Below are 55687 nucleotides of genomic sequence, written 5' to 3' on the forward strand. Positions count from 1 at the left end.
CGTAGACGGCCGCGTCCAGGCCCGCGCCGCCATGCAGCACGTCCGAGCCCCCGCCGCCGTTCAGGATGTCGTCGCCCGCCAGCCCGAACAGCGTGTCGTCGCCGTTCAGCCCGATCAATTGATCCGCTGCAACACTTCCGACCAAGCGCTCACTGGCGTCTGTGCCGGTGATCAAGCCCGACTGCACCGACAACCTCACCTCGAAGACGTCGTAATAGTTGGCGATGTCGCCCACATAACGAGCATAGGTCACGACCAGGTCTCCAGACGGCAGAACCGTCAGTCCCGGCGCCTCCCCCGGCGTGCCGATCCCCGTCCGGACCGAAATCGGCTCCGCGTTCCGCGTGCCGTCCGCCCAGAAAGTCGCGACCGTGATCGAGGCCTGGGCGCTGCCAGCGAACCTTTCCCAGGCGATGGCGAAGCCGCCGTCGGGAGTCGCAACTACGGAATGGAGCAACGACGCTCCGCCCGAAACAGCCTGAACCATGATGCGCTCACCGGAAGGTTGAGCGTCATCTGCGAGGACCTGCGCCCAGAGCCCGTCGGCCTCGCGCCAGACAAGCGCAAATCCGCCGTCGGCCAGCCTCACGATCTCAGGCGCGGTCGAGTCGTTGTCTCTCGAAATCCGGGTCGTTTCGCCCAGTCGAGCGCCCGCCACATCGAATGACTGAATCGCGATGGTGGCGCCGCTATCGTTCGAGGCCCGCCATACGGCCACGAAGCCGATATCGGTTGCGACAATGCTGGACAGGGTTGCATCACGATCCTGATCGAGAACGAATGTCGGTCCTTCAGGTTGTCCAGCCGCATTGTAACGCTGCGCCGAAACGCCCGAAAACGGGTAGTCCGCCGCGTGCGTCCACGAAACGACAAAGCCCCCTCCAGGCAGGCTAGATACCTGCTGGGCGTAGCCGTGGCCGCTGACCTGAACGTCGGCGCCCATAGGAAGGCCGGCGGCGTCAAACGTCCGCACAAAAACGCCGAGCGCGGAGGGGTCGCCGGCGCCCCCTCCCGGGACAATGCTGTCCCAGACGACGGCGTATCCGCCAGACGGCAAAGCGGTGATGGTCGGGTTCTGCTGGGAATAGATGCTTGTCGTATTGACCAGCACCTCTTCGCCGACACGCGCCCCCGCCGCGTCGAACCGTTGCAGATAGACGCTGTACCCGGAATCCGTCGGCCCTGCGCCGGACCAAGCCGTGACATATCCGCCGCCGACCAGAGCCACGGTCTCAGGCGCCGATTGACGGCTGAGAACATAGGTGTTGATGCGCGTCTCGGGCGAAATCAGATAGGGCATGGGTATCTCAAGGCGCCGGCGAACTCAGACGAACTTAGTCGGCCACGATGCAGAAGATCACAAGCCTATTTGGCCCGACCGGTCATCTCTTTGACGGCGCAGAGGTTGAGGACCGTGGATGGCCGCGACATTCGCCCTGTGCCGCGGCCTGAGCCGCGTTTTCGGCGAGGCGGTGCAGATCCCGCCCCGAACAACGCGACCAATCGATACTGTCCAGCGGCGGGCGATCCCGCTTCGACGTCATGGCGGACACGATCACGACGACGCCGATCCGCCGCGCGTCATGCCCGCGACCAGACCGATCAGCAGGCCCACGGCCAGAGCCCGGTTGCCAGGATCGCCGGCTCGCGCCTCCTCGACCCGCAAGGCCAGTTCGCGATCCAGCCACGCCAACTGCCGCGCGAAATTTTCGTCCGCCTGCGAAGCACTGCTCATTTCGCTCTCCCCAAACACGCCATCTGAACGAGTCTCGGCCGACGCTAACGCGGGACTTGCGCCGCCGGCAAGTCAATTGTTCTTATTTTGTTCCAATCCGATCGCGCGCAAACCGCCCTTTGTGCCGTGGCGGCGAAGCCTATATGGCGGTCTCGAGAAGGAGAGTCGTCATGTCCTACGTCGCCCGAGACGACCGCCCCGCCGACAAGGCTGAGCGCTACAATGAGGTCGAAGCCGAGATCCTGGCGGTGCTCGACGGCGAGCCGAACCGGACGGCGCGCATGGCGACGGTCGCCTCGATGCTGGCCGACGCCTTCCCCGTCTTCTTCTGGACCGGCTTCTACGTCGTGGACGAGACGAAGCCCGAGGAACTGGTGGTCGGCCCTTATCAGGGGACGCTGGGCTGCCTGCGCATTCCCTTCGGGCGCGGCGTCTGCGGCGCGGCGGCGAAGACGCGCCAGACCCAGGTGGTCGAGGACGTCCACGCCTTCCCCGGCCACATCGCCTGCGACAGCCGCTCGGCCAGCGAGATCGTGGTTCCGGTGCTGGATGCGGCGGGCGATCTGATCGCCGTGCTGGACGTGGACGCGACGGAAATCGCCGCCTTCGACGCCGTGGACGCCGAGGCGCTGGAGCGTCTGATGGCCAAGGTGTTTTCCGCCTGATGCGGATCGGGGTCGACTTCGGCGGCACCAAGATCGAGGCCGCCGCCCTGACCGACGACGGCGCCTTCGCCGCGCGGATCCGCGAACCCAATCCGGGAAGCTATGACGGGGCGCTGGCCTTGGTCGCGGACCTGATCGCGCGGGTCGAGGCCGAGGCGGGTCCGGCGCGGTCGGTCGGCCTGGCCATTCCCGGCTCGCCCTCGCCGCGCACCGGCCTGATCCGCAACGCCAACTCGACCTACCTGAACGGTCGCCGGTTTGGCGAAGACCTGGAGGCCGCGCTTGGCCGCCCGGTGCGGCTGGCCAACGACGCCAACTGCCTGGCCCTGTCGGAAGCCGTGGACGGAGCCGGCGCGGGCGCCGCCAGCGTCTTTGGCGTCATCGTCGGCACGGGCTGCGGCGGCGGGCTGGTGATCGACGGCAGGCTGATCGAGGGCGCGCACGGGGTGGCGGCCGAGATCGGCCATATCTCCCTGCCCTGGCCGTCCGCCGACGAAGCCCCCGGCCCCGCCTGCTGGTGCGGACTGAACGGCTGTCTGGAGACCTGGGTGTCCGGCACCGGCTTCCAGCGCGATCACGAGACGACGACGAGCCGGACGTGGAAGGCGCAGGCCATTGTCGAGGCGGCCCGCAATAACGACGCGGGCGCGGCGGCGGCGCTGGATCGCTACATCGACCGACTGGGGCGGGCGCTGGCCATGGTGGTCAACCTGGTCGATCCCGAGGTCTTCGTGCTGGGTGGCGGCATGTCCAACGTCAGCGAACTTTACGACCGTCTGCCTGGGCTGGTGGAGCGCTACGTCTTTTCGGACCACTGGAACGGCCGCATCGCTGCGGCCCGTTGGGGCGATTCCTCAGGCGTGCGCGGCGCAGCGCGGCTCTGGGCTGATTGATCCGGGTGAGGCGCCCGCTATGGTCTCCTCGAACCTCTGGAAAGCGATATGAACCCTCAGCGTCCGGCGCGTGCGCGCAGCGTCCTCTACCTGCCGGCCTCCAACGCGCGCGCCGTCGAAAAGGCGCGCGGCCTGAGCTGCGACGTGGCCGTGCTGGACCTCGAGGATGCGGTCGCGCCGGAAATGAAGATCGAGGCCAGGGCAGCGGCGGTGGCCGCAGCGCGCGAAGGCGGCTTCGGCCCGCGTCTGGCCGTGCGGATCAACGGCCTGGACACGGCCTGGGGCGCCGACGACCTGGAGGCGCTGCGCGACGCGCCGGTCGATCTGATCGTCGCCCCCAAGGTCGAGAGCGCAACCATGGTCCACGCCCTGTCGCGCGACCTGCGCCCCGGCGCCGATCTGTGGGCCATGATCGAGACGCCGCGCGCCCTGACGGACCTGCGGGACATCGCCGAGGCGGACGGGGCGCTGAGCGGACTGATGCTGGGCGTCAATGATCTGGCCAAGGATCTGAAGACCGGCCCTGCACCCGACCGGGAGCCGCTTAAGCCCTGGCTGGCGGCCGTCGTGGCCCACGCCCGCGCCAACGGCCTGACCGTCATCGACAGCGTGTTCAACCGCATCAAGGACGAGGCCGGGTTCGCCGCCGAGTGCGCGCAAGGCAGGCTGTACGGCTTCGACGGCAAGAGCCTGATCCACCCCTCGCAGATCGAGGGGGCGAACGCAGCGTTCGGCGCCTCGGCCGATGACATCACATGGGCGCGCAAGGTCGTCGCCGCCTTCGCCGCGCCCGAAGCCGAAGGGCTGGGCGCGATCCGCGTCGAGGGAGAGATGGTGGAGCGGCTGCACCTGCAACAGGCGCAGGACTTGCTGGCTGACCTCTAATTTCCTTCTCCCCTTGCGGGAGGAGGTGGCAGGCGGAGCCTGACGGATGAGGGGTGTGAGCGCGCCCTGTCCGGAATGTGCTCAACGCGACGCTCCTAACCGTCCACCGCCGCGCCGCCCCCTCATCCGAGCGCCTTCGGCGCCCACCTTCTCCCACACGGGGAGAAGAAAGAGCAGGGTGGCGCCTTCCTACGGCAGACCGTAGACAACCCTCATGACCGCACCGCTTCCGCTTCCCTCGAAAACCCGCGCCTGGGTCTGTGCGCCGGGGGTGCTGAAGGTCCCCTTCCTCTCTGCCTTCCTGCCGGATTATGACCTGTCGGCCCTGCCGGGGTCGCAGACCGAAGCCGTCCTCGGCTGGGGCATGAAGCCGACGGCGGCGGCAGGGCGACGCTGGGCGGACAAGCACGCCAAACCCTATGTGGCGCTGGAGGACGGCTTCCTGCGTTCGGTCGGGATCGGCGAAAGCGGGGCGACCAGCCTCAGCCTGATCGTCGACGACATCGGCGTCTATTACGACGCCACCCGGCCCAGCCGGCTGGAGCAGCTGATCCAGACCGCGCCCGACTGGTGCGACGACGCCATGCAGGGCCGGGCGCGGGGCCTGATCGACCGCATCGTCGCCTCAGGCCTGTCCAAGACCAATATGGGCGGACCGCTGGACGCCAGCCTGCTCAAGCCCGGCCGCCGGGTGCTGATCGTGGACCAGACGTTTGGCGACGCCTCCATCGGCTATGGACTGGCGACCCAGCAGAGCTTCTCCGACATGCTGGCGACCGCGCGGCGCGACGAGCCGGAGGCGCAACTGATCGTCAAGCGCCACCCGGCCGTGGCGGCGGGCCGCAAGCAGGGCTGCATCCCGGCGGATCAACTGGACGGCGTCACCCTGATCGACACGGACGTGCGGCCCGCCGACCTGCTGGCGGCGGTGGACGCGGTCTATGTCGTGACCTCGGCTCTGGGGTTCGAGGCCCTGCTGCGCGGCCTGCCGGTGCGCTGCTTCGGCGCGCCCTTCTATTCGGGCTGGGGCCTGACGACGGATGCGGTCCAGACCGGGCGGCGCGGCGCCCCGCGCGATCTGGAGCAGATCGTGGCGGCGGCCTTGATCGCCTACACTCGCTACGTCGATCCGGTGACCGGCCAACGCTGTGGGGCGGAACAGGCGCTGGAGCGGCTGATCGCCCTGCGCGACCGGGCCGACCGGCTGGCGGGCACTTTCGCCGCGGTCGGCTTCGCCCCCGCCAAGCGCCCGCCGGTGCGCCGCCTGCTGAACTCGCCCAAGGGCCGGGTCCGCTATTTCTGGCGCGCCTCCGCCGCCGTCGCCCATGCCCGGGCCACCGGCGGCAAGCTGATCTGGTGGGCCGGCAAGGAGACGCCGCAGATCCGCGCCGCCGCCGACGCCTTTGAAGGGCCGATCGTGCGCATGGAGGACGGCTTCATCCGCTCGCGCGGCCTGGGCTCTGACTTCTTCGGCGCCCTGTCGGTCGCGCTGGACGATCAGGGGGTCTATTACGATCCGACCCGGCCCAGCCGTCTGGAAAGCCTGATCGAAGCGGGCGAGCCGTCGCCGGATCAGGCGACGCGCGCGGAGCGGCTTCGCGCCCGCGTGGTCGAGGCGGGCCTGTCGAAATACAATCTGAAGGGCGCGGGCGTCCCGGCGCACTGGCCCAAGGACAAGCCGATCCTGCTGGTCGTGGGTCAGGTCGAGAACGACCGCTCGATCATGATGGGTTGCGGCCCCGATATCCGCACCAACTCGGGACTGGTGAAGGCGGCGCGGGCGGATCACCCCGACGCCTTCCTGATCTATCGCAACCACCCCGACGTGACGGCCGGCAACCGCCCCGGCCTGCTGGACCATGCGGCGATGGAGGAGGTCGACGCCTCGGCCGACGATCTGGACATCGTGGACTGCCTGAACGCCTGCGACCGGCTGGCGACCCTGACCTCCCTGACCGGGTTCGAGGCCCTGATGCGGGGCAAGCCGGTCAGCGTCTATGGCCGCCCCTTCTACGCCGGATGGGGCCTGACCGACGACCGCCTCGCGTTCGAGCGCCGCACCCGCCGCGCCTCCTTGCAGAGCCTGATCCACGCCGCCCTGATCGGCTATCCCGTCTATGTCACCCCGGACGGCTGGCCGTGCGAGGCCGAGGACCTGGTCGAGGCCCTGATCGCCGCGCGCGACCACCCCCTGCCCGCCCCGCCGCGCGGCCGCATCAACAGATGGTGGAGAGGCATCAAGGCCAGTCTCGACCGGAGCCTTCCACCGGCCTATTGAGGGAGTTCGTCATCGCAACGGACTGAGTCCGGCCCGCGAGGCGCCCGAACTTCGCCGCGAGGCGCCGACATAAGGCTTGTCGAGCGCCAGGGACCCCACGTTCCCTCATGCAGCGAGGCGCCGCGCGCCAAGCGTCAGGGAACTAAGAAGTGCAAAAAGCCGTCATCTCCGCCACCGGCCTGTTCACCCCGGAACAGTCGATCTCGAACGCAGAACTGGTCACCGCATACAACGCCTGGGCCGAAGGCTGGAACGCCGAGAACGCCGAAGCCATCGCCGCCGGCGAACTGGAGTTGAAGACGCCGTCGTCCGAGGCCTTCATCGAGAAGGCTTCCGGCATCAAGTCGCGCTTCGTCATGGACAAGTCGGGCATCGTCGATTCTGAGCGGATGCTGCCGCATCTGGCCGCGCGCGGCGACGACGAACTGTCGATCCTGGCCGAGATGGCCGTGAAGGCCGCGCAGGACGCCATCAAGGCCTGGGGCAAGCCGGTCAGCGAGATCGGCGCCGTCATCTGCGCCGCGTCCAACATGCAGCGCCCCTACCCCGCCATGGCCATCGAGGTGCAGCAGGCCCTGGGCATCGAGGGCTTCGCCTTCGACATGAACGTGGCGTGCAGTTCGGCCACCTTCGGCATCAAGACGGCTGCGGACTTCGTGGCCTCGGGCTCAGTCAAGGCCGTGCTGATGGTCAACCCCGAGATCTGCTCGGCCCACCTGAACTTCAAGGATCGCGACAGCCACTTCATCTTCGGCGACGTGGCCACCGCCGTCATCGTCGAGGCCGAGGATCAGGCCGGGCCGGGCGGCTGGGACATCGTCGGCACGAAGCTGAAGACCAGCTTCTCGAACAATATCCGCAACAACTTCGGCTTCCTGAACCGCGCCGCCCTGCCGACGGGGGCGAACGAGCCGGTGTCGTCCGACGGCCTGACCGACAAGATGTTCGTTCAGCAGGGCCGCAAGGTCTTCAAGGAGGTGGTGCCCATGGTCTCGGAGATGATCCTGGATCACGCCGCCGAGCTGAACCTGGACCCGCACGGCCTGAAGCGGATGTGGCTGCACCAGGCCAACATCAACATGAACACCCTGATCGGCAAGAAGGTGCTGGGCCGCGAGCCCGCGCCCGAAGAGAACGTCATCATCCTGGACGACTACGCCAACACCTCGTCCGCCGGGTCGATCATCGCCTTCCACCTGAAGCACGACGGCTTCGCTCCGGGCGAGACGGGCCTGATCTGCAGCTTCGGCGCCGGCTACTCGGCGGGCACGGTTTTTGTGCAAAAGCGCCCCTGAGGCCAGATAACGGGAATCATTATTTCCGGCGGCGCTTGCACTGTTCGGAAAATTTTGCAAACCGTAACAGGTGTTGAGAGCGAGGGGGGATGGCGCCCGAATGACTCAGACCGTTTCACCGTGGGCAGAAAAGCTCAGCGATCCGTTGGCCCATGACGTGGCCACGGTGCTGAAACATATGGGCGGATCGGCCCATCAGGACATCGTGGTCAACTGCGTGGCGGCACTGAAACGCCAGCGCGGCGAGTCCGTGACCCAGGACCTCAAGGCCAAGATCGTGGAAGTGTTCGAACGCTACCGCGACTTCTTCATCAAGCCCTTCGGCGAGAACTCGCTGCGTTGGGCTTTGGCGCCCGGCCTGGCCTAAACCGCCCTTCGGACAAACGAAAAGGCCCGCTCTTTCCAGAGCGGGCCTTCGTCGTATCTGGCGCTAGACTAAACGGATTTAGAAGCGACGGACGTAGCTGACCGAATAGGCGTCAGCCTCGCCGCCGTTGTCGCGGAAGTCGCGACGGGTCCAGTCGGCGCGGACGCCGTTCTTGCCGTCCAGGTAGTAGTTGGCGCCGACGCCGTAGTTCCAGCTGTCGCCGCCGATGTCGGTGTTGGCGCCGGCGATCTCCTGCTTCAGCTCGGTGTGGCCGTAGCCGCCACGGGCGAACAGCTCCAGCTTGTCGTTCACAGGATACTTGCCGACCACGTAGCCGGCGGCGTCCCACTCGTGCTTGATCGAGCCATCGACGCCAGCGACGGTGAAGTCGTCATCCTTGACGCCGACCGAGGCCTCGGTCTCGACAGCCAGGTAGCGGTTCAGGTTGACGCCCAGGCGGCCAGTCACGGCGCCGGTCGTGGCGTTGTCGCCTTCAACATGCGTGTAGCCCAGCGAACCATAGCCACGGGCGTCGGGGCCCGACTGAGCGAAAGCCGGAGCGGCGAAAGCAGAAATGGCGGCAGCAGCGAGAAGAATGTTACGCATTGTTTCTATAACTCCTAGTAGAACTAGATGCGGTGACTTCTGCGGTCACCGGCCCCATCCAGCACGAAGTTAAATGACCATCCCGACGGACCGTTCCATAGGATCCTGAATACACACGCGTAACTGTGCAAGATCAGACACATACAGCGTTATGCTGATCGTGACCTTATCAAGGCACGAAAAAGGCGGCCCCGAAGGACCGCCTTTGCACGCTCAATCCTGAAACAGGTCTTAGCGGTCCTTTTCGCGCTCCTCGCCCGAGCGGGCCGCCAGGGCGGCCTGGGCCGCCGCCAGACGGGCGATCGGCACGCGGTAGGGCGAGCAGGAGACGTAGTCGAGGCCCACGCTCTCGCAGAAGGCGATGGAGGACGGATCGCCGCCGTGTTCGCCGCAAATGCCCATCTTCATGCCCGGCTTGACCGCCCGGCCCCGCTCCTCGGCGATGCGGATCAGGTCGCCCACGCCGTCCTGATCCAGACGCACAAAGGGATCGGTCTCGAAGATGCCCTTGTCCAGATAGGCCTGCAGGAAGCGACCCGAGTCGTCGCGGCTGATGCCGAAGGTCGTCTGGGTCAGGTCGTTGGTGCCGAAGCTGAAGAACTCGGCGTGCTCGGCCAGGTCCGCGGCGCGCAGGGCGGCGCGCGGCAACTCGACCATGGTGCCGACCAGGTAGTCGACACTATCGCCGGCCGCCTCGAACACGGCCTTGGCCGTCCGGTCGGTCAGTTCGCGCAGGTATTTCATCTCCAGGCCCAGGGCGACCAGGGGGTGCATGATCTCGGGGATCGGGGCCACGCCCGAGGCCTGCTTCACCTCCAGCGCCGCCTCCAGGATGGCGCGGACCTGCATCTCGTAGATCTCGGGATAGGCGACGCCCAGACGGCAGCCGCGGTGGCCGAGCATGGGGTTGGTCTCGTGCAGTTCACGCGCGCGACGCTTCAGCTTGGCGGCGTCCAGGCCTTGCGTCGCCGCCAGGGCGTCGATGTCGGCGTCGGTGTGCGGGATGAACTCGTGCAGCGGCGGGTCCAGCAGACGCACCGTCACCGGCAGACCGCTCATGATGGTGAACAGCTCGGCGAAATCGGCCTTCTGGAAGGGCGCGATCTTGGCCAGGGCGACGCGGCGGCCCTGCTCGTCGTCGGCCAGGATCATCTCGCGCACGGCGGCGATGCGGGCCTCGTCGAAGAACATGTGCTCGGTGCGCGACAGGCCGATGCCCTCGGCGCCGAAGCCGCGCGCGGTCTTGGCGTCCAGCGGGGTCTCGGCGTTGGCGCGAACCTTCAGGCGGCGCACGCCGTCGGCCCAGGCCATCAGGGTCTGGAAGTCGCCCGTCAGCTCCGGCTCGATCATCGGCACGGCGCCGTCCAGCACCTCGCCCTTGCCGCCGTCGATGGTGATGACCTCGCCGGCCTTGAAGGTGCGGCCCCGCGCGGTGAAGGTCCCGGCCTTCTCATTGATCGAGATTTCACCCGCGCCGGAGACGCAAGGCCGGCCCATGCCGCGCGCCACGACGGCGGCGTGGCTGGTCATGCCGCCGCGCGCCGTGACGATGCCGCGCGCCGCGTGCATGCCGTGGATGTCCTCAGGGCTGGTTTCCTCGCGCACCAGGATGACGGCGTCGCCCTGTTGGGCCAGACGCTCGGCCTCGTCGGCGTCGAAGACGATCTTGCCGGTGGCCGCGCCGGGCGAGGCCGGCAGGCCCGCCGCCACTACCGAACGGGCGGCGTCGGGGTCCAGGGTCGGGTGCAGCAGTTGGTCAAGCGCGGCGGGCTCGACCCGCGACACAGCCTCTTCCTGCGAGATCACGCCTTCGGAGGCCAGGTCCACCGCGATCTTCAGCGCCGACTTGGCGGTGCGCTTGCCGTTGCGGGTCTGCAGCATCCACAGACGACCCTGCTCGACCGTGAACTCGATGTCCTGCATGTCGCGATAGTGGCTTTCCAGCCGGTTCACGACATCGACGAACTGGCCGAAGACGACCGGCATGGCCTCTTCCATCGAGGGGGCGGTCTCGCCCATTTCCTCGCGGCCCGCCTTGGTCAGGGACTGCGGCGTGCGGATGCCCGCGACCACGTCTTCGCCCTGGGCGTTGATCAGGAACTCGCCGTACAGGCGGGCTTCGCCGGTCGAGGGGTTGCGGGTGAAGGCCACGCCCGTCGCCGAGGTCTCGCCCATATTGCCGAACACCATGGACTGGATGTTGACGGCGGTGCCCCAGCTCTCGGGGATGTCGTGCATGCGGCGATAGAATTTCGCGCGGTCGTTCATCCAGCTGGCGAAGACGGCCGAGACGGCGCCCCACAGCTGGTCGTGCGGGTCCTGCGGGAAGGCGCGGCCCAGTTCGCGCTCGACCAGGACCTTGTAGTCCGCGACGACCTTTTCCCAGTTCTCTGCGGTCAGCTCGGTGTCGACCGAGACGCCCAGACGATCCTTGTGGTCGTCCAGAACCTCTTCGAACTGGTCGTGGCCGATGCCCAGAACCACGTTGGAATACATGGTGATGAAACGACGATAGCTGTCGAAGGCGAAGCGGCGGTCGCCGGACAGGGCGGCCAGACCCTCGACCGTCTGGTCGTTCAGGCCCAGGTTCAGCACCGTGTCCATCATGCCCGGCATCGAGGCCCGCGCGCCCGAGCGCACCGAGACCAGCAGGGGGTTGGCGGCGTCGCCGAAGGTCTTGCCGACGATGCCCTCGACGGTCTTCAGACCGGCGGCGACCTGATCGGCCAGCTCGGCCGGATAGGTCTCGCCATTGGAGTAATAGTGGACGCAGGCTTCCGTCGTGATCGTAAAGCCGGGCGGCACCGGAAGGCCGAGAGACGACATTTCCGCGAGGTTCGCGCCCTTGCCGCCGAGAAGGTTCTTCATCGACGCATCGCCGTCGGCGGAGCCCCCGCCGAAGCCGTACACCCACTTGGTCATCTTGCAGTCCCTGAGCCGTGGTCGTCGCGGGATCTGGTGAGTCCCGCTTACGGGGGACTTCACTAGCGCGCTGCACCTGCGAAGGCGAGGCCGGGGGCGTAACAATCCGTGAGAGGATGTATCGAAAACGCCTCTCCCTCCCCTTCATGGGGAGGGTGGCTGACGCGAAGCGTCAGACGGGTGGGGGCGCTCAGGCAAGTCAGACGCGGCGTTCCGTGTCGCCGCGCCCTCCCCACCCGGTCGCTTGCGCGACCACCCTCCCCATGAAGGGGAGGGAGATTCCTGATCAGCCCGCGATCTGGCCGAAGTCCGCGACCCGGCCCATGACGTCGCGCACCTGAACCAGCAGCTTCAGGCGGTTGTCCCGCTCCTCGGCCACGTCGGAGTTGACCATGACGGCGGTGAAGAAGGCGTCCACCGGACCGCGCAGGGCGGCCAGGGCCGTCATGGCGGCGGCGAAGTCTTCGGTCTCCAGCGCGGCGTCCACGGCGGTCGCGGCGGCGGCGGCGGCGAAGGCCAGGGCGGTTTCTTCCGCCGGCTGGTTGGCCAGACCGGTGGCGACGGCGCCTTCGGGCAGCGGCCCCTTCTTCTCCTCGGCCTTGAGGATGTTCGACGCCCGCTTGTAGCCGGCCAGCAGGTTGGCCCCGTCGTCCGTGGCGAGGAAGGCGGCCAGCGCCTCCACCCGACGCACGATCCGCATCAGATCGTCGTCGCCCAGAGCGAAGACGGCGGCCACGAGGTCGTGGCGTTGGCCTTGATCGCGCAGCAGGACGGTCAGGCGGTCGGCGAAGAAGGCGACCACACTTTGAACGACGGGTTCTGCAACCATCGAGGCATCGTTGATGGGCTCGGAAGCCCCCTTCAAAGAGATCGAAAGACCCTCCTCGATGAGCTTGGGGTAGTGCTCAACCAGAGCAAGCATGGCTGTGAAGCCCAGCCCCATCCGCACCCCGTTCTCCAGCACCAGCCGGATCACGCCCAGCGCGGCGCGGCGCAGGGCGTAGGGGTCGCGCGAGCCGGTGGGCTTTTCGTCGATGGCGAAGAAGCCGACCAGGGTGTCCAGCTTCTCGGCGATGGCGACGGCGACCGTGACCGGGGCGGTCGGAACCGAGTCGCCCGGCCCTTGCGGCTTGTAGTGGTCGCGCACGGCGTCGGCCACGGCGTCGGGATAGCCGGCCAGACGGGCGTAGTAGCCGCCCATGATGCCCTGCAGTTCCGGGAACTCGCTGACCATGCCGCTGGCCAGGTCAGCCTTGGACAGGCGCGCGGCCTGTTCAGCCTGCGCCGCGTCGGCGCCGACCAGAGGGGCGATCTCGCGGGCAAGCGCCGCGATGCGGTCGACCCGCTCGGACAGGGTGCCGAGCTTGGCGTGGAAGGTCACGCCCTTCAGCTTGTCGTTCCAGGCGTCGAAGCCGACCTTCTGATCCTCGTCCCAGAAGAAGCGGGCGTCGTTCAGGCGGGCCGACAGGACGCGGCTGTTGCCGGCGGCCAGAGCCTGACCGCCGTCGGTCGCCTCGACGTTGGCGACGACGAGGAAGTTGGGCGCCAGGCCGTCCTTGGACGGATCGCGCACGGCGAAATACTTCTGGTGCACCTTCATCGACAGGCGGACCACTTCAGGCGGCAGGGACAGGAACTGCGGGTCCATGTCGCCCAGGATCGGCGTCGGCCATTCGGCCAGACCGGCGACCTCGTCCAGCAGGCCGTCATCATCGACCAGAACCAGACCGCGCGCGGCGCAGGCGGCCTTGGCGGCTTCAAGGATGCGCAGCTTGCGGTCGGCCACGTCCAGCAGGACGAAATCGCGTTCCAGCTTGGTGCGATAGTCGGCGAAGTCCTTGACCGCGAACGGCTTGCCCGAACCGAGGAAGCGGTGCCCCTCGGTCACGTCGCCGCTGGGGATGCCGTCGATCTCGAACGGCACCACCGCCCCGTCGAACAGGGCGATGATGCGCTTGATCGGGCGCACCCAACGCAGGCTTCCCGTGCCCCAGCGCATCGACTTGGGCCAGGGGAAGCTGCGGACGATCTGATCCACGGTCTCGGCGAAGACCTCGGTCGTCTGACGGCCCTTGCTGCTGATCTCGGCGAACCAGATCCCGTCGCGCTCGACCAGCTGGTCCTGCGTCAGGCCGGTCTTGCGCAGGAAGCCTTCCAGCGCCTGAGCGGGGGCCGAGGTCTTGGGCCCCTTGACCTCCTCATTGCGGTCGGGCGTAGCGGCGGGCAGGCCGTCGATCACCAGGGTCAGGCGGCGCGGCCCGGCGAAGACGTTCAGCGCCTCCCAGGTCAGGCCGGCGGCCTTCAGACGCTCGGAGACCATGCGCTCCAGATCGCGCGCGGCGCCCTGCTGCATACGGGCGGGGATTTCTTCGGAGAAGATTTCGAGGAGAAGCTGAGGCATCAGGCGGTCGCCCGTTCGTGTTCGACTTGAGCGAGGGCGCAGGCTTTGCAGAGGTCGCGGATGCGGCCGATGTAGCTCTGGCGTTCGGCGACGGCGATGGCGCCGCGGGCGTCCATCAGGTTGAACAGGTGCGAGGCCTTCAGCACCTGGTCATAGGCGGGCAGAACCAGCGGCTGGCCTTGCGGACCCTTCAGCGTCAGGAAGTGGGCGGCCTCGCGCTCCATGTCCTCGAAGCGGCGCTTCAGCGCGGCGACGTCATAGCCATGGAAGTTGGCTTCCGACTGCTGGCGTTCGTTCTCAAGGAAGACCTCGCCGTAGGTCAGGCCTTCCTTGTTGAACTTCAGGTCATAGACGTTGTCGACGCCCTGAACATACATGGCCAGACGCTCCAGCCCGTAGGTCAGCTCGCCCGAGACCACGTCGACCTCAATGCCGCCGACGCCCTGGAAATAGGTGAACTGCGTCACCTCCATGCCGTCGCACCAGACCTCCCAGCCCAGACCCCAGGCGCCGACGGTCGGGTTTTCCCAGTCGTCCTCGACGAAGCGGATGTCGTGCAGCTTGGGGTCGATGCCGATGGCGGCCAGAGAGCCGAGGTACAGCTCCTGCAGGTTGTCCGGGTTCGGCTTCAGGATGACCTGATACTGGTAGTAGTGCTGCAGCCGGTTCGGGTTCTCGCCATAGCGACCGTCGCCGGGACGGCGCGACGGCTGGACATAGGCGGCCTTCCACGGCTTCTTGCCCAGCGCCCGCAGCACGGTGGCCGGGTGCAGGGTGCCCGCGCCGACCTCGATGTCATAGGGCTGCAAGATGGCGCAGCCCTGCTCGCTCCAATAGTGGTGCAGGGTCAGGATCAGGTCCTGAAAGGATAGGGGCTCGGTCGTCACGGCGGCTCGTTTCGCAGCGCAAAATTTGAGCGCGGACCCTAGAGGGCGGCGGGGCCGAGTTCAACCGGACGCGGGATTTCCCAACAGGCAGGATCGCACCCACCAGCCGGGGCGTTGCAGCGCGAGCGCCGCGCCCTCGGCCGCCGCCGCATCGTCGAACAGGCCAAAGACCGTCGCGCCCGAACCCGACATCCGCGTCAGGCGACAGCCGGGCGCGGTCCGCATGGCCGCCAGGGCCGCGCCGATCCCCGGCGTCACGCCCAGGGCGGGGACTTCCAGATCATTGCGCTGAGCGGCCAACCAATCGATCACGGCGATAGGCGACCAGTCGCTCGGGGCATCCGGGTGATCCGCGCCGCCCGCGGGCGCATCGTCATAGGCGCGATAGACCGCCCCGGTGGGCGACGGCAGGCCGGGATTCAGCAGGACCGCGTGCAGCGGCGGCAGGCGCGGCTCGTCGCGCAGGTCGTCGCCCCGGCCGGTCGCCCAGGCCGGACGGGCCCGCAGGCACATGGGCCCGTCCGCCCCGACCACGCCCGCAACGGCTTCCAGCGCCGCCTCGTCCAGATCCAGCTCCAGCAGTTGCGCCGCCAGACGAATGGCCGTGCCGGCGTCGGCTGACCCTCCGCCAAGCCCAGCCGCGATGGGCAGTTGCTTGTCCAAGGCGACGGCGACCGGCGGCGCGCCGATGCCGGCGGCCTCGCCCAGAGCCCGGAGCCCCCGCAGGATCAGATTGTCGCCCTCCCCCTCCAGCGCCCCGCCGAACGGGCCGGCGACGGTCAGCGACAGGCGCTCGGCGCGGGTCACGCTCACCCCGTCGCCCACGTCGGCGAAGGCGACCAGACTGGCCAGGGGGTGATAGCCGTCGCCCGCCACAGCCCCGACGTGCAGGAAGAGATTGATCTTGGCTGGCGCCAGGCCGCTCAGGGTCACCGGATCAGTCCGCGACGCCCGCGCCGCTGTCGTCGGTCGGGTCCTGACCCAGCTTGTCGCGCAGCTTGGCCTCGACCTCGGCCTTGCGCTCAGCCTCGACCTCCAGGGTCAGGACGCGGTTCCACTGGAAACCCGCCTCGCGCTGGCGGCCCACGGCCCAGTAGGCGTCGCCCAGATGGTCGTTGATCTCGGCGTTGGCGGGCTCCTTGGCCACGGCCTGTTCCAGGGTCTCGACCGCCGCCTCATACAGACCCTGGCGATACTGCGCCCACCCCAAGGAGTCCTGGATATTGCCGTCATTCGGGTCGGCAGCGAAGGCGCGCGCGATCATCTCCGCCCCCTGCTCCACCCGCGCGCCGCCGTCGACCCAGAGATAGCCGAGGTAGTTCAGCACGGTCGGATTGTTCGGCTGCTTCTGCAGGGCGGCCCAAAGTTCCGCCTCGGCCTCGGGCTTGCGGTCCAGCGCCTCATAGGCGGCGCCGCGCAGGAAATTCACTTCAAAGCCCTGATCCGCCCTGTTGAGCAAGGGACCGTTCAAGACCGCCAGAGCCTCTTCAAATCGTTTCATCTGCACCAATTGCCCGCCCAGCAGATAGGCGATGGCCGCCTCGTGCGGGCGCACGGCGACCGCGCGGTGCAACTCGGCCAGGGCCGCTTCGGACTGGCCGTCCTTTTCGAAGCTGAGCGCGCTCTGCACCCGCGCGGCGGCGAAGATTTCAGGATCGCGCTCGCTGACCTGGGCCAGGGCCGCCCGGGCTGCGGGCTCGAGTTCGGCCTGTTGCAGGGTCTGGCCGATCATGAAACGCGTCTGGTCGTCAGGCTCCAAATTCAGGGCCAGACGCAGGTAAACGGCGCCGAATTCCAGCGCGCGCTGGGCGATGGCCTGATCCGCAGCCGTCCTCAGGGCCAGGGCCGCGCCCTGACGATAAGTCAGGACCGCCGGCGGCCGCCCCTTGGCCGCCACGCGGGCGCGAGCCCGGACCGTGGCGCGGTCGCTGGCGCCGCCGGCGATGGCGGCGTCGTACTGAGCCAGGGCCAGATCGCGCTTGCCGCGCCGCTCCAGGAACTCGCCGTAAGGCAGACGGAACAGGGAGGAGGCGACGGCGTGGCTGGTCAGGTCGCGCCATTCGGCGTCGGCTTCGTCATACCGGCGGTGAAGTTCCAGCAGCCGAGCGCGATTGCCGCGCGCCACCAGAAGGCTGACCGGGTCCCAGGTCGTCGGCGGCGCGGAAAGCGCCCCGTCCCAGTCGCCGGCCGCAGCGGCGATCCAGACCTGAACATAGAAGCCCGCGCGGTCATGCGGCGACCCGATGGGCGCGGCCTTGAACAGGGCGTCGGCGCGGCGCGCGTCGCCCCCCACGAAGGTCTGAACGCCGGAAACCAGACGTCCCGCCTGGACGATGACCGGGGAAACACCCTCGCCCTCCGGCGCGATCCGGCCCGCGACATCAAGGTCCCCGGCAAGGAGGGCGGCCGTGAAAGCCTGTTCGCGCACACGCGGCTGTTCAGGCGTCAGAGCCTCGACCCGCGCCAGATAGTCGGCGCCCGCCGCGCTCTCGCCGCTGGTCAGGGCGTTGCGCCCCGCCAGATAAAGGCCATAGGCGCTGTGCTGACCATCATCGGTCGGGATCGGCGCCCAGACCGCAGGGATCGGCGCGACCTCCGTTTCGGTGGGGGCCTCATCGGCCGCCTCAGGCTCTTGCGCCGGCTCGGCGTCCTGTGCGGTGGAGGGCTCGGTCGGAACCTGCTCATCCTGTACCGGCGGCGTCTGCGGGGCCTCCTGGGCCAGAGACGGCGCGGCCAGGCCCAACGCGATCAGCGAGGCGGCGGCGAACAGGGCGGAGCGGCGGAAGGCGAAGCGCATGGAGGGACCCTTCACGCTTTCCCTCCCGCCCGCAAGAGGCTGAAACCTGCAGCCCTTACATGTTGGGGTAGTTGGGGCCGCCGCCGCCTTCGGGCGTGGTCCAGACGATGTTCTGCGACGGGTCCTTGATGTCGCAGGTTTTGCAGTGGACGCAGTTCTGGGCGTTGATCTGGAAGCGGGGGTTCTGGCCCTGTTCGTCGGTCAGCACCTCATAGACGCCCGCCGGGCAATAGAGCCGCGCCGGTTCGCCGTACTTGGGCAGATTGACCTCGATCGGCACCGACGCGTTCAGCAGTTTCAGGTGGGCCGGCTGGTCCTCGGCATGGTTGGTGTTCGAGATGAAGACCGAGGACAGCTTGTCGAACGACAGCTTGCCGTCCGGCTTGGGATAGGTGATCGGCTTGAAGTCCTTGGCCAGACCGGTCGAGGCCGCGTCCGTCTTGGTGTGCTTCATCGTGCCGAAGAAGGAGAAGCCGCCGGTCAGGTGGTTGACCCACATGTCGAGCATGCTGACGGCCCCGCCCATGATGGTGCCCAGCTTGGACAGCATGGGCTTGGCGTTGCGGACGACCTTCAGCTCCTTATAGACCCACGACGCCTTATAGGCCTCTTCGTAGGCCTCCAGCACGTCGCCCTCGCGGCCCGCGATCACGGCCTCATAGGCGGCGTCGGCGGCCAGCATGCCGGTCTTCATGGCGTTGTGGCTGCCCTTGATGCGCGGCACGTTCACGAAGCCCGCCGAGCAGCCGATCAGGGCGCCGCCCGGGAAGGCCAGTTTCGGCACCGACTGGAAGCCGCCCTCGGTGATAGCGCGGGCGCCATAGGAGATGCGCGTGCCGCCCTCCAGATGCTCGGCGATGGCCGGGTGGTGCTTGAACTGCTGGAATTCGTCGAAGGGCGACAGATAGGGGTTCTGGTAGTTCAGGTGCACCACGAAACCGACCGACACGTAGCGGTCGCCGAAGTGATAGAGGAAGGACCCGCCGCCCGTCTTGTCGTCCAGCGGCCAGCCGGTCGTGTGCTGGACCAGGCCGGGCTGATGCTTCTCGGCCGGGATCTGCCACAGTTCCTTCAGGCCGATCCCGAACTTCTGCGGGTCCGAGTTCGCGGTCAGGTCATGGCGGGCCATGATGGTCTTGGCCAGCGAGCCGCGCACGCCCTCGGCGATGAAGACATATTTGCCGTGCAGTTCCAGACCGGGCTGGAACTCGCCGGTCGGCTTGCCCTCGCGGTCGATGCCGAAGACGCCGGCGACGACGCCCTTCACCCGGCCCGAAGGCTCATCCCAGACGACGTGGCTGGCGGCCATGCCGGGATAGACCTCGACGCCCAGGGCTTCGGCCTGTTCGCCCAGCCAGCGCGCCACATTGCCGAGCGAGGCGATGTAGCAGCCGTGGTTGTGCATGAAGGGCGGCATGGCGAACATGGGCAGCGAGGCCTGCCCCTGCGGGCCCAGCACCAGGAACTTGTCGGTCTTGACCGGGGTCTCCAGCGGCGCGCCGCGTTCCTTCCAGTCGGGGAAGAGCTCGTTCAGCGCCTTGGGGTCGATCACGGCGCCTGACAGGATGTGGCCGCCGATCTCGGCGGACTTCTCCAGCACGGCGACGGAAATCTCTTTCCCGTCCTTCTCGGCGCGCTGCTTCAGGCGGATGGCGGCGGACAGGCCGGCGGGGCCGCCGCCGACGATGACGACATCATATTCCATGACCTCGCGCTCGACGCCTTCAAGCGCCTCGGCCGGCGGCAGCTTGTCGATGACGGCTTCCTGCCAGGCGTTCGTCGCGCCGCCTTCGATCGCTTGCTCAGCCATCTTCCCCTGAATCCTCGTCATCGTCGTGGTTATCTGCCTTATCATGAGGTGACGCAGCGGCGGTCAAGGCTTATCCCTGTCGAGGAATGACGCCCCAGCCCCTTGAGACCGCCGCAACCGAAGCCCTGCTCGCCTTCTGGCGCGATGCGGGGGTGGACGCCTGCTACCTGAACGAGCCGGTCGACCGCACGGTCTTTGTCGCCCCGCCCGCGCCCCAGGTGATGCAGAAGGCCGCCGCCACGGTCACGGCCCTGCATGGTGGCCAGCACGGGGGAATGACGAGCGCCGATGCGGTCAGCGAAGCGCGCCGACTGGCCGCCGCCGCGACCTCAATGGATGAACTGGCCGAGGCCGTCGCCGCCTTTCAGGGCTGCCCCTTGCGGGCCATGGGGGCCAAGCAGGCGGTGTTCGCGCGCGGCAATCCCAAGGGCTCCATCCTGCTGATCGGCGAATCCCCCGGCGAGACCGAAGACCAACGCGGCGAACCCTTCGTCGGCCAGCCCGGTCAGCTTCTGGACCGGATGCTGGCGGCGGCGGGTCTGAACGATCAGGTCTTTATGACCAACACCGTCTTCTGGAAGCCGCCCGGCGACCGCCTGCCTACGCCGCAGGAGCAGGCGGTCTGCGCCCCCTTCCTGGAACGCGCCTTCGCTCTGATGCAGCCCAAGGCCGTGCTTCTGGTCGGAGCGGCGGCGGCGAAATCGGTGCTGAACACCGACGATGGTCTGATGAAAATTCGTGGCCAGTGGCGCGAATGGCGACCGGCCGAGAGCGCGGCGTCGGCCCCTGTCATGACCACTCTGCATCCCGCCTTCCTGCTGCGTCAGCCGCAGGCGAAGCGGGTCGCCTGGGCTGACATCCTGTCGCTGGCGGCGCGTCTGGATACGGCCCAGGTTGAGCCGAACGCCTGATTCAGGCATGCTTGGCGGCTGACGACCAGTCCACAGAGCGCTGATGATCCCGACGTCGAGAAGGGAGCCGCGCCGACGAAGGGGGCCGCCGCGTATGTACCTTTTCCGCCGCGCGTCCCTCGCGCCCCTGCTTGCTGCTGCACTCTGCGCCACGGTTGCGCCCGCCGCCCTGGCGGCAACCGGGACGGCTGAAAGCGGAGCCGACGACGGCGGAACGGTCTATGTCGCCAATGACTCCGATACAACCCCCACAGCCCTGAGCAGTTCCGATCGGCTGAGCTACACCACCGCCTTTGACGCCCTGCGACGCGGCGATCTGGAGCTGGCCCGCGCCTCGGCGCGTCAGGCCCAGGACCGCATCCTGCTGGGCCAGGTCGAGTTCGAACGCCTGTTCCACCCCACCCACGTCGCCACCTATGACGAACTGGCGGCCTGGCTGGAGACCTATTCCGACCTGCCCATGGCCCAACGGGTCTATACCCTGGCCATGCGCCGCATCCCGGACGGCGCCCCCGAACCGAAGCGTCCCGGCAATCTGCTGGAGCGCACCTGGGCCAGCGTCACCGGCGCCGGCGACGGCGGCGTCACCGATCCGGCCAAGGCGGCGCGTGTGGCCCTGAACAACGACGACCTGGCGGGCGCCTATCGCACCGGCGTCGAGATGGGCGACTGGTGGAGCGCCGGTCTGGCCGCTTGGCGGATGAACGAGTTTTCCGACGCCTTCCGCGCCTTCGAGCGCGTGGCCCAGGACCCGACCGAGGATCCCTGGGTCCGCGCCGGCGCCGCCTTCTGGACCGCTCGCGCCGCCGGGCGCTCGGGCCGTCAGGATCGCGTGGTGGAGAACCTGCGTCTGGCTGCCCGCTGGCCCGCCACCTTCTATGGTCAGGTCGCCTTGCGCCAGTTGGGCGAAGAGCCGGTCATCGAGAACCTGGGGCCGCGTGCCTATGAGGCGACGTTACAGCGCGCCAGCTTCACGCCCGAACCGACCGGCGTCGATGCGCGCGAACTGAACGCCTTCATCCGCTCGGACGAGACCGCCCGGCGCACTGTGGCTCTTTATGAAGTCGGTCGGCGCAATGACGCTGAGGAAGCCGCCCGCACCGGCATGCGCTCGGCGAGCGACGATGGCGCACGGCGCCTGTGGGCAGGCCTCTACCGCACCGTGGCCCCGAACCGGGCCGCCCAGGCTGATGCAGCCCGCATCGACGCCACCCGCTATCCGATGCCCGACCTCCAGCCCGAGGGCGGTTTCACAATCGAGAAGGCGCTGGTCTATGCGATCGCGCGCAAGGAAACGGATTTCAACGCCAACGCCCGCTCGGGCGCCGGCGCCTATGGCATGATGCAGGTCATGCCGGCCACCGCCGCCTATATGACCGGGGATCAGGGCTATGTCCGCAGCCCCGAGCGGCTCTACGTCCCTGCGACCAATCTGAAGCTGGGTCAGGACTATGTGAACCGCCTGTTCCAGATCGAGTCCTTCCAGGGCGACCTGCTGAAGGCCGTGGCCTCCTACAACGCCGGACCGGGGCCGATGCTGGCGGCGGTGCGCAAGCTGGGGCCGGACGCCGATCCCCTGCTGCTGATCGAGACCATCGACGTGCCACAGGCCCGCGAATACGTGGAAAAGGTCGTGGCGGCCTACTGGATCTATCAACGGATGCTGGGCGCGCCGCTGAACACGCTGGACGCCGTGGCGTCAGGCGCCAAGGCCGTGCCGATCCGTCTGGATTATGTGGCTCCGCCGCCGGTCGCGCCCATGCAGGTGGCCGAGGCCGCCCCGGTCGCCGGCACGCGCTAAAGCCGCTTTAGACCACGCTGGACAGCAGCATAGCCCAGACGAAGGCAAAGGCCAGACCGGCCAGGAAATAGCCTCGGGCGACCTTGCCCCAGTTGGTGTTGCGACTGATCGTCCGCATCGCCTGTCCCCCACGGCCTCGACGCCGTGAGGACAGATTGTAACATCACTCGTTAATCGCCGGTTTTCGGCTAGGCTTAAGCGGCGTTAGCCAGTGCCTGCTCGCCCCAGGCGACGAAATCCGGCTGGGCCAGCAGGGTCTCGACATAGGTGCGGGCTACGCCGTCCACATCGCCGTGCGCGACCAGGTCGATCTGGAAGTGACGCACCCGCGCCGCGACGGGGGTGAAGAAGGCGTCGGCGATCGACCATTCACCGTACAGATACGGACCGCCGGCGCCGAAGCGAGCGCGCGCCTCGCGGAATATCTGCACCAGACGGCGGATGTCGGCGGCGGTGTCCTCGCCTTTCGGCGGCGGGCTGCGGTCGGGGCCGACCATGGTGTGATCGGGCGCCATGGCGCATTCGGTGCGCAGGGCCATGAAGCCGGAATGCATCTCGCAGACCACCGACCGGGCCTGCCACCGCGCATGAGCGTCGGCAGGCCACAGCCGGGCCTCGGGATAGCGCTCGGCGCACCAGACCGAGATCGACAGGCTGTCCCAGATGGTCTCGCCGTCGACCTTCAGCACCGGCACCCGCCCGGCGGGCGAATGGCGGGCGATCTGCTCGGCGGTGTCGGGCCGGTTCAGGCGAATGACCGTCTCGACGAAGTCCGCGCCGCAGCGCTTCAGCACCAGCCAGGGCCGCAACGACCAGGTGGAATAGAGCTTGTCGCCGATCACCAGTTCCATGGCCGTCTCTCCGGTTGTGCTGTCGCCCATCAATGGCTTGAGGACAGCTTCAGCACAACCAGGCCCGAGATGATCAGCACCGCGCCGGCTATCCGCATGGGGGTGATCGGCTCGCCCAGCACCGCGATGCCGACGACAAAGGCCCCGACCGCGCCGATGCCGGTCCAGATCACATAGGCCGTGCCCAGCGGCAGGGTCTTCATCGCCAGCGACAGCAGGCCGAAGCTGACGATCATGAAGACGATGGTGCCGATCGTCTGCCACGGCTTCGAAAACCCGTCCGACGCCTTCATCAGGAAGGCCCAGACGATCTCGAACAGACCGGCGAGAAGAAGGAAAATCCAGGCCATGACAGTGCTCCCTTACATGGCGAGCCGGGTCGTCCCGGCGGTCATGCCCAGTATAGGGGAGAGGTCGTCCTCTGAGGCCCCTATCTGGGACAAGCGGGGTAGAAGTCAATGGCGAACCTTGACTCGCGGGCCGTCGCGAACGACACGACCGGTCCATGATCACGCGCTATACCCGCCCCGAAGCCGTCGCCATCTGGTCGCAAGAGACCAAGTACAAGATCTGGTTCGAGATCGAGGCCCACGCCGCCACCAAGATGGCCGAGCTGGGCGTGATTCCGAAGGAGTCGGCCGAGGCCATCTGGGCCAAGGGCAAGGACGCCACCTTCGACGCCGACCGCATCGACGAGATCGAGCGCACCACCAAGCACGACGTCATCGCCTTCCTGACCCACGTGTCGGAAATCGTCGGCGAGGAAGCCCGCTTCCTGCACCAGGGCATGACCTCGTCCGACGTGCTGGACACCTGTTTCGCGGTGCAGCTGGCGCGCTCGACCGACCTGCTGCTGGGCGGCGTCGACCGCGTCCTGGCCGCACTGGAAGTCCGCGCCAAGGAACACAAATACACCCCGACCGTGGGCCGCTCGCACGGCATCCACGCCGAGCCCGTCACCTTCGGCCTGAAGCTGGCCGGCTATCACGCCGAGTTCCAGCGCGCCAAGCGCCGCCTGATCACCGCCCGCGAGGAAATCGCCACCTGCGCCATCTCGGGCGCCGTCGGCACCTTCGCCAACGTCGATCCGGCGGTCGAGCAATACGTCGCCGACCAGATGGGCCTGGCCGTCGAGCCTGTCTCGACCCAGGTCATCCCGCGCGACCGTCACGCCGCCTACTTCGCCGCCCTGGGCGTCGTCGCCTCGTCGATCGAGCGTCTGGCCGTGGAAATCCGCCACCTGCAGCGCACCGAGGTTCTCGAAGCCGAGGAGTTCTTCGACAAGGGCCAGAAGGGCTCGTCGGCCATGCCGCACAAGCGCAACCCGATCCTGACCGAGAACCTGACCGGTCTGGCCCGTCTGGTCCGCTCGGCCGTGACCCCGGCGATGGAAAACGTCGCCCTGTGGCACGAGCGCGACATCAGCCACTCCTCGGTCGAGCGCGGCATCGGCCCGGACGCGACGGTCCATCTGGACTTCGCCCTGCACCGTCTGGCGGGCGTGGTCGAGCGCCTGAACGTCTACCCTGAGAACATGCAGAAGAACATCGACCGCCTGGGCGGTCTGGTGCACTCGCAGCGGGTCATGCTGGCCCTGACCCAGGCCGGCGTGTCGCGTGAGGACGCCTATGCGGCGGTCCAGGAGAACGCCATGAAGGTCTGGCGCGGCGAAGGCGCCTTCCTCGACTTCCTCAAGGCTGACGCCCGCGTCACCCTGCCCCACGACCAGTTGGAAGCCCTGTTCGACCTCGGCTACCACACCAAGAACGTGGACGTGGTGTTCAAGCGGGTCTTCGGCGAGGGCTGATCATGTGGTGGGCGGCGGCCATCCTGTCATTAGCACAGCAAGGTTCTCTCTCCTCGGCTGATCTAACGGTCATAACGCCGCCGGGCCGGTCAGCCGCCGATTGCGTCTCCCCCCTTAGTCGCGCGACTGTTGATGCTAGGCTCTTGGTCCAATGCACACTGGATGCTCGCGGCGCACCCGGCCAGTGCCGCTTTCAGTCCGGGTCAGACCTGCCAGTTCGGCAAAGGGAAGCCGCCCGCTGCATGGCGCAACACTATCGCTTCAGCGATCCTGAAGGAAAAGCGCTGGAGGGCCGCATCGTGACCATTCCAGTGACGCTGCGTATGAATGTAGCGCCTCCGCCAGCGGGGTTCGTTCCACCGGGCCGCCCTTGATCAGGCATGGCTTCGATCCTGTCGTCGACGCCCGCACCCGCGTCCTGATCCTGGGCAGCCTGCCCGGCGACGTCTCGCTGATGGCGGCCCAGTATTACGCCCATCCGCGCAACGGCTTCTGGCCGCTGATGGGCGGCCTGCTGGGCGAGGCCCTGCCCGCGCTTTCCTATGAAGATCGCCTGGATCGCCTGAAGGCGCGCGGCGTCGGCCTGTGGGACGTGATCGCGTCGGCGGAGCGTTCAGGCAGCCTGGATGCGGCCATCCGCTCGCCCGAGGCCGCCGACCTGCACAGTCTGGCGGCAGGCCTGCCGGAACTGCGCGCTGTCGCTTTCAACGGCGGACTGGCGGCGAAGCAGGGACGACGCATCCTGGCCGATCTGCAGGGCGTCGCCCTGATCGACCTGCCCTCTTCCAGCCCGGCCCACGCCCGTCCCTTGGTGGAGAAGCGTCAGGCCTGGGCGGTGTTGGCGCCTTTCCTGGGCTGACGGATCACGCGTCGCGCCGGAAAATTTGAACCATTTACCCTGCTCGCCCGTACTTCTCCCCGACCCCGCCGCCCCTTCGAGCGGCCGTCGATGGAGAGACGCCATGAAGATCACCCGCACCGCCACCCTCGCCACCGTATCCGTCGCCGCCCTGCTGGCGCTCGCCGCCTGCGGCGACAGCACCAAGGTCGAGAAGGCGCCGGCCGACGCCATGCCCGCCGAGCCCGCCGCCATGACCCCCATGACGACCGAACCCATGGTCGGCGGCGTGGCCATGAACCCGGCCGACAACATCGTCGCCAACGCCTCCAAGGCGCCGAACCTGACCACCCTGGTCGCCGCGGTTCAGGCCGCCGGACTGGCCACGACCCTGCAAGGCGCCGGCCCCTTCACCGTCTTCGCGCCCGACAACGCCGCCTTCGAGAAGATCCCGGCGGCCACGCGCGAAGGCTGGATGCAACCCGCCCAGAAGGCGGCCCTGACCAAGGTCCTGACCTATCACGTCGTGCCCGGCCGAGTGACCGCCGCCGACATCGCCGCCGATGCCCAGAGGAGCGGCGGAACCGCGACCCTGGCCACGGTTCAGGGCGACAAGCTGATGATCAAGGACGTCGGCGGCGGCAAGTGGACCATCACCGACGCCAAGGGCGGAACCTCGACCATCACCCAGGCCGACGTCGGCCAGTCGAACGGCGTGGTCCACGTCATCGACACGGTGCTGATGCCGAAATAATCCCGCTGAAACGAAAAAAGGGCCGCCGCCGTCCCCGGCAGCGGCCCTTTCCATTGTCTGGTTCAGATGTCAGACGGCGGTCGCGCGGAACCGACGCGAAGCGACGACGCCGCCGCCGATCAGCAGGACGCCGGCCAGGCCCCACATCGTCCACTCGCCGACCGTCGGGACGGCGGTTGCGGCCACGACGGTCAGTGTGATGTTGCTGGCAGCGGTCGAGCTCAAGCACGTTCCACCGCCTCCATACGCTGCCCCAATCGTATGCGTCCCTACGCCGATAGCCGAACCGGAAAGGGTGCAGCTTCCCGACGACGATCCCGGGACGCCGCTCACTGAAATGCCGCAAAGAACCGTTGAAGGTGTCGGCAGAGGTTGCAGTTGCACAGTGCCCGTACAGTGCGTCCCACTTGCGTTTGTCACGTTGGTCGTGAACGTGACTGTGTCCCCCAGCCCCATTGTGGCCCGATCCGCTGTGGCTGTGGTGACCGTGACAGCACCGCTCGCCAGACTCGGTGTTGCCGCCAGGCAAACCGTAGACGCCGCGGCCCACAGCGCGCCCCGCACAAGATTCAAAGCCATCGAAGTTCCCCGCCAAGACGCGAGCCTTCATGACGAATCCTGAAGAACAGCGCAACTTGAATTGATCGACACTCGATCCAGTCGCCTGGATGCTTCTTCGCCCTCGCCCCTGGCGCCATGCCCGCCCGCTCCGCCGCAGATCGGCGGCAAGTGGACCATCACCCAGGCCGACGTCGGCCAATCGAACGGCGTGGTCCACGTCGTCGATACGGTGCTGATGCCGAAATAAAACCGAGGACGCTCCCTGCAACAGAAAAAGGGCCGCCGCCGACCCCGGCAGCGGCCCTCCTCTTTCCGTTTGGCGCCGGCGTCAGGCGGCCGTGGCGCGGAACCGGCGCGAGGCGACGACTCCGCCGCCGATCAGCAGCAGGCCGGTCAAGCCCCACATCGTCCACTCGCCGACCGTGGGCACGGCGGCGGGAGCCGCGTTGACGACCAGGGTCGCCGGCGCACTGAACGACGTACACATCCCGAGGGTGTCCGCCCGAAGGGTGTAGCTGCCGGCAGGCCGGGTGGTCGTGCAACTCGCGGTCGAGGTGTTGGGGTCCAACACCGTCAGGGGCGACGAACACACGGTCGCGTTCGCCACCGTATCCCTGAAATCGACGGCCCCGGTGCAGCTAAAACCCGGCGAGTTGACGGTAGCCCCCAGCGTAACGGTTTGCCCGGCGCTGGCGGGGTTCGGCGACACTGTGATCGTCGTTGTCGTAGGCACGCCGGCCTGACCGGCGGTGGCGAAGACAAAAACGCCAATTGCGGCCAAGCCTGCGACGGCGTGTCTGATAACCATGGAAATCCCCCTGCGATTCACCGCTGACGTAGCCGATCCCGGGACAGGCGACCAGCGCTATTCGTCTCGCTACGTCGGGCGCATTCAGGGCCGCAGCGGATCAACCAGTAGCGCGGTCAGGTTCGGCGCCCCGCTCTCTCCCTCGACCCCCAGGTCCATCCCCGCCCGCTCCGCCGCCGGACGACGGCGATAGGTGCCGAACAGGCGGTCCCAGACGGACAGGACCATGCCGAAATTGCTGTTGCCCTCGTCCATCCGCACTGAGTGATGCACGCGGTGCATGCCCGGCGTCACGACCACCAGCCGCAACGCCCGGTCGATCGGCTCAGGCAGGCGAACATCGGCATGGGTCACGAACTGCCACAGAGTGGTGATCAGCCCATAGGCCAGGATCACCAGCAGCGGAACGCCGAGGATGGCGAAGACCGTCAGTTGCAGCGCCGCGCTGGCCAGAGTTTCCACCGGATGGTGCCGCACGCCCGTCGAGGCGTCCACGACCCCGTCGGTATGGTGCGCCCGGTGCAGCCGCCACAGCCAGGGCGCGCCATGGAACAGGGCGTGGCTCAGATAGGCCAGAAGGTCGATCAGCAGGAAGGAGACGACGACCAGCAGCCATGCGGGCATCCCCAGTCCGGCCAGCGGCGGGAAGTGCAAGGCGCCCTGCAGCCAGGCTGCACCCTTGAGGATCAGGGGCGAGGCCGCGAAAACGGCGCCGAAGCCGATCAGGAAGAGGGCGGCGTTGGCGAACCAGCGCCGCCCGCGCAGCCCCCGATCGCTGCTCAACGGGAACAGACTCTCGACGCCCGCCAGGGCGACAAACGCCAGGGCGGTGAGCAGCAGCTGCCAGTGTGAGGATTGAACGAGAAGCTCGGCCACGAACGCCTCTCGATCAGGAAATCATTCGCCGGCGCGGATCTGTTCGCGGGCGATCGAGGCCAGTTCGTCCATCTTGGAGCGCAGTTCGCCTTCCGAGACGGTCAGGCCCGAGGCCTTGAAGTCGCCGGCGATCTTGCGGAACACGTCTTCCTCGCCCGGTTGTTCGAAGTCGGCGCGAACCACGGCGGCGGCGTACTGCTCGGCGCTGTCGGCCGACAGCTCCATCTTCTCGGCCGCCCAAAGGCCCAGCATCTTGTTGCGACGCGCGATGGCCTTGAACTCTTGTTCCTGATCGAGGGCGTATTTGGACTCGTAGCCCTTTTCCCGATCGTCGAAGGTCGTCATGCGCGTCGTAACTCCAGTCGCGGACGGAATAGCGAGGCCCGCATCGCCGTCTATAGCCCCCTCGCGGACGAACGCAACCAGACTTGCGGTCGCGCCCCTGACGCTAGGTTACAGGAGGATATTTGTGTCACAGACGCCCTTCGGTTAAAGGGCGTCCGGTCTTATATAGCCGCCATCGATTCAGGACCGCGCCGCCCACAGATCGCCGGGCTGCGCGTTTTTCGTTTTGAGGCCGTCCGTTTCCTTCCCCTCCGGGACCCGAGTGATGAACACCAAGCGCAAGAAGATCTACGAGGGCAAGGCCAAGATCCTGTACGAGGGTCCCGAGCCGGGCACCCTGGTCCAGTACTTCAAGGACGACGCCACCGCCTTCAACGCCCAGAAGAAGGCGACCTTGGAAGGCAAGGGCGTCATCAACAACCGCATCAGCGAATTCATCATGTCGCGCCTGAATTCGATCGGCGTGACCAACCACTTCATCAAGCGCCTGAACCTGCGCGAGCAGTTGATCCGCGAAGTCGAGATCATTCCGCTGGAAGTGGTCTGCCGCAACGTCGTCGCCGGTTCTCTGGCCCAGCGCCTGGGTCAGGAAGAGGGCACGCCCCTGCCTCGTTCGATCATCGAATTCTATTACAAGAAGGATGAGCTGAACGACCCGATGGTGACCGAAGAGCACATCACGGCGTTCAACTGGGCCACGACCCAGGAGCTGGACGACATCCTGGCCATGACGGTGCGCGTCAACGACTACCTGTGCGGCATGTTCGGCGCCGTCGGCATCACCCTGGTGGACTTCAAGATCGAGTTCGGCCGCGTCTGGGAAAACGACTTCGCCCGCGTCATCCTGGCCGACGAGATCAGCCCGGACAGCTGCCGTCTGTGGGACTCGACCACTGGCGAGAAGCTGGACAAGGACCGCTTCCGTCGCGACCTGGGCGACGTGATCGAAAGCTATACCGAGGTGGCCCGCCGCCTCGGCATCATGAAGGACATGCCGACCGTGATCCAAGGGGGACTGCACTAATGGCCAAGGTTAAGGTTCACGTCTTCCTCAAGCCCGGCGTTCTGGACGTTCAGGGCAAGGCCGTCGAAGGCGCCCTGCAGGGTCTGGGCTGGGCCGGCGTCGCCAACGCCCGCGTCGGCAAGCTGATCGAGTTCGACCTCGACGACAGCGTCTCCGACAAGGAAGCCGAGGTGAAGCGCATGTGCGACACCCTGCTGGCCAATACGGTCATCGAAAGCTACCGGATCGAAGTCGCCTGACGGCGAATACGGTTTGAACGATCAAGGCCGCTCGAAAGAGCGGCCTTTTTCTTTTTCCTCCCCACTGTGTGGGGAGGGGGACCACGAAATGGTGGAGGGGCCGCTTCACGCTCCAGCCCCTCCGTCACGTCGCCTAACGGCGCCGCGCCACCTCCCCATTTCATGGGGAGGAAAAGCTCACTCGCACAGATAGTCCCGGCTCAGCGGCACGGCGGTTTGCTGCTTCGCCAACTGCAACTGGAAGACCATATGGCCCAGTTCGCGAAAGGCCACCTCGCTGGCGGCCAGGTAGAACTCCCACATCCGGCAGAACCCCTCGTCGTACATCGTCAGCGCCTCGTCACGCCGCGCCAGAAACCGCGTCCGCCATGCCTTCAGCGTCTCGGCGTAGTGCAGGCGCAGCACCTCCATGTCCGTGACCCACAGGCCCGCCCGTTCGATGGCGGGCAGGACCTCGGACAGGGCGGGGATGTAGCCTCCGGGGAAGATGTACTTGCGGATGAAGGGCTGGGTGCGGCTGGGCGGGGTCTTGCGGCCGATGGAATGGATCACCGCCACCCCGTCGTCCGTCAGCAGGCGCGCCACCCCGTCGAAATATTCCTGATAGTTGGGCGCCCCGACATGCTCGAACATGCCGACCGAGATGATGCGATCAAAAGTCTGCCGCAGGTCGCGATAGTCCTGAAGCCGGAACTCCGCCCGGTCGGCCAGACCCCGCGCCGCCGCGCGTTCATTGGCCGTGCGGTGCTGTTCGGTCGACAGGGTGATGCCGGTGACCCGCGCCCCGCGTTCGGCCATCGACAGGCCCAGGCCGCCCCAGCCGCAACCGATGTCCAGCGCGCTCTGCCCGGGCGTAAGCAGCAGCTTGTCGATCAGACGCCGCTTCTTGGCGACCTGGGCCTGATCCAGCGAGGCCTGCGGCGTCTCGAAGAAGGCGCAGGAATACTGCAGGTCCTCGTCCAGGAAGAGCCGATAGAAGTCGACCGTGAGGTCGTAATGATGGTGGACGTTGCTGCGGGCGTGCAGGCGGTCATTGGCCTGTTCCGCGCCGCGTCGGAGGCGTTGCAGCAGGGTCAGCTTCCTCGCGCGCGGTCGCATCGCCAGTTGCGAGGTCGTCAGTTGCAGGAAGTCGTAGATGTCACCGCCCTCGACCCGGAAGGTCCCGTCCATGAAGGCCTCGCCCAGGGCCAATTCCGGATTGGCGGCGATGGCCAGGGCCGTCTTCGTGCCCGCAATCACAACCGTCAGTTCCGGCTCGCCCGGTCCCGCTGTCAGTTCACGACCATCCGGCAGGCGCACCCGCACGGCCCGCGTCAGGAAGGTCTGGTCGAGAAGGGCTTGCAGCATCCGGCGCTCCGCGCTTTGAACCTGGATCAAGCTTGGCTAGGAACAGACTGTCGCAGCGCAACGGTGTGGAAGCCCGACCGTTCCGTCGACGAACCAGATACAAGGGAGCGCCGCCGATGACCTTCACCCTTACCTCCGCCGATATCCGCGACGGCGGCGTCCTGCCCGACGCCCAGGTGAAGGCCCTGGGAGACACCTCGCCCCAGCTGTCCTGGTCCGGCGCGCCGGAGGGGACCAAGAGCTACGCCGTCACCTGCTATGATCCCGACGCCCCGACCGGTTCGGGCTTCTGGCACTGGACCGTCGCCAACATCCCCGCCGACGTGACCGAGCTGGCGGCGGGCGCGGGCGCCGTCGGCGGCGCCAACCTGCCCAAGGGCGCGGTTCAGGGCCGCACCGACTATGGCGAGGCCGGTTTCGGCGGCGCCGCCCCGCCTCCCGGCCACGGCCCGCATCGCTACATCTTCACCGTCTTCGCCGTGGACGTGGATCATCTGTCGGTGAGCGCCGACAACTCGGGCGCCATATTCGGCTTCAACCTGCATTTCCACACCCTGGCCAAGGCCTCGATCACCGCCACCTACGAGAACCTGGGCGGGTGACGGCGACAGCGCGCGATCACCACCAAAGGCTGGCGGCGGTTCCCGAACTGTACCGCCGCCTTATGGCCCAGCCGCTCAAGGCCCTGACGCGGGCGCGCCTGCCGGAGTCGGGGGCGGTCTACGTCTTCTATCAGGAGGGCGAGCCGATCCATGTGGGCAGCCCGCCCCATCTGGAGGAGCGAATGCTGGCCCCCTCGCTACGCCTGGCGCTAGCCGCCCAGGTGCACAAGCCAAGCCACGGCGCCCCGCGGATCAGCGTCAGCGAACCCTCGCCTCGCCCCGGTCGCCGCAAGCCGATCAAGGCCCGCTGGCTGAGCGTCCCCGATGGTCACGACCGGTTGCTGCTGGAGCTTTACGCCGCCCAGACCCTGGGCCTGTCGGTGTCACACCCCAAGGTCCGCGCCGAACTGGCCGCCGTCTGAACCGCGCCGCCAACAAAGCGTGATGACCTGATCTCCCCCGCCGAGGTTGCGCCTCTGGCCCCGGCCCCTATTTTGCGACGCAGCGTAAAGTTTGTTGCATTGCGATAGTTCATGGCCCCCACCGACACCGCCGCCTGTATCGACGACCGCGCCTGCGCGCCGTCGCCCGCGATGGAGACGGTCGCCGCTCCGGGCAAGGTGGCCCTGGTCCTGCTGGCCCTGGCCATGGGCGGGTTCGCCATCGGCGTCACCGAGTTCGCAGCCATGAGCGTCCTGCCGGACTTCGCGGCGGGTCTGGGCGTCGATGAACCCACCGCCGGCCACGTCATCAGCGCCTACGCCGCCGGCGTCGTGGTCGGGGCGCCGATCCTGGCCGTGCTGGGCGCGCGCCTGCCGCGCTGGCTGCTGCTCATCGGCTTCATGGCCCTGTTCGCCGTCGGCAATGCGCTGAGCGCCATCGCCCCCAGCTATGAGTGGATGCTGGCATTCCGCTTCCTCAGCGGTATTCCGCACGGGGCCTATTTCGGCGTGGCGGCCCTGGTGGCGGCCTCGCTGGTGCCGCTTCGGCTAAGGACGCGCGCCGTCTCGACCATCTTGCTGGGCCTGACCGTCGCCACCGTCATCGGCGTGCCGGTCGCCACCGCCGTCAGCCACGCCTTCGGCTGGCGCTGGACCTTCGCCATCGTCAGCGTTCTGGCGATCGTCACCATGGCCCTGGTGGCCCTGTTCGCCCCGCGCGATCCGGCCCATGTCGACGCCAGCCCCCTGCGCGAGTTGGGCGCCCTGAAACGCGGGCAGGTCTGGCTGACCCTCGGCGTCGGGGCCATCGGCTTCGGCGGCATGTTCGCGGTCTATGCCTACCTGGCCTCGACCCTGACCGCCGTGACCGGCGTCGGGCCCGAGGTCCTGCCCTGGGTCTTCGCCATGTTCGGTCTGGGCATGATGAGCGGCAACCTGCTGGGCGCCTGGGCCGCCGACCGCTACGGCATGAAGGCGGCGGGCGGCCTGCTGCTCTGGAGCGCCGCGGCCCTGGCCCTCTACCCCTTCGCGGCCCCGCATCTGGGAGCCATGCTGATCGTGGTCTTCCTGATCGGCGGCGGCGGCGGGCTGGGGTCCATCCTGCAGACCCGGCTGATGGACGTGGCGGGCGACGCCCAGACCCTGGCCGCCGCCCTGAACCACTCGGCCTTCAACACCGCCAACGCCATCGGCCCCCTGCTGGGCGGCATGGCCGTGGCGGCGGGCTGGGGCTGGACCTCGACCGGCTGGGTCGGCGTGGCCCTGTCGCTGGGCGGCTTCGCGGTTTGGGTCGTCGCCTGGCTGGCGGGGCGCGGCAGACCGTCGTGATCACGACCGCCCCAAGCGTTGCCATAAGCAACGAAGGGTGCTCTTACCCACCAGTAGGGAATCAAGTTTTCTTGGCTGGAAGGGACAGGCGCCATCATGAACATTATGGCATTCACCCGGCGTGCGCGATGCGCGCTGCTCGGTGCAACCCTTTCAATAGGCCTGGCCGGGCCAGCGTTCGCCCAGACCCTGTATGTCGCCAACGCCGGTTCCAACACGGTTTCGATCATTCGCCCCAATGAGGGGAATTCGATCCAGAACGTCGCCGTCGGGGCCAATCCCCAGGGCATAGCCATCTCGCCCAACAGCGCCCGCGCTTACACCGCCAACGCCGGCGCCGGCACGGTTTCGGTCGTCGACACCGCCAACCACGTCTTGCTGACCACCATTCCCGTAGGAAGCACGCCCTATGGCGTGGCCGTCTCGCCCAACGGCGCCCGCGCCTACAGCGCCAATTTCGGATCGGACACCGTTTCGGTCATCAACACGAGCACCAATACGGTCATCGGCACTGTGAATGTCGAGGATGGCCCGATCAGCGTGGCCGTCTCGCCCGACAACGCCTTTGTCTATGCGGTCAACTTCAACAGCAGCACGGTCTCTGTGATCCGCACCAGCGACAATACCGTCGTCGCCAGCGTTCCAGCTCAGACGTCCGCCTACAATGTCGCCTTCTCTAACGACGGAAGCTTCGCCTATGTCGCCAACGGCAACGGCAGCTCCCTGACGAAAATCCAGACCAGCGACCACACGGTGATCGCTAACTATGCGGTTGGTTCCACCCCTCACGCCTCCGCCGTGCACCCGAACGGCGCTCGGGTCTATGTCGCCAGCTACAATGCCAGCGGCGTTGTCTATGGCTATGACACGACGGTTCACGCGCAGACATCCGCCACCAACGTAGGATCGAACCCTCACGCCCTGGCTTTTTCCGGCGACGGATCACGCCTCTATGTCGCCAACTACGGCGTCCACGGCGGCGGCGGCCCCGGAACGGTCTCGGTCATCAACACGGCGACAAACGGCGTGGTCGACACCATCACCGTCGGCGTCAATCCCGCCAGCATCGCGGTGGGCCCCACGACCACCTCGACGCCCGCCGCCGTCCCGACCTTGACGGAGTGGGCCATGATTCTGCTGGCCGTGGCCCTGGCGGGCTTTGCAGCCCTGACCCTGCAGCGCCGTCGCCAGACGGCCTGAGCCGCCGGACGACTGATACGACAGCAAAGGCCGCCCGCCGTGGGCGGCCTTTTCATTTCGCGGCCCCGCCTGACATTCGTCGCGAAGGGTGCTAGGAGGCCCGGCCATGAGCGCAGCCGTCATCGTCTTCCCGGGTTCCAACTGCGACCGCGACTGCAAGGTCGCCGTCGAACGTTCCACTGGCGAACAGGTCCAAATGGTCTGGCACGCCGAGACCGAGCTGCCGAAGGGCCTCGATCTGATCGTCCTGCCGGGCGGCTTCTCCTACGGCGACTATCTGCGCTGCGGCGCGATGGCGGCCCAGGCCCCGATCATGCAGGCGGTCAAGAAGGCCGCCGACGACGGCGTCGCCGTCCTGGGCATCTGCAACGGCTTCCAGGTCCTGTGCGAGGCCGGCATGCTGCCGGGCGCCCTGCTGCGCAACGCCGGTCTGAAATACGTCTGCAAGCCGATCAGCCTGACGGTCGCCAACGGCCAGACCCGCTTCACCTCGGGCTATCAGGGCCAGCGCGAAGTCGTCATGACCCAGGGCAACGGCGACGGAAACTACTTCGCCGACGCCGAGACCCTGGCCCGCCTCGAGGGCGAAGGCCAGGTGGTGTTCCGCTACGTCGACAACCCCAACGGCTCGGTCGCCGACATCGCCGGCATCCAGAACGCGCGTGGGAACGTGCTGGGCATGATGCCCCACCCCGACCGCGCCTTCGAAGCCGAACTGGGCAGCGCCGACGGCGCCACCCTGTTCCAGAGCATCTACGCCGCCGCCTGATTGGCTGACGGAACAGTCTAGGCTAGACATTCCGACGATTGTCGTCGGGGGTCGCCATGTTGTCTCGTCTTCTGCCTGTCTGCACAGCGATGCTCATCGCAGCATCGAGTTTGCCCGCCCAGGCTCAGGACGCCGAAGCTGCGGGCCAGGACTGGATCCTGGCCGACATCCCCGAGCGCAAGGCCGTCGTGGCCTTGGCCGAGTTCGACAACGGCGTCACCCTGTCCAGCCGTTGCATGGACAACGTGTTCGAGGTCACCATCCACGGTCTGCCCGAGGCGCGAGGCGAGTCGCGAACCTTGCAGATCAGCGTGGGCGGCGACGCCCCCTATGCCAGCGCCTGGACGGTTGGAACCGACAGGGGGGCAGCCTTCAGTCGCGTACCGGCCCGATTGGCGCGCGAACTCGCCAAGGGCGGCAAGCTGGAAATCGGCGTGCCAGGTCCGCGAGGGCGCCCCGGCACCCGCTACATCATGGAATTGGCGCCTTCCAGTTCGGCGATCGAACGGACCCTGACCGCCTGCGGTCGCGCCCTGGTCGATCCCCGTGATCTGCATAGCGGCGACGAGGCGGAAAGCGGTCTGCCCGCCGGCATCGCCTGGGATCAGGCGCCCCGGCCCACCTTCCCGGGATCGGTCAGGGGACGCAGCCCGACCAAGGGGTTCGTGACCATGACCTGCGTGACCCGCACAACGGGTCGCCTCGAAGACTGCGTGATCGAGAGCGAACATCCCGGAGGCTTCAATCTGGGTCGATCCGTTCGCGATTCCCTGTCGCGGGCCAAGGTGCGCTCCGCTGACCGCGCCAGTCCGCTGATCGACGGCCGCATGATCATGTTCACGGTCGCCTTCGTGATGGAGCCCTAGACGCCCAACTTGGGCGCACCGCCGCCGGCCGCGTCGATGGTGGCGAACAGGGCGCGGATCAGGTCCTGTTCCTCGGACGTGATCTCGGGCTTCCACACATCGAAGATCAGAATGGTGCGGTCATGGCCGCTGTCGTTTGACGCCTCGTGCTCGATGGTGTCGTCAAAGGCCCAGGCCTGTCCCTCCCGCCATTCCCTGACCTCGCCGCCGACGCGGAAATGCGATCCGGGCGGCGCGATCAGCGGCAGGTGGCAGATAAGACGCGGATTGATCAGGCCATGGTGCGGCGGAATCTTCGCCCCGGCCTGAAGTTTTGAAAACAGGATCGAAGGCGAGCGACCCGGAATGCGGCACAGGGGCGCCTCGGCCAGAGCCTTCATCGTCTCGGGACAGCGTGCGGCGATCTCGGGAACCTCGGCCCCGTCCTTCCACAGGAAGACCGCGCTCCAGGCGGCGTTGTCCAGCATGCCGGCCTGATCGCTTTTGGGCCGGTTGGCGCGATCCTCCACATAGGGCGCGAACAGGGTCGGTTCGGCCAGAATCGCGTCCAGTTCCGCCCGGATCGCCGGAGCCGCCGTCTCGACCTTGGCCAGCCAGGCGATCGTCTCGCGCGGCTGGAACTCGATCTGCGGCAGGCCCGGAAACATGTAGAACTTGGGCTGTTGATAATAGAGCCGCCGCCTGCCTGTCATCAGGTCCAGCGAGGCGGCGAAGCGAGCGCTGGACGAGACGGGATCGAATCCCCGCGCGCCCAGGCCGTCGCGAAGCCCCTGCTCAAACCGCCGCGCACCCTCGGCCTGGGCGCGACTGGCGCGCTCCAGCTCGGCGCGCAGGTCAGGCGCCGGAGAGCTCACGGCGCGTCCCTGGGTAAGGGCCGCGCCGTAGAAGCTGACGGCTGACCGATGGTCCCCCTGCCCCATCAGGGCGTCCCCCTTCAGCACCAGCGCGCGGGGGTCGCGCGGGTTGAGACGCAGAAGAGCGTCGGCGGCCAGGGCCAGGGCGGCGATGTCCGACCGATCGCGCGCCGCCCGCGCCTGAGCCAGCAAGGCCTGGGAGTCGAAATTCAGAACATCGCTCATCGAGCGATGGAACCGCGCCGCGCCAATCGGGTCAAGCGCCCCGACGCCGGGGCTAGGGCTTGTCGCCCGAGGCGCCTGCCTCCTTGCGGTCCAGCACGCTGGCGCTGCGGCCAAGCTCGTCGACTTCGATCTCTTCCTCCACGGGCTCGCCGTTCTCGTCGAGCGGGCGCTCTAGCGTGCCTTTCGCACCAGACTCGCCAATGGCGGCCAGTTCGCGGGCGCCGACGCCCAGGCCCTGCTCCAGGGCGCGGTTGGTTTCCACCTCTTCGGTGTCGAGGGCCGGGTCGTCCGGCAGGTCGTCGGGGTCGGCCATGACGCGTCTCCTTAGCCAGCTGTCTGTCCTGACCTAAGCGGGGCGACCCGCAGAGGGTTCCGTCGCCGTTCCTTGAACCAAACCGGCGCCCGACGCGTATGTATGGCGAAGCTGAGCCGGAGACGCCCGCATGTCCGTTATCGAACGCCCCACCCCGCGCCAGAGAACCCGCCGCCTGGTCGTCCTGGCCGCCGCCGTCTTCGCCGTGGCGGTCCCCGTGGTGCAAAACTTGGGCGGATTCGGCCTGTCGCAGGACGAGTTCGCGGCGGACGGGAACCAGACCCTGCAGGTGGCGGGCTACGCCTTCTCCATCTGGGGCCTGCTTTATCTCGGCCTGCTGATCTACGCCGGTCGTCAGGCCCTGCCCCAAACGGGCGAGAGCGTGCTGATCAACCGCCTGGGCTGGCCCTCGGCGGTGGCCCTGTTCGGCATCGGCATGTGGATCGTCGCCGCGGCCCTGAACCTCAAGGCGGCCAGCGTGGTCATCATCTTCGCCTCCCTGCTGGCCCTGCTGGTGCCTCTGCTGGCCATGGGCGAGACCATCCGCACGACGGGGGTGATGGAGCGGGACCGCTGGTTCCTGATCTGGCCGCTGTCGGCGCTGGCGGGATGGTTGACCATCGCCGCGCCGCTGAACCTGATCACCACGGCGACGGCATTCGACGCCCTGCCCGCCTTCGCCTCACCGACCGCCTGGGCCATCGTCGCGATCGTGGTCGTGGTCCTGGTGGCGGTCGAGGTCACCCTCTACCTGCGCACCCTGGCCTATTCCCTGCCGATTGCCTGGGGTCTGGTCGGCGCCTTCGTGGCGGAACAGGAGCGGAATCCGATGCTTGGCTTCACCGCCCTGGGCGCCGCCTTCCTGCTGGCAGTCGCCGCCGTCATCATCACATTCGGTCTGAAACGCGGTGTTGAGCGGCCCCGCTGAACGGACGGGCTGACAGGAGGCTCAGACCCGGCTAGAAGCCCCGCCCATGAGCGCTCCGCAAAAGACCACCGCAGAATTGGCCGCTGAATACGGTCTGGCTCCGAACGAGTATGAGGTCCTGCTGGACCGGCTGGGCCGCGAGCCCAACCAGGTCGAGCTGGGCGTCTTCTCGGTCATGTGGTCCGAGCACTGCTCCTACAAATCCTCCAAGAAGCAGCTGATGAAGTTCCCCGTCACGGGCGAGCGCGTCATCTGCGGCCCGGGCGAGAACGCCGGGGTCATCGACATCGACGACGGCGACGCCTGCATCTTCAAGATGGAGAGCCACAACCACCCCTCCTATATCGAGCCCTATCAGGGCGCGGCGACGGGCGTGGGCGGCATCATGCGCGACGTCTTCACCATGGGCGCCCGCCCGGTGGCCCTGCTGAACGCCCTGCGCTTCGGCGAGCCCGGCCACGAGAAGACCAAGCGTCTGGTCAAGGGCGTGGTCAGCGGGATCGGCGGCTACGGCAACTGCGTCGGCGTGCCGACGGTCGCGGGCGAGACCAACTTCCACAAGGGCTACAACGGCAACATCCTGGTCAACGCCATGTGCGTGGGCCTGGCGCGCGCCGATGAGATCTACTACTCGGCGGCGCCGGAAGCCGGCCATGACGTGGTCTACTTCGGCTCCAAGACGGGCCGCGACGGCATCCACGGCGCCACCATGTCCTCGACCGAGTTCGACGACGAGTCGGAGGCCAAGCGCCCCACCGTCCAGGTCGGCGACCCCTTCGCCGAGAAGCTGCTGATCGAGGCCACGCTGGAGCTGATGGCCTCGGGCGCGGTCGCCGCCATCCAGGACATGGGCGCCGCGGGCCTGACTTCGTCCTCGGTCGAAATGGCTGGCAAGGGCGGCGTCGGCGTCGAGCTGGACCTCGACAAGGTGCCCCAGCGCGAAACCGGCATGACCGCCTATGAGATGATGCTGTCGGAAAGCCAGGAGCGGATGCTGGCGGTCCTGAAGCCCGGCTTCGAGGACGTCGGCTATCGCATCTTCACCAAGTGGGGTCTGGACTTCGCCATCATCGGCAAGACGACCGACACCGGCCATCTGGTGCTGAAGCATCACGGCGAGGTGGTCTGCGACGTGCCGCTGGCCCCGCTGTTCGACGACGCCCCTCTGTATGACCGCCCCTGGGTCCAGCCGGAACTGCAACCCCGCCTCGACCCGGCGGAAGTTCCGGCCCCGGAAAGCTGGAACGACGCGGTGATCAAGGTCATCGCCTGCCCCGACATGGCGTCCAAGCGCTGGATCTGGGAACAGTACGACCGCCACGTCATGGCCGACACCCTGCAGGACTCCTCGACCGGCGCCGACGCCGGCGTGGTCCGCGTCCACGGCACCGACAAGGGCCTGGCCGTCACCAGCGACTGCACCCCGCGCTATGTTCAGGCTGACCCCTATGAGGGCGGCAAGCAGGCCGTGGCCGAGGCCTGGCGCAACCTGACCGCCGTGGGCTCGCGTCCCATCGCCATCACCGACAACCTCAACTTCGGCAACCCGCAGCGCCCCGAGATCATGGGCCAGATCGTCCGCGCCACCGACGGCATGGCCGAGGCCTGCCGCGAGCTGGACTTCCCCGTCGTCTCGGGCAACGTCAGCCTCTATAACGAGACCAACGGCGTCGCCATTCCTCCGACCCCGACGGTCGGCGCGGTCGGCCTGCTGACCAACTATGACGTGGTCACCGGCTTCGGCGGCGTGGTCGAGGGCGACACCCTGGTCCTGATCGGTCAGACCCACGGCGAACTGGGCGCCTCCATCTATCTGCGCGAGGTTCTGAACCGCGAAGACGGCGCCCCGCCGCCGGTGGACCTGAAGCTGGAACGCAAGACCGGCGACTTCGTGCGCGGCCTGATCGAGACGGGCGAGCTGACGGTCGTTCACGACCTGTCGGACGGCGGTCTGGTCGGCGCCGCCGCGGATCTGGCCCTGGCCTCGGACGTCGGCATCGAGCTGAACGCCTCCAGCGCCGCCCACGCCCACGGCTTCCTGTTCGGCGAAGACCAGGCCCGCTATCTGGTCGCCGTCTCGGACGCCGAGGCCCTGATCGCCAAGGCCCAGGAAGCCGGTCTGCACGCCTCGATCGTCGGCGTGGCCAAGGGCGCGGACTTCGCCTCCTCGGGTCCGAAGGGCGAGCTCTACCGCATCCCCGTCGCCCACCTGCGCGAGATCCACGAAGGCTGGATGCCGAACTGGATCGAGGGCTGATGCGCCTTCGCATCGTCGCTTTCGCCGTCTGCGGTGCGGCCCTGCTGGCCGCCTGCGATTTCGAAGGCGGCGACCCGGTCCAGCACGCCCTGCGTGACGCGGCCGCCGAACGCCAAGCCGCCGCGCTGAAGACCACCGAGGAAGAACAGGCTGCGGCGGCCAAGCGCGCCGTCTCTGCCCCCGCTAAAGGTGACGAGCTGTCGCGCCTGATCGCCTCGCGCCGCCAGGCTGTCGAGGACACCCGCGCCCTGCTGACCGCCACCACCGACCCGGCCCTCAAGGGCCAGTTGACCGGGGACCTGAAGGCCGAAGAAGACCGGTTGCGGGCGCTTGAGGCGCGTTCAAACTAATCGCGTCTCTACCCCCGCCCGCTCATCCCCGCGGAGGCGGGGACCCAGTGAGAGCTTCAAACGCAACAGCTTGGGTAGAAACCGGGCCTTTGTCGCCGACTGACGCGCGCATGGCCAAAGCACTGGGTCCCCGCCTCCGCGGGGATGAGCGGAATTTTGGACCGTTCGCGCCTAACCGACCTGCGGGATCGCCTGGCTCAACCGTCCGCCGACGCGGATGGCTTCCACGCGCTTGGCCAGGCCGGTGCGGTCATCGGTCTCGACGAAGACGCCGCAGATGGTGGCCGGGCCGCTGGCGGGGGTGTAGCGCCCGCCGGAAAGCCGCGTGGTGAAGCGGCGCAGCGGCTCTTCCTTGTCGTTGCCGATGACCGAGTCATAGTCGCAGCAGCCGCCGGCGTCGGTCTGATAGGCCGTGCCGTGGGGCAGGATCTGCGCGTCGGCGGTCGGGACGTGGGTGTGGGTGCCGACCACCAGGCTGGCGCGGCCGTCGCAGAAGTGGCCCATGCCCATCTTCTCGCTGGTCGCCTCGGCGTGCATGTCGACGATGACGGCGTCGGCGACCACGCCCAGAGGCGCGGCCTCCAGCTCGCGCTCGACGGCGCTAAAGGGGTCGTCCATCGGGTCCATGTGGACGCGGCCCAAGACGTTGATGACCAGAACCCGGCGTCCGTCCTCGGTGACGAAGACGTCGGCGCCGCGGCCCGGCGCATCCATCAGGCGCGGATAGTTGGCCGGACGGATCAGGCGCGGCTCACGCACGATATAGGTCAGGGCCTCGCGCTGATCCCAGCTGTGGTTGCCCAGTGTCAGGACGTCGGCGCCGGCAGCGAAGATCTCGCGCGCCGTGTTCTCGGTGATGCCGAAGCCGCCCGCGGCGTTCTCGGCGTTGACCACCACAAAGTCGAGCTTGAGGTCGCGCCTCAGCCCCGGAAGATGATCCGTCAAACCATCGCGCCCGGACTTGCCGACCACGTCACCGAAAAATGCCAATCTCATAGGGCGGCTCTATAGCCCTTCTCGGTCAAAACGCCATGCAGGCGCATGTCGTGGGCCTCCAGCGCCAGTCGCTCGACCTGCTGCCCAGCGTAGGCGAAGCCCACGCGCACGGCGTCCGGCAGGACGGCGAAGGTCCGGTCGTAATAGCCTCCGCCCTGCCCCAGCCGCCCGCCGTGGGCGTCGAAGGCCAGCAGCGGCGTCAGGATCAGATCGGGCGTCACAGTCTCCGCCAGCGGCAGAGGCGCGGGGCATCCGGCGGCGTCCAGTTCCAGCGGCTCGCCCGGTGCCCAGGAGCGAAAGATCATGGCCGCGTCGCGCTGGATGACCACCGGCAGGCACAGGCGACGCTCCGCCTGATGCAGGGCGACCGCCAGGGCGTCCGTGTCCAGCTCCGACCCCATGGCGCGATAGAGGGCGACGGTCTGGCCCGACGGCAGGGCTTCGGCATGCCCGGCGGCGCGCTCGGCGGCTTCGTTGTCGACCTCGGAAAGCCGCTTGCGCAAGGCGCGCATGGAGGCGCGGAGTTCGTGTTTGGAGGTCATCACGCTTCACCCTTCCCGTCATCCTCGGGCTTGACCCGAGGATCGAGCCCGCCCGCGCGTTCTAGGCCAGACAAGTCGTGCGGTCGCCCAACCCGATCCTCGGGTCAAGCCCGAGGATGACGTAGACAAGGGAGCAATAGCGCAGAAATGCGCTCAAGCCGCGAGCGACCGCGTCGCGAGCATAGCGCACTAAGGAAGATGGGGTGGCGGCGCCGCGTGAACCGTGAGGACGGTTTAAATCCTCTCGACCTGGGTAGCCAGGTGGGCTCCGTATGCCCAGGCCCTCGAGCCCGGACAGGGACAGATCCCTATGAGTGAATTAAGGTCAGAAGGATATGTTGTCTTCGACGTGAGCCGCAGCAGGACCCGCCGTCGAACAAGATAGGCGGTCCAGGGCGTTTCAACAATGGCGGATCGCCGCGCGTCATCCCGGAAAGCGCGCAGCGCTTATCCGGGACCGCAGAAAACGCAGCGTCCTGGGCGGTCCCGGCTCTTCGCTACGCTGCGGCCGGGATGACGGAAGGCGACGATCAGATTGTCTGGCAAATCTTCTCGATGCGGGCCGCCACTGCGTTCAGGGCCTCGGCCACGCCGTCGCCGGGCGGGGGCGGCGGGGCCTTCTTCGGGCCGGTCTCGACCGCGGAGCCCTGCCCGTTCTCCAGCCGCTGACGCGCCTCGTGCAGTTCGTCGGCCAGCATCAGCGAGGCCATCAGGAACAGGCGCAGGTCGCCGACATGGCCGACGTCACCGGCGATCTGGCGCACATGGCTGTCGAACTGACGCGCCAGAATAGCGACGCGCTCTTCCTGGCCGTCGGCGCAACCGACGGCGTAGGAGCGGCCGTTGACCTCGACTGTAACGGTCGCCATCAGCGCGCCTCCTGCTCGGCCAGAACCTCGCGCACGGCCTCGGCCGCGCGGCCCAGGGCCTCGGCGGCGTCGCGGCCAGCGGCTTCCAGTTCGGTGATCCGCACCAGGTCGGCGGCGTTCGACGGTCGCGGCGCGAACAGGTCGTCGTCGGTGATGGCGGGGGCGGTGGCCGGACGCGCCTTCAGCTCCAGCACCCTGCGTTCCAGCAGGGCCAGGGCCTTGTCGATGCGTGTCTTTGCGGCCGTAACGGCGTCCATTGGGGTCCTTTCGTCCAGATTCCGTATAGAACCTGTGCGCGCGTCGGGGTAAAGGCGGCGCGCCCCCGCTTTATCCTGTTCCTGAGGAAAGGTCTCGCCGTGACCGACGCCCAAGCCGCATTCGCCAAGCCTTCGCCCAAGCAGATGGCCGACGCCATCCGGGTGCTGTCCATGGATGCGGTCGAAAAGGCCAAGAGCGGCCACCCCGGCATGCCGATGGGCATGGCCGACGTCGCCACCGTCCTTTATTCGAAATTCCTGAAGTTCGACGCCAGCCGCCCCGACTGGGCCGACCGCGACCGCTTCATCCTGTCGGCCGGTCACGGCTCCATGCTGATCTACAGCCTGCTGCACCTGACGGGTTACAAGGACGCGACGCGCGAACAGCTGGAAAACTTCCGTCAGTGGGGCTTCAAGACCGCCGGCCATCCGGAATACGGCCACATGGCGGGGATCGAGACGACCACCGGCCCGCTGGGTCAGGGTCTGGCCACCTCGGTCGGCTTCGCCCTGGCGGAGCGGCATTTGGCGGCGCGCTTCGGCAAGGATCTGGTCGACCACCGCACCTGGGTCGTCGCCGGCGACGGCTGCCTGATGGAAGGCGTGTCGCAGGAGGCGATTGCGCTGGCGGGCCGCCTGAAGCTGAACAAGCTGTGCGTCCTGTGGGACGACAACGAGATCACCATCGACGGCAAGGTCTCGCTGTCGGACGCCACCGACCAGCTGGCCCGCTTCAAGGCCTCAGGCTGGGCGGTCAAGGCCATTGACGGCCACGACTACAAGCAGATCCAGAAGGCCCTGGCCTGGGCGACCAAGCAGGACAAGCCGACGCTGATCGCCTGCAAGACCAAGATCGGCAAGGGCGCCGCCACCATGGAAGGCAGCCACAAGACCCACGGCGCGGCCCTGGGCGCCACCGAGATCGCCGCCACCCGTCAGGCCTTGCACTGGCCGTTCGAGCCGTTCGAACTGCCCGAAGGCGTGCAGAAGGCCTGGGCCAAGGTCGGCAAGCAGGGCGGCAAGGCCCGCAAGGCGTGGGAAGGCCGCCTGCTGAACCACGACCAGCGCGACGACTTCACCCGCGCCATGGCCGGCGACCTGCCCACCGGCGCCTTCGAGACGCTTGAAGCCAAGCTGAAGTCTCTGGTCGTCGACAAGCCCGCCCTGGCCACCCGCCAGTCCTCGGGCGAGGCGCTGGAGACGGTGTTCAACGCCATCCCCGAAATGGTCGGCGGTTCGGCCGACCTGACCGGCTCGAACAACACCTTCGTCAAGAACACCCAGATCATGGACGCGCCGGACTATGCCGGCCGCTACCTGAACTACGGCATCCGCGAGTTCGGCATGGCCGCGGCGATGAACGGTCTGGCGCTGCACGGCGGGGTCATCCCCTACGGCGGCACCTTCATGGCCTTCGCGGACTACAGCCGTCCGGCGATCCGTCTGGGCGCCCTGATGGGCGTGCGCGCGATCCACGTCTTGACGCACGACAGCATCGGCCTGGGCGAAGACGGCCCGACGCACCAGCCGGTCGAGCATCTGGCCGCCCTGCGCGCCATCCCCAACCTGCTGACCATGCGCCCCGCCGATACGGTCGAAGCGCTGGAGTGCTGGCAGGTCGCCCTGCAGCACAAGACCACGCCGACCGCCATGTGCCTGTCGCGTCAGAAGACCCCCGCCGTGCGCGTCACTGACGCAGGCGAGAACCTGTCCCGCAAGGGCGCCTATGAGCTGAAGGCCGCCAACGGCGCAGCGAAAGTCACCCTGTTCGGCACCGGCACCGAGGTCGCTTTGGCGCTCAAGGCCGCCGAGACGCTGGAGGCCGAAGGCGTGCCCACCCGCGTGGTGTCGGTTCCCTGCTTCGCCCTGTTCGAGCAGCAGCCCAAGGCCTATCAGGACGCCGTCATCGGTCGCGGCACGGTCCGCGTCGCCGTCGAGGCCGCGATCAAGCAGGGCTGGGAACGCTTCATCGGCGAGGACGGCGGCTTTGTCGGCATGACCGGCTTCGGCGCCTCGGCCCCGGCCGAAGTCCTCTACCGCGAGTTCGGCATCACCGCCGAGGCCGTGGTCGAAGCCGCCAAGGCCCGACTGTAAGCCTCATGCGCCGCCTCGCCCTCGTCCTGAGCCTCGGCTTGTCGATGGCGGGCGGCGCAACCGCTCTCGCCGCATCGGCCGAGGACGCGCCCGCCGTCGCCGGGACGCCCATCGTCATCGGCCAGTCCTACGCCCTGCCCTCGGCCATCATGGGCCAGACGCGCGAGATCAACGTCTGGCTGCCGCCCGGCTATGCCGAAAGCGGCCAGACCTATCCGGTCCTCTATGTGCTGGACGGCGGTCAGGATCAGGACTTCCACCACATCTCGGGCATCGCCCAGCTGGGGACCATCGTCGGCACGACGCGCGACGTCATCGTCGTGGGCATCGCCTCGGTCGACCGCCGTAACGAGCTGGCCCTGCCGACCGAGAACGCCGAGCTGATCGCCCGCTATCCGACGCAGGGGCAGTCCGGCCGCTTCCGCCGTTTCGTCTCCGACGAAGTCATGCCCTTCATCGAGGGCCGCTTCCGCACCAATGGCGAGACGGCCCTGATGGGCGAGTCGCTCGCCGGGCTCTTCGTGGTCGAGACCTTCCTGAAAGAGCCGCAGATGTTCGACGCCTATGTCGCCGTCAGCCCCAGCCTGTGGTGGGACGGCGGCCAGCTGGCGCGGCAGTCGGGGGCGCATCTGCGCGATCATTCCAACGACCCGCGCACCCTGATCCTGACGCTCGGCGACGAGGGCGAGATGATGCAGGCGCCGATGGACGTGCTGACCGCCAATCTGCGCGACCACGCCCTGCCCGGCGTCAAATGGGACTTCACCCCGCGCCCGACCGAAAGCCACGCCACTATCTATCACGGCGCCGCGCTGGACGCCTTTCGCCGCCTCTATGCGGTTCCTGCACAATGAGCCATCTGGGCGCCGTCAGCCTGCTGGTCCGCGACTATGACGAGGCCATCGCCTTCTACGTCGGCAAGCTGGGCTTCGACCTCAGCGAGGATACGGACATGGGCGGCGGCAAGCGCTGGGTCCGCGTCACGCCCAAAGGCGGCCAGACCTCGCTGCTGCTGGCCCGCGCCGCGACGCCGGAACAGGTCGCACGGATCGGCGATCAGGCGGGCGGCCGCGTCTGGCTGTTCCTCTATACCGACGACCTGATGCGCGATCACGCCGCCTGGCTGGAGGCCGGCGTCGTCTTCCGCGAAACGCCCCGTCACGAGGCCTATGGCAAGGTGGTGGTCTTCGAAGACCTCTACGGCAACGCCTGGGACTTGATCGAACCCGCTACCGGAGCCTGAGCCATGAAGATCGGCACGCCGCTTACCGACCACGCCACCCGCGTCATGCTGCTGGGCTCGGGCGAACTGGGCAAGGAGGTGGCCATCGAGCTGCAACGCCTCGGCGCCGAGGTGATCGCGGTCGACCGCTACGCCAACGCCCCGGCCATGCAGGTGGCGCACCGCAGTCACGTCATCCCCATGACCGACGCCCAGGTGCTGAACGGCGTCATCCTGGCCGAGGCGCCGCACATCATCGTGCCTGAGATCGAGGCCATCGCCACCGATGTGCTGGCGGGCATCGAGGAAGCGGGCTTTGCGCGCGTCATCCCCACCGCGCGGGCGACGCAGCTGACCATGAACCGCGAGGGCATCCGCCGTCTGGCCGCCGAGGAACTGGGCCTGCCGACCAGCCCCTACGCCTTCGCCGGATCGGCCGAGGAACTGGCGGGGGGCGCCGAGGCCGTCGGCTTCCCCTGCTTCGTCAAGCCGGTCATGTCGTCCTCGGGCAAGGGTCAGTCCTATGTCGAGAGCGCCGATCAGGTCGCGGACGCCTGGGCCTATGCGGAAGGCTCGGGTCGGGTCGCGGGCGGCCGGGTCATCGTCGAGGGCAAGATCGACTTCGACTATGAGATCACCCTGCTGACCGTGCGGTCTTTGCGCGACGGCGCCGTCCGCACGGACTTCTGCGCCCCCATCGGCCATCGTCAGCAGAGGGGCGACTATGTCGAAAGCTGGCAGCCGCAGATCATGAGCGAGGCCGCGCTGAAGGCGGCGCAGGACATCGCGGGCAAGGTGACGGAGTCCCTGGGCGGTCTCGGCGCCTTCGGCGTCGAGCTGTTCGTCACCGGCGATCAGGTCTGGTTCTCCGAGGTCTCGCCGCGTCCGCACGATACGGGTCTGGTGACGCTTGCCACCCAGACCATGAGCGAGTTCGCCCTGCACGCCCGCGCCATCCTCGGCCTGCCGGTGGACGTCACCCTGCGCGAGCCTGGCGCCAGCGCCGTCATCTACGGCGGTCTGGAGGCCGAGGGCGTGGTCTATGAAGGCGTGGCCGAGGCCCTGTCGGTCCCGACCGCCGACCTGCGCCTGTTCGGCAAGCCCGAGGCGTTTGAGCGCCGTCGCATGGGCGTGGCCCTGGCCCGCGGCGCCGACACGGATCAGGCCCGCCAGCGCGCGACCGAAGCGGCGGGCAAGGTCCGCGTCGTCAGACCCTGACGCTTCTTTCCTCCCCATTGCATGGGGAGGGGGACCGCGTAGCGGTGGAGGGGCTGCTGCGCATGGACGAGGAGGCCCCTCCGTCACGGGCGCTGCGCACCCGTGCCACCTCCCCATGAAATGGGGAGGAGAAACGCCGCAAAGTTTGCCCTGACTGTAAAATAAAGGCGCCGTCCTTCGACTTTAGTCGGTTGGCGCCGAGCCCCTAAAGGGTCCAGAAATGCCGAAAGGTCGCACCTAGTCGGCCCGGAGGACCGTTTCGCCATGGGCAAGCTCAAGACCGCGCTAATTTTTGGCGCCATCGCCATTCTGGGGGCCATCGCCCTCGCCGTCATCGCCCTGCATCAGGGCGAGAGCATCAGCGCCGTCTGGATCGTGGTGGCGGCGCTGTGCGTCTACGCCATCGCCTATCGTTTCTACGCCCGCTATCTGGCCGGAAAGGTGATGGGGCTGAACGCGCGCAGGCCGACGCCTGCCGTGCGGCACAACGACGGGCTGGATTACGTTCCGACGCCGCGTAACGTCCTGTTCGGCCACCACTTCGCGGCCATTGCGGGCGCAGGGCCTCTGGTCGGGCCGGTGCTGGCGGCGCAGATGGGCTATCTGCCCGGCGTCTTGTGGATCCTCGTGGGGGCCGTTCTGGCGGGCGCGGTGCAGGACATGATGGTCCTGTTCATGTCCACGCGGCGCGACGGTCGCTCTCTGGGCGACATGGTCCGCACCGAGATGGGCCCCATCCCCGGCATCATCGCCCAGGTCGGCGTCCTGATGATCATGGTCATCATCCTGGCGGTTCTGGCCCTGGTCGTGGTCAAGGCCCTGGCCGAAAGCCCGTGGGGCACCTTCACCGTGGCCGCCACCATCCCCATCGCCGTCTTCATGGGCCTCTACACCCGCTATCTGCGGCCCGGCCGCGTGGGCGAGGTCTCGGTCATCGGCGTGGTTCTGCTGATCCTGGCCATCATCGGCGGCGGTCACATCGCGGCCGATCCATTCTGGGGTCCGGCCTTCACCCTGTCGGGCACGACCCTGGCCATCGCCATGATGGCCTATGGCTTCGTCGCCTCGGTCATTCCGGTCTGGCTGCTGCTGGCCCCGCGCGACTACCTGTCCACCTTCCTGAAGATCGGCGCCATCCTGGCCCTGGCCGTCGGCATCCTGATCGTGCGCCCGCACGTCCAGATGCCCGCCATCACCCCCTTCATCGACGGCACCGGCCCGGTCTTCTCCGGCGCCCTCTTCCCCTTCCTGTTCATCACCATTGCTTGTGGAGCCGTCTCGGGCTTCCACGCCCTGATCTCGTCGGGCACCACGCCCAAGCTGCTGGAGAACGAGAACCAGATCCCGCTGATCGGCTATGGCGCCATGCTGTGCGAGAGCTTCGTGGCCATCATGGCCCTGATCGCCGCCACCGTGCTGGACCCGGCCGTCTACTTCGCCATGAACAGCCCGGTCGCGGTCATCGGCGACAACGCGGCGTCCGCCGCCGCCGCCGTGGCCCAGTGGGGCTTCCACATCACCCCGGCCGAGCTGGAGCAACTGGCCCGCGACGTGGGCGAGCACTCCATCCTGTCGCGCGCGGGCGGCGCCCCGACGCTGGCCGTCGGCATGGCGCACATTCTGTCGGGCGTCATCGGCGGCAAGGCCATGATGGCCTTCTGGTACCACTTCGCCATCCTGTTCGAGGCCCTGTTCATCCTGACCACGGTCGACGCCGGCACCCGCGTCTGCCGCTTCATGATCCAGGACCTGCTGGGCGTGGCCGTGCCCAAGATGCGCGAGACCAAGTCCTGGACCGCCAACGTCGTGGCCACGGCCCTGACGGTCAGCCTGTGGGGCTACTTCCTCTACACCGGCGTGGTCGACCCGCTGGGCGGCATCAACAGCCTGTGGCCGCTGTTCGGCATCGCCAACCAGATGCTGGCCGCCGTCGCCCTGATCCTGGGCACGGTCGTCCTGTTCAAGATGAAGCGCGAGCGCTTCGCCTGGGCCACGGCGGTCCCGGCGGTCTGGCTGCTGATCTGCACCCTGACGGCGGGCTTCCAGAAGCTGCTGCACCCTGACGTCAAGATCGGCTTCCTGGCCCACGCGCGTAAGTATCAGGACGCCCTGACCGCCGGCGACATCCTGGCCCCGGCCAAGACGGCGGGCGACATGCACCGCATCATCATCAACGACTACGTCAACTCGGCCCTGACGGCGGGCTTCCTGTTCGTGGTCCTGACCATGGTGGTCTACGGCGTCCGCGCCTGCCTCAAGGCCCGGAAGATCAACCACCCGACCGTGGTCGAGCAACCCGCCGCCCACGAGCTGACGCTCGAGGACGAAGCCATGGACACGGCCCGTGCCTAGGCCCGCCCCGCAGGACAGCGGCGCAGACCTGCTTTGCGTCTGCCGGGATGCCCTGGTGCGGTGGGGCAAGGACGCCCGCCGCACCGCCAGCCTCATGGTCGGCCAGCCCGACTATGAGGTCTATGTCGCCCACGCCGAAGCGACGCACCCCGAGCAGCCGCCGCTGGACCGTACCGCCTTCTTCCGCCTGCACGAGGCGCGGCGCTTCGGCGGCTCAGGCGGCTTTCGCTGCTGCTAAGGCCGCAGCCGCAGCCCGCCGGGCGCTGACAGCCTCGACGGCGGCGTCCAGCGCCGGGTCACGCTGGACCCGGCGGTCCTCGGGACTGGTTTCGGCCTCCAGGTCAGGGATGACGCCCTGCTTCTCCAGCCGTGTCCCGCCTATGGTGATGAAGTCGAAACGACTGAGGATCATCCGCCCCCCATCGGGCAGGTCTGTCTCCTGGGCGATCAGCACAGCGCCCGCCGTCTTGCGCCCCACGATCAGCGCTCGCCCGGCTTCCTGAAGTGCAGCGGGGGTCAGTTCGGCCGCGCTGCGGCTGGAAGCATCCACCAGCACCACCACCTCGTTCGCCGCTGGTCGGCGCAAGGAACCGCAGCCCCCGCTGGTCCGCATCACCGCGTGACGCCCTGATCGCGCCGTCCGTGTCGCCCATGCCCGCCCCCGCGGCAGGAAGCAGGACAGGACCGCGTCCGCCTCGGCCAGATGCCCGCCCGGATTGCCCCTCAGGTCCAGAATGACGGCATCGTCCGCAGGAATGGCGGCCAGTTGCTCGCCCATCCACGCCCCCAGGCCGGGGCGGAAGGCCGCAATGGTCAGAACCGCCACCCCCGGCCGCGTCCGGTCCGCGATGAACAGGGGCGGCGGTTCCATGACGCGCGGCGTCAGGGTGATGTCGCGGCGCACGCCCGCATCGTCCAGCAAGCCCAGACGAGTGGGGCGTCCGTCCACGACCTCCAAATCCGGGCCCCAGGTTTCGCCGTCCACATCGGCCAGCACCCAGCCCGGCATGACGCCCGCCGCCTCGGCCGGCGAGCCGGCCCGCACCTGTTCGATGCGCCAGACGCCGCTATCCTGCAGCGCCAGGGTCACCCCCATGACCGCCCGGCTCAGACGGGCTGCGTCCTGACGGCGCGCGGCGGCGGGTTCCATGACATTGGCATGGGTGTCGTCCAGCAGCCGCAGCATGGACCGCAGGGCGGCGTAAAGGGCGCGGTCGGTCGTCGCGGCCAGGGCCTGGGGTCGCCACGCCTCACCGGCCGCGTCCCAGTCCACGCCATGCAGACCTGGATCGTAGTAGCGGTCGCGGACCTCCTTCCACACGCCGTCAAAGATGCGGACGTTCATCGCCAAACGCTCAGTCGTCGGTGCCTCTACGGCGACGCTGGCGACCGTCGCCTCCTGCACCCGCGCGACCGCAGGCGCGCCACCCCCCGTCACAAAGGCGGCGACAGCCAGAATGCAAAGACGGGCGGACAATCTCATGAACTCAGGATAGCCGCACGCCCCGTGCGCTCAACCGCCATATGCGCGTCAGCCGCCTTACACAGAGTTCACTCGCCAAGGCGGAGCGACGGCATAAGCTGACGGACATGAAAGCCCTCGCCCTCAGCCTCATCGCCGCCCTGCTGCTCGCCGCCTCGCCCGTCCTGGCGCGACAGGCCGAGGCCCCGGCCGCCCCCCGCGTCGTCGTCGGTCAGATCGCCGCCGCCATCCGCGACGCCTATTTCGACCCCGCCAAGGCCGAGACCATCGCCACGGCCCTGGAAACCGAGGCCGCCGCGGGCCGCTACGACGCCCTGACCGATCCCCGCGATCTGGAAACGGCCCTGACCGCGCGGCTGGAACCCTACGACCAGCATTTCAGCGTGGGCCGCCCTGCACCGTCAGGCTCCGCTCCCGCCCGGTCGACGACGGCTTCGTCGGGCCTCGTCCCCGTGCCATTCCCCGTGGTCGCCGCCCGCAGCGGGCAAGGCTTCCGCGCGGTTCAGATCCTGCCCGGCAATGTAGGCCTGATCGAGATGCGCTTCTTCGGGAATTTCGAGGGACCCGACGATCCCGCCCGCAAACAGGTCGACGCCGCGCTTCAACTGGTTTCCAACACCGATGCGGTCATCATCGACCTGCGCAACAACGGCGGCGGTTCGCCCGCCATGGTCGGCTATCTGGTCAGCGCCTTCGTCGGGCCGGACGCCGACGTCTATAACCGCTTCCATTCGCGCGAGGGCGAAAGCCGCGAAGCCCCGGCCCAGCCCTACGCCGCCCCGCGCGTGGACGTGCCGGTCTATGTCCTGATCAGCGGCCGCACCGGCTCGGCGGCCGAAGCCTTCGCCTACACGATGCAGGCCGCCGGGCGCGCCGTCATCGTCGGCGAGACCTCGGGCGGCGCGGCCAATCCGGGCGGCCCCGTCTTCACGCCCTCGGGCTATCGCGTCTTCATCTCCACCGGCTCGCCGACCAATCCCCTGACCGGCGGCAACTGGGAGAAGGTCGGCGTCCGCCCCGACGTGGCTGTTCCCGCCGAGGACGCGCTGAAAACCGCCTGGAAGGCCGCCCTCGCCAACCAGCCCGACGCTGCGCCCGCCGCCGTGATCGAGGCGGCCTGGGTGGGCGATGCGCTCGACGCCCCCGTCCTGTCGGTCGACCCCGCCGCCTACCTCGGCGCCTATGGCGGTTCGGTGGTTCAGGCCAGCGCCGACGGGCTGACCTGGCGCAACGAGCGCCGCCCCGCCTGGCGTCTGCGCCCCCTGTCGCCCGACCTCTTCTTTGACGTGGACGAGCCCTATCGCCGCATCCGCTTCGTGCGCGACGAGGCGGGCCGCGTCACGGCGCTTGAGGTTCTCGACAGCCAGACCGGGGTCAGCCGACTGCTGCGCCGCTCCGCCTAGGTTTGGGTTCGGTTACACCCGATCACACCTTGTTACGGGCGCGGGGTTGAATCGTGACGCCGATAGTCCGAGAAGGCATCCAACTAAAAACCGTCCTTGCTCAGGAGACCTCCCCATGACCGTTCGCGTCGCCATCAACGGCTTCGGCCGCATCGGCCGCCTCGTGCTTCGCTCGATCGTCGAGCATGGCCGCAAGGACATCGAGGTCGTGGCGATCAACGACCTGGGCCCGGTCGAGACCAACGCCCACCTGCTGCGCTACGACTCGGTGCACGGCCGCTTCCCCGGCACCGTGACCTCGGGCGAGGACTGGATCGACGTCGGCACCGGCAAGATCAAGGTCACCGCCGAGCGCGACCCGGCCAACCTGCCGCACGCCGAACTGAAGGTCGACATCGCCTTCGAGTGCACCGGCATCTTCACCTCCAAGGACAAGGCCTCGGCCCACCTGAAGGCCGGCGCCAAGCGCGTCCTGGTCTCGGCGCCGGCCGACAACGCCGACAAGACCATCGTCTTCAAGGTCAACCATGAGACCCTGACCGCCGACGACATCGTCGTGTCCAACGGCTCGTGCACCACCAACGCCCTGGCCCCCGTGGCCAAGGTGCTGAACGACCTGTTCGGCATCGAGCGCGGCTACATGACCACCATCCACGCCTACACCGGCGACCAGCCGACGCTGGATACGATGCACAAGGACCTGTACCGCGGCCGCGCCGCCGCCCTGTCCATGATCCCGACCTCGACCGGCGCCGCCAAGGCCCTGGGACTGGTCCTGCCGGAACTGAAGGGCAAGCTGGACGGCTCGTCGATCCGCGTCCCGACCCCGAACGTCTCGGTCGTGGACCTGAAGGTCGTCGCCGCCCGCGACGTGACCGTCGAGGAAATCAACGCCGCCCTGCAAGCCGCCGCCGACGGTCCGATGAACGGCGTCCTGTTCACCACGACCGACCCGCTGGTCTCGTCGGACCTGAACCACATCGCCGCCTCCTCGACCGCCGCCCTGCCGCAGACGCAAGTCATCGACGGCAAGCTGGCCCGCGTCCTGAGCTGGTACGACAACGAATGGGGCTTCGCGACCCGCATGGCCGACACCGCCTTGGTGATGGCCAAGTTCCTGTAAGACGAAACGCTGAGCCCTCTCCCGATGGGAGAGGGCTTGAGCGCCCAAGAGCCAAAGGCGATTGGTTGCGCGAAAGGGTGAGAGTCGGCGGCCATGACTGTGGAACGCACCGCCTTCGCCCGCACGCTTCGACAAGACGCCGGACTGGCCGAACAGCGCGTCTGGGCCTTGCTGCGAGGTGGCCGGATCGACGGCCACAAGTTCCGCCGCCAGCATCCGATCAGCCGATATGTCGCGGATTTCGCCTGCGACCACCTGCGATTGGTGATCGAGATCGACGGCGGCGTCCATG

At 67.9% G+C, this 55687-nt stretch carries 55 protein-coding genes and 1 other RNA gene (1 of these 56 cut by a window edge); 32 read left to right on the forward strand and 24 right to left on the reverse strand.

The genetic code is table 11. The features are described 5' to 3' along the window. Together RTY13_RS15245 and RTY13_RS15250 are read right to left on the reverse strand one after the other, a co-directional pair. On the reverse strand, positions 1-1300 hold a 1300-nt coding region (locus RTY13_RS15245), incomplete at its 3' end, for a calcium-binding protein (protein ID WP_409450321.1). A 255-nt stretch (positions 1301-1555) separates the two neighbouring features. After that, a complete protein-coding gene (locus RTY13_RS15250) occupies positions 1556-1735 on the reverse strand; it encodes a hypothetical protein (RefSeq protein ID WP_312784683.1) in 180 nt (59 codons plus the stop codon). A gap of 170 nt (positions 1736-1905) precedes the next feature. Here RTY13_RS15250 and RTY13_RS15255 point away from each other — a divergent pair, with 170 nt between their 5' ends. The 6 genes from RTY13_RS15255 (at position 1906) to RTY13_RS15280 (ending at position 8118) form a co-directional block, all read left to right on the forward strand. Continuing rightward, positions 1906-2400 carry a GAF domain-containing protein gene (locus RTY13_RS15255; RefSeq protein WP_312784685.1) on the forward strand — a complete coding sequence of 165 codons (495 nt, stop codon included), beginning with the start codon at positions 1906-1908 and terminating at the stop codon, positions 2398-2400. Further along, positions 2397-3293 (forward strand): ROK family protein, encoded by an 897-nt coding sequence (locus tag RTY13_RS15260; RefSeq protein ID WP_312784838.1) that lies wholly within the window; start codon positions 2397-2399, stop codon positions 3291-3293. The genes RTY13_RS15255 and RTY13_RS15260 overlap by 4 nt, the downstream gene beginning before the upstream one ends. A 48-nt stretch (positions 3294-3341) precedes the next feature. Continuing rightward, positions 3342-4178, forward strand: coding sequence for a CoA ester lyase (locus tag RTY13_RS15265; RefSeq protein WP_312784688.1), 837 nt, complete (start codon positions 3342-3344; stop codon positions 4176-4178). Between the two features lie 214 nt (positions 4179-4392). Beyond that, entirely contained in the window at positions 4393-6456 is a 2064-nt protein-coding gene (locus tag RTY13_RS15270; RefSeq protein ID WP_312784689.1) for a capsular polysaccharide biosynthesis protein, read from the forward strand. A gap of 149 nt (positions 6457-6605) precedes the next feature. After that, the gene (locus tag RTY13_RS15275) at positions 6606-7751 is read left to right on the forward strand and encodes a beta-ketoacyl-ACP synthase III (RefSeq protein WP_312784691.1); all 1146 of its coding nucleotides are present in this window, start codon (positions 6606-6608) and stop codon (positions 7749-7751) included. Between the two features lie 100 nt (positions 7752-7851). Beyond that, positions 7852-8118, forward strand: coding sequence for a hypothetical protein (locus RTY13_RS15280; protein ID WP_296176092.1), 267 nt, complete (start codon positions 7852-7854; stop codon positions 8116-8118). Positions 8119-8196: 78 nt separating this feature from the next. Here RTY13_RS15280 and RTY13_RS15285 read toward each other — a convergent pair whose 3' ends face one another. The 7 genes from RTY13_RS15285 to RTY13_RS15315 all read right to left on the reverse strand — a co-directional run bounded on the left by RTY13_RS15285 (position 8197) and on the right by RTY13_RS15315 (position 19436). Further along, entirely contained in the window at positions 8197-8724 is a 528-nt protein-coding gene (locus RTY13_RS15285) for a porin family protein (protein WP_312784694.1), read from the reverse strand. A 231-nt stretch (positions 8725-8955) separates the two neighbouring features. Continuing rightward, on the reverse strand, positions 8956-11646 hold the full coding sequence (ppdK, locus tag RTY13_RS15290) for a pyruvate, phosphate dikinase (RefSeq protein ID WP_312784696.1): 2691 nt from the start codon (positions 11644-11646) through the stop codon (positions 8956-8958). 286 nt (positions 11647-11932) lie between these two features. Next, the gene (gene glyS / locus RTY13_RS15295) at positions 11933-14047 is read right to left on the reverse strand and encodes a glycine--tRNA ligase subunit beta (RefSeq protein WP_312784698.1); all 2115 of its coding nucleotides are present in this window, start codon (positions 14045-14047) and stop codon (positions 11933-11935) included. Continuing rightward, positions 14047-14934 carry a glycine--tRNA ligase subunit alpha gene (locus tag RTY13_RS15300; protein ID WP_312784699.1) on the reverse strand — a complete coding sequence of 296 codons (888 nt, stop codon included), beginning with the start codon at positions 14932-14934 and terminating at the stop codon, positions 14047-14049. The genes glyS and RTY13_RS15300 overlap by 1 nt, the downstream gene beginning before the upstream one ends. Positions 14935-14994: 60 nt before the next feature. Continuing rightward, entirely contained in the window at positions 14995-15867 is an 873-nt protein-coding gene (locus RTY13_RS15305; protein ID WP_312784700.1) for a 4-(cytidine 5'-diphospho)-2-C-methyl-D-erythritol kinase, read from the reverse strand. A gap of 4 nt (positions 15868-15871) precedes the next feature. Then, complete coding sequence (locus RTY13_RS15310; RefSeq protein WP_312784702.1) at positions 15872-17746, reverse strand: tetratricopeptide repeat protein; 1875 nt, start codon at positions 17744-17746, stop codon at positions 15872-15874. A 40-nt stretch (positions 17747-17786) separates the two neighbouring features. Then, a complete protein-coding gene (locus tag RTY13_RS15315) occupies positions 17787-19436 on the reverse strand; it encodes an electron transfer flavoprotein-ubiquinone oxidoreductase (protein WP_312784839.1) in 1650 nt (549 codons plus the stop codon). A gap of 191 nt (positions 19437-19627) precedes the next feature. On the opposite strand from RTY13_RS15315, the gene RTY13_RS15320 reads away from it, so the two are divergent. Both RTY13_RS15320 and RTY13_RS15325 read left to right on the forward strand, forming a co-directional pair. Further along, positions 19628-20452: a uracil-DNA glycosylase gene (locus tag RTY13_RS15320; RefSeq protein ID WP_312784703.1), complete on the forward strand. Its 825-nt coding sequence runs from the start codon at positions 19628-19630 to the stop codon at positions 20450-20452. Between the two features lie 94 nt (positions 20453-20546). Then, positions 20547-22253, forward strand: coding sequence for a lytic transglycosylase domain-containing protein (locus RTY13_RS15325; protein ID WP_312784704.1), 1707 nt, complete (start codon positions 20547-20549; stop codon positions 22251-22253). 194 nt (positions 22254-22447) lie between these two features. On the opposite strand, the gene RTY13_RS15330 is transcribed toward RTY13_RS15325, so the two are convergent. Both RTY13_RS15330 and RTY13_RS15335 read right to left on the reverse strand, forming a co-directional pair. Continuing rightward, on the reverse strand, positions 22448-23134 hold the full coding sequence (locus tag RTY13_RS15330) for a glutathione S-transferase family protein (RefSeq protein ID WP_312784706.1): 687 nt from the start codon (positions 23132-23134) through the stop codon (positions 22448-22450). After that, positions 23134-23454: a multidrug efflux SMR transporter gene (locus RTY13_RS15335; protein ID WP_312784708.1), complete on the reverse strand. Its 321-nt coding sequence runs from the start codon at positions 23452-23454 to the stop codon at positions 23134-23136. Before RTY13_RS15335 ends, RTY13_RS15330 begins: the two co-directional genes overlap by 1 nt. Before the next feature lie 155 nt (positions 23455-23609). Between RTY13_RS15335 and purB the strand changes: the two genes are divergently transcribed. The 3 genes from purB to RTY13_RS15350 all read left to right on the forward strand — a co-directional run bounded on the left by purB (position 23610) and on the right by RTY13_RS15350 (position 26503). Then, complete coding sequence (purB, locus tag RTY13_RS15340) at positions 23610-24911, forward strand: adenylosuccinate lyase (RefSeq protein WP_312784710.1); 1302 nt, start codon at positions 23610-23612, stop codon at positions 24909-24911. A 370-nt stretch (positions 24912-25281) separates the two neighbouring features. After that, positions 25282-25770 carry a DNA-deoxyinosine glycosylase gene (locus RTY13_RS15345; protein WP_312784712.1) on the forward strand — a complete coding sequence of 163 codons (489 nt, stop codon included), beginning with the start codon at positions 25282-25284 and terminating at the stop codon, positions 25768-25770. Between the two features lie 103 nt (positions 25771-25873). Continuing rightward, positions 25874-26503 carry a fasciclin domain-containing protein gene (locus tag RTY13_RS15350; RefSeq protein WP_312784714.1) on the forward strand — a complete coding sequence of 210 codons (630 nt, stop codon included), beginning with the start codon at positions 25874-25876 and terminating at the stop codon, positions 26501-26503. Between the two features lie 69 nt (positions 26504-26572). On the opposite strand, the gene RTY13_RS15355 is transcribed toward RTY13_RS15350, so the two are convergent. Then, positions 26573-27082, reverse strand: coding sequence for an Ig-like domain repeat protein (locus tag RTY13_RS15355; RefSeq protein ID WP_312784716.1), 510 nt, complete (start codon positions 27080-27082; stop codon positions 26573-26575). A 61-nt stretch (positions 27083-27143) separates the two neighbouring features. Here RTY13_RS15355 and RTY13_RS15360 point away from each other — a divergent pair, with 61 nt between their 5' ends. After that, positions 27144-27311 carry a fasciclin domain-containing protein gene (locus RTY13_RS15360; protein ID WP_312784718.1) on the forward strand — a complete coding sequence of 56 codons (168 nt, stop codon included), beginning with the start codon at positions 27144-27146 and terminating at the stop codon, positions 27309-27311. Between the two features lie 81 nt (positions 27312-27392). Here the strand turns inward: RTY13_RS15360 and RTY13_RS15365 are convergent, their stop codons facing one another. From RTY13_RS15365 to RTY13_RS15375, 3 genes are all read right to left on the reverse strand, one after another. Beyond that, a complete protein-coding gene (locus tag RTY13_RS15365) occupies positions 27393-27872 on the reverse strand; it encodes a hypothetical protein (RefSeq protein WP_312784720.1) in 480 nt (159 codons plus the stop codon). Positions 27873-27956: 84 nt separating this feature from the next. Next, on the reverse strand, positions 27957-28748 hold the full coding sequence (locus tag RTY13_RS15370; RefSeq protein ID WP_312784722.1) for a sterol desaturase family protein: 792 nt from the start codon (positions 28746-28748) through the stop codon (positions 27957-27959). A 21-nt stretch (positions 28749-28769) separates the two neighbouring features. Next, on the reverse strand, positions 28770-29093 hold the full coding sequence (locus RTY13_RS15375; RefSeq protein ID WP_292084091.1) for a DUF1476 domain-containing protein: 324 nt from the start codon (positions 29091-29093) through the stop codon (positions 28770-28772). A 265-nt stretch (positions 29094-29358) separates the two neighbouring features. Here RTY13_RS15375 and purC point away from each other — a divergent pair, with 265 nt between their 5' ends. Together purC and purS are read left to right on the forward strand one after the other, a co-directional pair. After that, positions 29359-30117: a phosphoribosylaminoimidazolesuccinocarboxamide synthase gene (gene purC / locus RTY13_RS15380; protein WP_312784724.1), complete on the forward strand. Its 759-nt coding sequence runs from the start codon at positions 29359-29361 to the stop codon at positions 30115-30117. Then, on the forward strand, positions 30117-30356 hold the full coding sequence (purS, locus tag RTY13_RS15385) for a phosphoribosylformylglycinamidine synthase subunit PurS (protein WP_207822657.1): 240 nt from the start codon (positions 30117-30119) through the stop codon (positions 30354-30356). Before purC ends, purS begins: the two co-directional genes overlap by 1 nt. A 177-nt stretch (positions 30357-30533) precedes the next feature. Here purS and RTY13_RS15390 read toward each other — a convergent pair whose 3' ends face one another. Then, complete coding sequence (locus RTY13_RS15390) at positions 30534-31703, reverse strand: cyclopropane-fatty-acyl-phospholipid synthase family protein (protein WP_312784728.1); 1170 nt, start codon at positions 31701-31703, stop codon at positions 30534-30536. A gap of 116 nt (positions 31704-31819) precedes the next feature. Here RTY13_RS15390 and RTY13_RS15395 point away from each other — a divergent pair, with 116 nt between their 5' ends. The 6 genes from RTY13_RS15395 to RTY13_RS15420 all read left to right on the forward strand — a co-directional run bounded on the left by RTY13_RS15395 (position 31820) and on the right by RTY13_RS15420 (position 36909). Beyond that, positions 31820-32305: a YbhB/YbcL family Raf kinase inhibitor-like protein gene (locus tag RTY13_RS15395; protein WP_312784730.1), complete on the forward strand. Its 486-nt coding sequence runs from the start codon at positions 31820-31822 to the stop codon at positions 32303-32305. Further along, positions 32302-32727 carry a hypothetical protein gene (locus tag RTY13_RS15400; protein ID WP_312784731.1) on the forward strand — a complete coding sequence of 142 codons (426 nt, stop codon included), beginning with the start codon at positions 32302-32304 and terminating at the stop codon, positions 32725-32727. Before RTY13_RS15395 ends, RTY13_RS15400 begins: the two co-directional genes overlap by 4 nt. A gap of 111 nt (positions 32728-32838) precedes the next feature. Then, positions 32839-34074 carry an MFS transporter gene (locus tag RTY13_RS15405; RefSeq protein WP_312784733.1) on the forward strand — a complete coding sequence of 412 codons (1236 nt, stop codon included), beginning with the start codon at positions 32839-32841 and terminating at the stop codon, positions 34072-34074. A gap of 96 nt (positions 34075-34170) precedes the next feature. Then, the gene (locus RTY13_RS15410; protein WP_312784735.1) at positions 34171-35274 is read left to right on the forward strand and encodes an IPTL-CTERM sorting domain-containing protein; all 1104 of its coding nucleotides are present in this window, start codon (positions 34171-34173) and stop codon (positions 35272-35274) included. A gap of 106 nt (positions 35275-35380) precedes the next feature. Beyond that, positions 35381-36043, forward strand: coding sequence for a phosphoribosylformylglycinamidine synthase subunit PurQ (gene purQ / locus RTY13_RS15415; RefSeq protein WP_312784737.1), 663 nt, complete (start codon positions 35381-35383; stop codon positions 36041-36043). Between the two features lie 56 nt (positions 36044-36099). Then, a complete protein-coding gene (locus RTY13_RS15420; RefSeq protein WP_312784739.1) occupies positions 36100-36909 on the forward strand; it encodes a hypothetical protein in 810 nt (269 codons plus the stop codon). On the opposite strand, the gene RTY13_RS15425 is transcribed toward RTY13_RS15420, so the two are convergent. Next, positions 36906-37988, reverse strand: coding sequence for an aspartyl/asparaginyl beta-hydroxylase domain-containing protein (locus RTY13_RS15425; protein ID WP_312784741.1), 1083 nt, complete (start codon positions 37986-37988; stop codon positions 36906-36908). The two genes, RTY13_RS15420 and RTY13_RS15425, sit on opposite strands and share 4 nt — an antisense overlap. A gap of 52 nt (positions 37989-38040) precedes the next feature. Then, positions 38041-38301, reverse strand: coding sequence for a hypothetical protein (locus RTY13_RS15430; RefSeq protein WP_312784743.1), 261 nt, complete (start codon positions 38299-38301; stop codon positions 38041-38043). A gap of 130 nt (positions 38302-38431) precedes the next feature. On the opposite strand from RTY13_RS15430, the gene RTY13_RS15435 reads away from it, so the two are divergent. Genes RTY13_RS15435 through RTY13_RS15445 form a run of 3 tightly spaced genes read left to right on the forward strand, consistent with a single transcriptional unit; the run spans position 38432 to position 41836 of the window. Further along, positions 38432-39229 carry a hypothetical protein gene (locus RTY13_RS15435; RefSeq protein ID WP_312784745.1) on the forward strand — a complete coding sequence of 266 codons (798 nt, stop codon included), beginning with the start codon at positions 38432-38434 and terminating at the stop codon, positions 39227-39229. Between the two features lie 46 nt (positions 39230-39275). Then, entirely contained in the window at positions 39276-41486 is a 2211-nt protein-coding gene (purL, locus tag RTY13_RS15440; RefSeq protein WP_312784747.1) for a phosphoribosylformylglycinamidine synthase subunit PurL, read from the forward strand. Next, the gene (locus tag RTY13_RS15445; RefSeq protein ID WP_312784749.1) at positions 41486-41836 is read left to right on the forward strand and encodes an indole-3-glycerol-phosphate synthase; all 351 of its coding nucleotides are present in this window, start codon (positions 41486-41488) and stop codon (positions 41834-41836) included. The genes purL and RTY13_RS15445 overlap by 1 nt, the downstream gene beginning before the upstream one ends. Before the next feature lie 171 nt (positions 41837-42007). Here RTY13_RS15445 and RTY13_RS15450 read toward each other — a convergent pair whose 3' ends face one another. The 5 genes from RTY13_RS15450 to RTY13_RS15470 form a co-directional block, all read right to left on the reverse strand. After that, positions 42008-42832: a TIGR00282 family metallophosphoesterase gene (locus RTY13_RS15450; protein ID WP_312784751.1), complete on the reverse strand. Its 825-nt coding sequence runs from the start codon at positions 42830-42832 to the stop codon at positions 42008-42010. Further along, positions 42829-43374, reverse strand: a complete 546-nt coding sequence (locus RTY13_RS15455) for a 5-formyltetrahydrofolate cyclo-ligase (protein ID WP_312784753.1) — start codon at positions 43372-43374, stop codon at positions 42829-42831. Before RTY13_RS15455 ends, RTY13_RS15450 begins: the two co-directional genes overlap by 4 nt. Before the next feature lie 205 nt (positions 43375-43579). Further along, positions 43580-43740: non-coding RNA, 6S RNA (ssrS, locus tag RTY13_RS15460), on the reverse strand. A gap of 164 nt (positions 43741-43904) precedes the next feature. Next, on the reverse strand, positions 43905-44243 hold the full coding sequence (locus RTY13_RS15465) for a cell division protein ZapA (RefSeq protein ID WP_312784755.1): 339 nt from the start codon (positions 44241-44243) through the stop codon (positions 43905-43907). Further along, positions 44243-44500: a hypothetical protein gene (locus RTY13_RS15470; protein ID WP_105563939.1), complete on the reverse strand. Its 258-nt coding sequence runs from the start codon at positions 44498-44500 to the stop codon at positions 44243-44245. Before RTY13_RS15470 ends, RTY13_RS15465 begins: the two co-directional genes overlap by 1 nt. A 144-nt stretch (positions 44501-44644) precedes the next feature. Between RTY13_RS15470 and tkt the strand changes: the two genes are divergently transcribed. From tkt to RTY13_RS15500, 6 genes are all read left to right on the forward strand, one after another. Continuing rightward, entirely contained in the window at positions 44645-46594 is a 1950-nt protein-coding gene (tkt, locus tag RTY13_RS15475; RefSeq protein WP_312784840.1) for a transketolase, read from the forward strand. Between the two features lie 5 nt (positions 46595-46599). Further along, positions 46600-47448: an alpha/beta hydrolase gene (locus RTY13_RS15480; RefSeq protein ID WP_312784756.1), complete on the forward strand. Its 849-nt coding sequence runs from the start codon at positions 46600-46602 to the stop codon at positions 47446-47448. Then, positions 47445-47837: a VOC family protein gene (locus RTY13_RS15485; RefSeq protein WP_312784757.1), complete on the forward strand. Its 393-nt coding sequence runs from the start codon at positions 47445-47447 to the stop codon at positions 47835-47837. The genes RTY13_RS15480 and RTY13_RS15485 overlap by 4 nt, the downstream gene beginning before the upstream one ends. 3 nt (positions 47838-47840) lie before the next feature. After that, entirely contained in the window at positions 47841-49034 is a 1194-nt protein-coding gene (gene purT / locus RTY13_RS15490; RefSeq protein ID WP_312784759.1) for a formate-dependent phosphoribosylglycinamide formyltransferase, read from the forward strand. 264 nt (positions 49035-49298) lie between these two features. Beyond that, a complete protein-coding gene (locus RTY13_RS15495; RefSeq protein ID WP_312784761.1) occupies positions 49299-51386 on the forward strand; it encodes a carbon starvation CstA family protein in 2088 nt (695 codons plus the stop codon). Continuing rightward, entirely contained in the window at positions 51379-51624 is a 246-nt protein-coding gene (locus tag RTY13_RS15500; RefSeq protein ID WP_312784763.1) for a YbdD/YjiX family protein, read from the forward strand. Before RTY13_RS15495 ends, RTY13_RS15500 begins: the two co-directional genes overlap by 8 nt. Here the strand turns inward: RTY13_RS15500 and RTY13_RS15505 are convergent. After that, positions 51601-52863 (reverse strand): S41 family peptidase, encoded by a 1263-nt coding sequence (locus RTY13_RS15505; protein ID WP_409450322.1) that lies wholly within the window; start codon positions 52861-52863, stop codon positions 51601-51603. The genes RTY13_RS15500 and RTY13_RS15505 overlap by 24 nt on opposite strands. A gap of 113 nt (positions 52864-52976) precedes the next feature. Here RTY13_RS15505 and RTY13_RS15510 point away from each other — a divergent pair, with 113 nt between their 5' ends. The 3 genes from RTY13_RS15510 to RTY13_RS15520 all read left to right on the forward strand — a co-directional run. Continuing rightward, a complete protein-coding gene (locus RTY13_RS15510; protein WP_312784767.1) occupies positions 52977-54272 on the forward strand; it encodes a S41 family peptidase in 1296 nt (431 codons plus the stop codon). 115 nt (positions 54273-54387) lie between these two features. After that, positions 54388-55395, forward strand: coding sequence for a type I glyceraldehyde-3-phosphate dehydrogenase (gene gap / locus RTY13_RS15515; protein ID WP_207822693.1), 1008 nt, complete (start codon positions 54388-54390; stop codon positions 55393-55395). A gap of 93 nt (positions 55396-55488) precedes the next feature. Then, a protein-coding gene (locus RTY13_RS15520; RefSeq protein ID WP_312784769.1) for an endonuclease domain-containing protein crosses the window boundary here: on the forward strand, positions 55489-55687 show its 5' portion. Its footprint extends 143 nt past the window's final position; only the first 199 of its 342 coding nucleotides appear in the window; its start codon is at positions 55489-55491; its stop codon lies off the right edge, out of view.

This window comes from Brevundimonas sp., assembly GCF_032055285.1.
In the GTDB taxonomy this organism is placed as follows: domain Bacteria; phylum Pseudomonadota; class Alphaproteobacteria; order Caulobacterales; family Caulobacteraceae; genus Brevundimonas.

Excerpts from the sequence above, each read along its gene's own strand:
- RTY13_RS15250 (WP_312784683.1), bottom strand. The coding sequence starts at position 1,735 with ATGAGCAGTGCTTCGCAGGCGGACGAAAATTTCGCGCGGCAGTTGGCG.
- RTY13_RS15255 (WP_312784685.1), top strand. The coding sequence starts at position 1,906 with ATGTCCTACGTCGCCCGAGACGACCGCCCCGCCGACAAGGCTGAGCGC.
- RTY13_RS15265 (WP_312784688.1), top strand. The coding sequence starts at position 3,342 with ATGAACCCTCAGCGTCCGGCGCGTGCGCGCAGCGTCCTCTACCTGCCG.
- RTY13_RS15270 (WP_312784689.1), top strand. The coding sequence starts at position 4,393 with ATGACCGCACCGCTTCCGCTTCCCTCGAAAACCCGCGCCTGGGTCTGT.
- RTY13_RS15280 (WP_296176092.1), top strand. The coding sequence starts at position 7,852 with ATGACTCAGACCGTTTCACCGTGGGCAGAAAAGCTCAGCGATCCGTTG.
- RTY13_RS15285 (WP_312784694.1), bottom strand. The coding sequence starts at position 8,724 with ATGCGTAACATTCTTCTCGCTGCTGCCGCCATTTCTGCTTTCGCCGCT.
- ppdK (WP_312784696.1), bottom strand. The coding sequence starts at position 11,646 with ATGACCAAGTGGGTGTACGGCTTCGGCGGGGGCTCCGCCGACGGCGAT.
- glyS (WP_312784698.1), bottom strand. The coding sequence starts at position 14,047 with ATGCCTCAGCTTCTCCTCGAAATCTTCTCCGAAGAAATCCCCGCCCGT.
- RTY13_RS15315 (WP_312784839.1), bottom strand. The coding sequence starts at position 19,436 with ATGGAATATGATGTCGTCATCGTCGGCGGCGGCCCCGCCGGCCTGTCC.
- RTY13_RS15320 (WP_312784703.1), top strand. The coding sequence starts at position 19,628 with ATGACGCCCCAGCCCCTTGAGACCGCCGCAACCGAAGCCCTGCTCGCC.
- RTY13_RS15325 (WP_312784704.1), top strand. The coding sequence starts at position 20,547 with ATGTACCTTTTCCGCCGCGCGTCCCTCGCGCCCCTGCTTGCTGCTGCA.
- RTY13_RS15330 (WP_312784706.1), bottom strand. The coding sequence starts at position 23,134 with ATGGGCGACAGCACAACCGGAGAGACGGCCATGGAACTGGTGATCGGC.
- RTY13_RS15335 (WP_312784708.1), bottom strand. The coding sequence starts at position 23,454 with ATGGCCTGGATTTTCCTTCTTCTCGCCGGTCTGTTCGAGATCGTCTGG.
- purB (WP_312784710.1), top strand. The coding sequence starts at position 23,610 with ATGATCACGCGCTATACCCGCCCCGAAGCCGTCGCCATCTGGTCGCAA.
- RTY13_RS15350 (WP_312784714.1), top strand. The coding sequence starts at position 25,874 with ATGAAGATCACCCGCACCGCCACCCTCGCCACCGTATCCGTCGCCGCC.
- RTY13_RS15355 (WP_312784716.1), bottom strand. The coding sequence starts at position 27,082 with ATGGCTTTGAATCTTGTGCGGGGCGCGCTGTGGGCCGCGGCGTCTACG.
- RTY13_RS15365 (WP_312784720.1), bottom strand. The coding sequence starts at position 27,872 with ATGGTTATCAGACACGCCGTCGCAGGCTTGGCCGCAATTGGCGTTTTT.
- RTY13_RS15375 (WP_292084091.1), bottom strand. The coding sequence starts at position 29,093 with ATGACGACCTTCGACGATCGGGAAAAGGGCTACGAGTCCAAATACGCC.
- purC (WP_312784724.1), top strand. The coding sequence starts at position 29,359 with ATGAACACCAAGCGCAAGAAGATCTACGAGGGCAAGGCCAAGATCCTG.
- purS (WP_207822657.1), top strand. The coding sequence starts at position 30,117 with ATGGCCAAGGTTAAGGTTCACGTCTTCCTCAAGCCCGGCGTTCTGGAC.
- RTY13_RS15390 (WP_312784728.1), bottom strand. The coding sequence starts at position 31,703 with ATGCTGCAAGCCCTTCTCGACCAGACCTTCCTGACGCGGGCCGTGCGG.
- RTY13_RS15395 (WP_312784730.1), top strand. The coding sequence starts at position 31,820 with ATGACCTTCACCCTTACCTCCGCCGATATCCGCGACGGCGGCGTCCTG.
- RTY13_RS15405 (WP_312784733.1), top strand. The coding sequence starts at position 32,839 with ATGGCCCCCACCGACACCGCCGCCTGTATCGACGACCGCGCCTGCGCG.
- RTY13_RS15410 (WP_312784735.1), top strand. The coding sequence starts at position 34,171 with ATGAACATTATGGCATTCACCCGGCGTGCGCGATGCGCGCTGCTCGGT.
- purQ (WP_312784737.1), top strand. The coding sequence starts at position 35,381 with ATGAGCGCAGCCGTCATCGTCTTCCCGGGTTCCAACTGCGACCGCGAC.
- RTY13_RS15420 (WP_312784739.1), top strand. The coding sequence starts at position 36,100 with ATGTTGTCTCGTCTTCTGCCTGTCTGCACAGCGATGCTCATCGCAGCA.
- RTY13_RS15425 (WP_312784741.1), bottom strand. The coding sequence starts at position 37,988 with ATGAGCGATGTTCTGAATTTCGACTCCCAGGCCTTGCTGGCTCAGGCG.
- RTY13_RS15430 (WP_312784743.1), bottom strand. The coding sequence starts at position 38,301 with ATGGCCGACCCCGACGACCTGCCGGACGACCCGGCCCTCGACACCGAA.
- RTY13_RS15435 (WP_312784745.1), top strand. The coding sequence starts at position 38,432 with ATGTCCGTTATCGAACGCCCCACCCCGCGCCAGAGAACCCGCCGCCTG.
- purL (WP_312784747.1), top strand. The coding sequence starts at position 39,276 with ATGAGCGCTCCGCAAAAGACCACCGCAGAATTGGCCGCTGAATACGGT.
- RTY13_RS15445 (WP_312784749.1), top strand. The coding sequence starts at position 41,486 with ATGCGCCTTCGCATCGTCGCTTTCGCCGTCTGCGGTGCGGCCCTGCTG.
- RTY13_RS15450 (WP_312784751.1), bottom strand. The coding sequence starts at position 42,832 with ATGAGATTGGCATTTTTCGGTGACGTGGTCGGCAAGTCCGGGCGCGAT.
- RTY13_RS15455 (WP_312784753.1), bottom strand. The coding sequence starts at position 43,374 with ATGACCTCCAAACACGAACTCCGCGCCTCCATGCGCGCCTTGCGCAAG.
- RTY13_RS15465 (WP_312784755.1), bottom strand. The coding sequence starts at position 44,243 with ATGGCGACCGTTACAGTCGAGGTCAACGGCCGCTCCTACGCCGTCGGT.
- RTY13_RS15470 (WP_105563939.1), bottom strand. The coding sequence starts at position 44,500 with ATGGACGCCGTTACGGCCGCAAAGACACGCATCGACAAGGCCCTGGCC.
- tkt (WP_312784840.1), top strand. The coding sequence starts at position 44,645 with ATGGCCGACGCCATCCGGGTGCTGTCCATGGATGCGGTCGAAAAGGCC.
- RTY13_RS15480 (WP_312784756.1), top strand. The coding sequence starts at position 46,600 with ATGCGCCGCCTCGCCCTCGTCCTGAGCCTCGGCTTGTCGATGGCGGGC.
- RTY13_RS15485 (WP_312784757.1), top strand. The coding sequence starts at position 47,445 with ATGAGCCATCTGGGCGCCGTCAGCCTGCTGGTCCGCGACTATGACGAG.
- purT (WP_312784759.1), top strand. The coding sequence starts at position 47,841 with ATGAAGATCGGCACGCCGCTTACCGACCACGCCACCCGCGTCATGCTG.
- RTY13_RS15495 (WP_312784761.1), top strand. The coding sequence starts at position 49,299 with ATGGGCAAGCTCAAGACCGCGCTAATTTTTGGCGCCATCGCCATTCTG.
- RTY13_RS15510 (WP_312784767.1), top strand. The coding sequence starts at position 52,977 with ATGAAAGCCCTCGCCCTCAGCCTCATCGCCGCCCTGCTGCTCGCCGCC.
- gap (WP_207822693.1), top strand. The coding sequence starts at position 54,388 with ATGACCGTTCGCGTCGCCATCAACGGCTTCGGCCGCATCGGCCGCCTC.